The sequence below is a fragment of the Duganella sp. AC237 genome (assembly GCF_979254035.1).
The window spans coordinates 3,430,824-3,488,494 of sequence record NZ_CEEDEW010000003.1; the positions used below are offsets into that span (position 1 = coordinate 3,430,824).

Genomic DNA, 57,671 nt, shown 5'->3' on the forward strand with positions numbered 1-57,671 from the left:
CGTTGGCGTCCAATGCGATGCTGCCCATGCGGCCGGCCGAGACGCTGCCACCCGGCTTGGCGGTGGGCTGGCCCTTGACGAAGTCGTAGGCGGCGTAAGTGGCGGCGTAACCGAGGTCGATCGGATTCCAGATCGCGAACTCGCGCACCGCGCCGCTCTTGACGTGGCCCGCCATCTCGGACGGCAGTCCCAAACCGGTGACGAACACCTTGCCGACCAGGTTTTCGTCGACCACCGCCTTGCTGGCGGCGTTGATTCCCACCGTGGTCGGGGCGATGATCGCCTTCAGCTTCGGATTGCTGCGCAACAGGCCGATCGCCTCGCGGTAGCTCTTGTCGGACTGGTCGTCGCCGTAGACGGTGGCCACCAGCTTCATGTTGCTGTACTCGGGCTTCTCCAGCGTCTTCCTCATCACGCCGATCCAGATATTCTGGTTGGTCGCCTGCGCCGACGCCGACAGGATCGCGATCTCACCTTTGCCGCCGATGGCGTCGGACGCCATCTGGATCTGCTTCAAACCGATCATCTCCGGGTTGGAGGGATTCAGCTGCATCAAGCGGCCGTCCGGCGCCAGCCCGCTGTCGAACGAAATCACCTTGATCCCGCGCGCCATGGCCTTTTTGGTGATCGGCACCAGCGCGTTGGGATCGTTGGCCGAGATGACGATGGCGTCGACCTTCTGGCTGATCAGCGAGTTGATGATTTCGATCTGGCCCTCGGCGCTCGGCGTGGTCGGCCCGGTGTAGATGATCTCCACATTTTTCAGCTCCTTTGCCGCGTCCTTGGCGCCGGTGTGGGCGGCGTCGAAGAAGCCGTTGCCCAGGCTCTTGACGACCATCGCGATGCGCATGTTGTCACTTTTCTTCTCGCCGCAGCCGGCGATCGCCGTGAGCAGGCCGGCGGCAACGGCCGCCAATACGATCTTCCTGCGCTTCAATGCGATACCTCCGATTGGTACATCGCGGCCGACTGATAGTCGAACGGTGGATTGAACTGGCTGGCGTTGTGCTGGGCGGGTATCGCTTCCGGCTCCACGGTGACCACGCGCACGCCCGATTGCTCGAGCAGCTGCACCGCCGAATCGGAGGCGTAGGTGTCGGTGATGACGGTCGATACGCGGTTCAAGCCGCACAGGATCAGGCCCGCCTTCTTGGCGAACTTGGAGCTGTCGACCAAAACGATCAGTTCTTCCGCCTGCGAGATCAGGCGCTTCTCGGCCTGGATCAGCAGCGGGTCGGCCTCCATCAGGCCAAGCAGCGACAGGCCGTAGACGCTCATGAACATCTTGGCCGCGTAGTGGTGCTGGGTGATGTCGTTGTCGAAGGGGCTGAGGATGACGTTCTGCTCGCGATAGACCTTGCCGCCGGGGACAATGATCTCGTTCTCGCTCGATACGAGCAGGCGTTCGGCCATCAGGAAGGAGTTGGTGAGGATCTTGAGGTGCTGGTCGACCAGGAATTCGGCCATCATGAAGGTGGTGGTGCCGCCGTTGATGATGATCGTTTCACCTTCGCTGCACATGCCGGCGGCGTGGCGCGCGATGGCGCGTTTGCGCTCGGCGTAGCACTGGATATTGTGCTGGAAGGTCTCGCTGGTGAGGGTGAAGCTGCGCTTTTTCTGCTCCAGGTTCGCGGCGCCGCCACGGGTGCGGGTGAGCAGACTGCGGGCGGCGAGCCAGCTGATGTCGCGTCGCACGGTGGCGGGGGAGGCGCTGAGCCAGTCGACCAACTGCGGCACGCTGGCCGTATTATGTTCGGCGAGCAACTTCAGCAAACGTTTACGGCGTTTGTGATTTACCATTCCTGTCTCCTTTTATTTGGCGCTTACTACCGTCGCTGCCACAGTTTTCTGGGGGACCGATCCGGTGTGCGCCTTTATTAATTACTAAGACTAAACATTTCAAAATCTTACGTCAATCATTAGTCGATCAAATATTTGATTGTTTCGATATCGTTTTCGTGAACTGATCAAGTTCTGATCATCGATATGATTATTTCCTACTTGGTCATCAACTTGAGCGCTGGCGCATTGACACCCATGCGCCGCTGATTTCTACTGGTTACAGTTGCCAAAAGCGGCATGAACGAAAACTAAACGCACAATCAAACAACGGAGATCAGTAAATGAATTTGACTCAGCAGCAGGCCCCGATCACTTCTCTGTGGGACGACAAAGCTGCGGCAGCCATGAGCGAGCCGGAGCTGTTGCTATACCGTTCGAACCTGCTTGGCTCGGACCTGCGCATCACCAATTTCGGCGGCGGTAATACCTCGGCCAAGGTGATGATGGCCGACCCGCTCAGTGGCGAGCAAGTGGAGGTGCTGTGGGTGAAGGGCTCCGGCGGCGACCTTGGCAGCATCAAGCTTGACGGTTTTTCGACGCTGTACATGGATAAGCTCAACGCCTTGAAGGGGCGCTATCGCGGCCTGGCGCTGGAAGACGAGATGGTGGCCTATCTGCCGCATTGCACGTTCAATCTGAATCCGCGCGCCGCCAGCATCGACACGCCGCTGCACGCCTATATCGCCCGCAAGCACGTCGACCACATGCACCCGGACGCGGTGATCGCCATCGCCGCCTGCGCCGGCAGCCAGGCGCTGACGCAAAAAATCTTCGAGGGCGAGTTGGGATGGCTGCCATGGCAGCGTCCAGGCTACGACCTTGGCCTGAAACTGGAACAGGTGTCGAAGGCGCAGCCCAACCTGAAGGGCATCATCCTCGAAGGCCACGGCCTGTTCACCTGGGGCGACACCGCCAAGTCCTGCTACGAGACCACGCTGGCGATCATCAAGCGCGCGGAGGAGTGGCTGGCCGCCAATTCGAAGCAGCCTTCGTTCGGCGGCCAGGCCATTGAGCCGCTGCCGTCCGAAGAGCGTAGCGCCCTGGCGGCCAAATTGATGCCGCTGTTGCGCGGTAAAATCAGCCGCGACGAATACAAGCTCGGTCACTTCGACGATAGCGCCGCCGTGCTGGAATTCGTCTGCAGCCGCGATCTGCAACCGCTGGCGGCCTTGGGCACCTCGTGCCCCGACCACTTCCTGCGCACCAAAATCCGTCCGTTCGTGATCGACTTCGACCCGCTCAAGCCGGACTTCGACAAGCTGGTCGCCGGCCTGGATCAGGCGCTGGAAGAGTACCGCGCCGGCTATGTGGCCTACTACGAGCGCTGCAAGCACGATAACAGCCCGGCCGTTCGCGACGCCAATCCGATCATCTACCTGATTCCTGGCGTCGGCATGCTGTCGTTCGCCAAGGACAAAGCCACCGCGCGCATCGCCGGCGAGTTCTATGTCAACGCGATCAACGTGATGCGCGGCGCGAACGGCGTCGACACCTATGTCGGCCTGCCGGAACAGGAAGCCTTCGACATCGAATACTGGCTGCTGGAAGAAGCGAAGCTGCAGCGCATGCCTAAGCCTAAGAGCCTGGCCGGGCGCATCGCGCTGGTCACCGGCGGCGCCGGCGGCATCGGCCAGGCGGTCGCCAAGCAGCTGCTGCAGGAAGGAGCTTGCGTGATGTTGACCGACATCGATCCGGAAGCGCTGTCGCAGGCGCACGCCGATCTGGTGAAGTCGGCCGGCAAGGATAGCGTGGGCAGCATCGTCGCCAACATCACCAGCGAAGACGCGGTGGAAAGCGTGCTGCAGGCGGCCGCGCTGCGTTTCGGCGGCGTCGATCTGCTGATCTCCAACGCCGGCATCGCCTCGTCGGCGCCGCTGGAGGACACCACCCTGGAAATCTGGCAGCGCAACCAGGACATCCTTGTGACCGGCTACTTCCTGGCCAGCCGCGCCGCCTTCCGCATCATGAAGCAGCAGGGACTCGGCGGTAGCATGGTCTTCGTCGCCAGCAAAAACGGCCTGGTGGCATCGGCCGGCGCTTCCGCCTATTGCACCGCCAAGGCTGCGGAAATCCACCTGGCGCGCTGCATCGCGCTGGAAGGCGCACCGCACGGCATCCGCGTCAACGTCGTCAATCCGGACGCGGTCATCAAGGGCTCGCGCATCTGGGACGGCAAGTGGAAGCAGGAACGCGCCCAGTCGAATAAAATCGAGGCCGACGACGTCGAGAAATTCTACCGTGACCGCAGCATGCTGAAACTGAGCGTTCTGCCGGAGGATATCGCCGAAGCGGTGTACTTCCTGGCGAGCGACAAAGCCGGCAAGAGCACTGGTAACATTCTCAACGTCGATGCCGGCAACGCCGCTGCGTTCACGCGCTAAGCCACACACTATAAAAATAACGAAGGAGACCTTATGAGCATCATCGACAGCGGCCGCGTGGCCGAACACAACGCCAAGCTGCGCGCCAATCTGGACGAGGACTACGCGGCGCTGGGCGGCATGCTGGCCCGCCGTGGCCAGGATATCGAGAAGCTGACCGCGCAAGCGCAGAAGTTCGCTGTGGCCTTGCCAAGTTGGGGCGCCGGCACCGGCGGCACGCGCTTCGCCCGTTTTCCGGGAAAGGGCGAGCCGCGCAACGTGGTCGAAAAGCTGGAAGACTGCGCCGTCATCCACCAGCTGACCTGCGCGACGCCCGGGGTGTCGCTGCACTTCCCCTGGGATAAAACCTCGGACCCGTCGGCGCTGCGCCAGCAGGCCGAGAGCCACGGCCTGTATTTCGACGCCGTCAATTCGAACACCTTCCAGGACCAGGTGGGCCAGGAGCACACCTACAAATACGGCAGCATGACGGCGCACAGCGCTGCCACGCGCGCCCAGGCGGTCGAGCATAATATCGAATGTATCGAGTTGGGCCGGGCGCTGGGATCGAAGGCGTTGACCGTATGGGTGGGCGATGGCGCCAACTTCCCGGGCCAGCACAATCTGCGCGGTGCGTTGGAGCGCTATCTGGACAGCGCGCGCGGCATCTACGCCGCGCTGCCGGCCGACTGGAATATGTTTATCGAACATAAGCTGTTCGAACCGGCGTTCTACGCCACCACCATCGCCGACTGGGGCACCAGTTTCGCCTGCGCGCAAACCTTGGGCGAGAAGGCGAAATGCCTGGTCGACCTGGGCCACCATGCGCCGAACACCAACATCGAGATGATCGTCGCGCGGCTGGCGCAGTTCGGCAAGCTGGGTGGCTTCCACTTCAATGACAGCAAATACGGCGACGACGATCTGGATTCGGGCAGCATCAATCCGTTCCAGCTGTTCCTGGTCTTCAACGAGCTGGCCGACGCCGCCGAACGCGAAGGCGCTTCGTTCGCGCCGGCCTACATGCTGGACCAGTCGCACAATGTGACCGATCCGATCGAAAGCCTGATGAACAGCGCTGTCGAAGTGCAGCGCGCTTTCGTCCAGGCCAACCTGGTCGATCGCGTGGCCTTGCGCCAGTATCAGGAAGCCAATGACGCGCTGCAGTCGGCACAAACGCTCAAGCACGCTTACCGCACAGACGTCAGCGCGATTCTGGCGATGGCGCGGCTGCGGTCCGGCGGCGCGATCGATCCGGTGGCGTTCTATCGGTCAAGCGGTTATCGCAGCCAGGCGGCGGAACGCCGGCCGGCCAAGGCGGGCGCCAGCAGCAGCGGTATCGTCTAAGCGGTGGCCCCGACAACCAAGGGGCTGCGCGATCAGCGCCGCCCCGCGACGCCTGCAGCAAGGGCGGTTTGTGCCGCGTTGGCGTGGCTGTGTAGCGGCTTGGCCGCCGCACAGGTTCCGGTGCTGTCGGACCGCCTCGCCGATGTCGCCGCCCATGTGGCCAATCCGCCGTCGGACGCCCGTCCTTTGGTGCGGTGGTGGTGGTTTGGCCCGGCCGTGGTGCAATCGGAGCTTGAGCGCGAGCTGCTGGCGATGAAGGCCGGCGGCTTCGGCGGCGTGGAGATCCAGCCGGTATATCCGATGGAGCTGGACGACCCCGCGCGCGGCATTCGCAATGTTCCCTATTTGTCGGCCGATTTCCTCGATTCGGTCAGCTTCGTCAACCGCAAGGCGCTCGCCGAAGGCATGCGCGTCGATATCACATTGGCCAGCGGCTGGCCATATGGCGGTCCGAATGTTCCGGTCACCGAATCGGCGGGGCGCCTGCGCGTCGCCGTGGCGGAAGTGGCGCCCGGCGCGGCCAGTGTCGCGCTGCCGTCCATCATGAGCGGCGAGAAGCTGCTGGCCGCCTTCGTCGGCACGGGCAGCGCCAGGCAGTATGACGCAGCCGCGTTGAAACTGGCGGAGCTGCCTGCGGCCGCCGGCACCGGACGCGCCGCCGTGGCCCCCGCTGCCGATGCGCGCGTGATGGTGTTCTACATCGCCAGCCGCACGGGCCAGCAGGTCAAGCGCGCCGCGCTCGGCGCGGAAGGCTTCGTACTGGACCATCTGAGCCGCAAGGCCATCGATCATCATTTGAATGTCGTCGCCGAACCGCTGCTCAAGGCGTTCGGCGACCAGCCGCCGTATGCGGTGTTCTCGGATAGTCTTGAAGTCTACGGCACCGACTGGACCGACGATTTTCTCGAAGAGTTCGAGCGTCGGCGCGGCTATGACCTCAAGCCGCATCTGCCGGCGATCCACAGCGGCGCCGGGCCGGATGCGGGCGCGCTGCGCCACGACTGGGTGCAGACGCAAACGGAATTGGTCAACGAGCGCTATCTGACGCCGCTCAACGACTGGGCGAAGGCGCACAAAACGCAGTTCCGCTCCCAGACCTATGGCGAGCCTGCGGTATCCATGTCGAGCAACCGCCTGGTGGCGCTGCCGGAAGGCGAAGGACCGCAGTTCCGCACCTTCTCTTTCACCCGTCTGGCGACATCGGCGGGGCACCTGTACGACAAGCCGGTGATCTCGGCCGAGACCTGGACCTGGCTGCACTCGCCGGCCTTCAGCGCAACGCCGCTGGATATGAAGGCGGAGGCCGACCGCATGCTGCTTCAAGGCGTGAATCTGTTCGTCGGTCACGGCTGGCCTTACACACCACCCGGGTCGCCGGAGCCGGGCTACGCGTTTTATGCGGCCGCCGTCTTCAACGACCACCAGCCCTGGTGGAACGTCATGCCGGACGTGACCTCGTATCTGAGCCGCACCAGCTATCTGATGCGCCAGGGACGTCCGGCCAACGATGTCGCGGTGCTGCTGCCGAACGACGACGTCTACGCGTCGATGACGCCGGGTAAAGTCTCGCTGTCGGCGGAGATGCACAAGCACGTGACGCCGGAACTGACGGAGCAGATCCTCGATGCCGGCCACAATCTGGACTACGTCGATGCGGAATCGATTGTGGCGCTGGGCGTCAGCCATCCGGTGCTGGTGATGCCGCATGTAACGCGCCTGTCGCTCGAAGTAATGGCCAAGCTGGCGGATTACGTGCGCGGGGGTGGCAAGATCATCGCCGTTGGCGGCTTGCCATCGATGGCGCCCGGCTTTGCCGATGCGCAGCGGGTCACGTCACGGGTTGTGGCGGCATCGAACGCCTTGAAAGACAAAAGCGGCGTGACGCTGGTGGCAGACGACGCGGCGGTCGGCGCGGCGCTCGCGAAGGCGCTGACGCCGGACCTGAAACTGGCGTCGCAGTCGGCCGATGTCGGTTTTATCCGCCGCAAGCTGGCCGATGGCGATATCTACTTCATCGCCAATACCAGCAATCGCGAAGTTCGAACCACCGCCAGGCTTCGCGCCACGCGCAAATCCGCAGTATGGTGGAATCCGCATGACGGCTCGGCCAGTCCCGCCAAGGTGACGCCGGCGCTGGAGCTGTTTCTGGCGCCCTATGAATCGCGGATTCTGGTTCTGGGTGACGGTGATGCCGCCGGCACGCCCGCCATTTCCAAACCAGCGGCAGTCCTTGCGGACCTTGGCCGCGACTGGCAAGTACGATTCCCGGGTGAGCAACCGCAGTCGATGCCACAACTGCGCTCGTGGACCGACGATCCGGCCAGGCGCTTTTTCTCCGGCATCGCCGTTTACAGCAAGGAAGTGGAACTCACTGCCTCGCAACTGAAGGGCGCCTCCATTCGACTGGATTTCGGCAAAGGCACGCCACTGGACAGCACGCCCAAGGTCCCGGCCGGAATGCGCGCAATGATGGAGAGTCCGATCCGCGAGGCGGCGGAGGTCTTCGTCAACGGCAAGCGTGCAGGCGCGGTATGGCATCCACCCTATGAGCTGGATGTCACCACCCAGCTGCGGGCTGGCGTGAACAAGATCGAGGTCAAGGTCGCCAATCTGTCGCTCAACGCCCTGGCGGGACAGGATCGTCCGGATTACCGGCTGCTCTCGGCGCGCTACGGTCAGCGCTTCGTGCCGCAGGATACGCATTTGATCGTCCCGACGCCGTCGGGGATGCTGGGGGCCGTTCGGCTGCTGACGCAACCTAAAGAATGAGAACCACCATGAAGATAACGAAGTGGATACACCTCGCCGTGACGGCCATCCTTGCCCTCGGCATGGCCACGGCCGGCGCCAAAACCTACAACGCCGGCAGCTACGGCGCCAAGGGCGACGGCGTTACCCTTGACACGAAGGCGATTCAAGCTGCCATCGACGCCGCCGCCAAGGAGGGCGGGACGGTCGTGCTTAGTCCCGGCACCTACCTGAGCGGATCGATCTTTGTCAAAACCGGCGTCACGCTGCAAGTCGACAAAGGTGTGACCATCCTCGGCTCGCAGCGGATCGAGGACTATCCGGTCATGCCCACCCGGATCGCAGGTATCGAAATGAGCTGGCCGGCGGCGCTGGTCAACGTCTACGAGCAAAAGAGCGCGGCGATCACCGGCCAGGGAACCATCGACGGTGACGGGAAGATCTTTTGGGATAGCTACTGGACGCTGCGTAAGACCTACGAACCTCGGGGCCTGCGCTGGGCGTCCGACTACGATGCACGGCGTCCGCGCCTGATCCAGGTATTCAATTCGTCGCAGGTCAAGGTCGGCGGCGGCCTGCTGTTGCGCCGCTCGGGCTTCTGGACGCTGCACATCTGCTATTCGACCGATGTCACCGTTGATGGTGTCGTGATCCGCAACAACGAGGGTGGACGCGGACCGTCGACCGACGGTATCGATATCGATTCCTCCAAAAAGATCCTGGTGCAGAGCGCCGACATCGCCGTCAACGATGACGCCTTGTGCCTGAAGGCGGGCCGCGATTCGGACGGCCAGCGCGTCGCCCGGCCGACGGAAGACGTGATCATCCGCGACTCCATCGTGCGCGACGGCGCCGCTGGGGTGACGTTCGGCAGCGAGACGGCAGGCGGCTTCCGCAACATCGAGGCCTACAACATCACGGTGCTGGACAAAGTCCCTGTCGGCATTCTGTTCAAATCGGCGCATACGCGTGGCGGTTTCGGCGAAAACCTGCGCCTGCACGACTTCACGATGAAGGGCACGCCGGTCGTCATACGCATCACGATGAACTGGAACCCGAGCTACAGCTACGCCGAGATCCCGAAAGAGATCAAGGACTATCCGGCGTACTGGAAGGTGCTGGCCACCCCGGTGCCGAGGGAGAAGGGCATCGCGCACTTCCACGACGTCCGCATCTGGAACATCAAGGCCACCGGCGCCACCACCGCCTTCGAGGTCGACGGCTACAAGGAAGTGCCGCTGGACCGCTTCAGTCTCGCCAATCTGGACATCGATGCGGAGAAGGGCGGCCATATCTACGACGCGAAGGACTGGCAGTTCACCGACACGAAACTGCGCCTGAAAGAGCCGGTCGCCATCGAGGACGCGGCGGCGGTGCGTGGCCTGCCGGCCGGCAGCGTGGTCGTCAAGCCGGCGCCGCCCAAGGAAGATCCTTCCAGGAAGAGTTTTGAAGAACAGGACAAGACTTGATGAAGACTTCATATTTGCTTCTGGCTGCGCTTGGCCTGATCGGCGGCTGCGCCGGCACGAACACGCAGCAGTATCCACTGCCTACGCCCGCCATGCAGGCCATCGTCGACAAGGACACCAGCCGTCACTTCGGCGACGCGCCAGCCGATGCCGGACCAATGGCGACCGACCTGTCGCCGGTACTGCAAGCGACGGCCATCGACAAGGCGTTGCGCATGGTGGCGGATTGGCAGCTGGCGCGCACTTTGCCGCATCTGGACCGGATCTGGACCTCTAGTGTGCTATACAGCGGTTTCATGGCTGCTTCGGATGCGACGGGCGACCCGAAGTACCGCGATGCCATGCTGGCCATGGCCAATCAGTTCGAGTGGAAGTTGCGCACGCCGTATCCCAACGCCGACGATATCAGCGTCGCCCAAACCTATCTTGAACTGCACGAGCGCGATCCAGCGTCGGCGCGCCTCGGCCCGACCAAAACCGAGCTCGATATCCTGATCGACCTGAAAACGCTGAAGCCCGGCGACGACCGTCTGCCATGGTGGTGGTGCGATGCGCTGTTCATGGCGCCACCGGTGTGGGTGAAGATGTACAAGGCGACCGGCGAGCGCAAATACCTCGACTACGTGCACGAACAGTGGCGCAAGACCTACGATCTGCTGTACGACAAGGAAGAGCATTTATACGCGCGCGACGCCAGCTATATCACCAAGCGCGAGCCGAATGGCAAAAAAATCTTCTGGTCGCGTGGCGAAGGCTGGGTGCTCGGTGGGCTCGCGCGCACGCTCGATTACATCCCTGACAACGATCCACAAAAGCAGTTTTACGTGCAGCAGTTGCGCAACATGTCGGCCCGTATCGCCAGCCTGCAGGGCGAAGACGGCCTGTGGCACGCTGGTCTGCTCGACGCGGCAAGCTATCCGCTGCCGGAGATCTCGGGCTCCGCGCTGTTCGTGTACGGCATGGCCTATGGCGTCAACAAGGGGTATTTGGACGCCAAAGTCTACCGCCCCGTGATCGAACGGGCTTGGGCCGGCATCCTCAAACACATTTATGCCGATGGCCGTCTGGGCGGCATCCAGCAAACCGGCGCGGAACCTGCGTTCTACCGGCCCGCGTCCAGCTACAACTACGGCGTCGGCGGCTACCTGCTGGCCGCCGCCGAACTGAAAAAGATGGTCGACGGAGGGAAGCCATGATCACACGCGCGTTCCGCATGAAGCTCAAACCGGGCACCGTGGATGAATACAAGCGCCGCCACGACGTGCTGTGGCCGGACTTGGCGGCGGCGCTGAAGGAGGCCGGCATCTACGACTACTCCATCTTCCTCGACGAGGAAACGCTGCACCTGTTCGCGGTCTTGAAGCTGGCGCCGGACAACAACATCGAGGCCTTGCCGGGCCAGCCGGTGATGAAGAGCTGGTGGGACTACATGGCGGACCTGATGGAGGTGGAGCCGGGCAACCGGCCCCGCGAATGGCCGCTGCAGCCGATGTTCTACTTCGCCTGAGTGAGCAGGCCGCGATCGCGCAGCCATTCCTCCGCGCGGCGCGGCCACAGCGACGACGTGCCCAGGCCATCGCGCATGCCCATGCCGTGGCCGCCGTGCTCGAAGAGGTACATTTCGGCCGGCACCTTGGCCTTGGTCAGCGCCTGGTAGAACAGGATGCTGTTTTCCACCGGGACGGCTTGATCTTCCTGCGTATGGATCAACAGCGTTGGCGGCGTGGCGGTGGTGACCTGTTTTTCCAACGACATCAACTGCAGCGTTTCATCCGATGGCGCGGCGCCGAGCAGCGCTTTACGCGAGCCTGCGTGGACGGCCGGCTCCCGCATCGAGATGACGGGATACATCAGCATCAGGAAGTCCGGACGGGCGCTGACCGCGTCCATGGCGGCGCCGGTGCGGCCGGCGGGATTGTCGAACAAGGTGCCGGCGCTTGCGGCCAGGTGGCCGCCGGCCGAACTGCCCATGACGCCTATGCGCGCCGGATTGATGTTGAATTCCGCGGCGCGCGAGCGCAGCATGCGGACGGCGCGCAGCACGTCCTACAGCGGGGCGGGGTGGCCGTACTCCTGCATGCGATACTTGAGCACAAAGCTGGTTACGCCCAGGGTGCCAAGCCAGTTGGCGTATTGATCGCCTTCGCGCGCGGTGGACATGCGCACATAGCCGCCACCGGGGCAGATGATGACGGCGGTGCCGTTTGGACGATCGACTGCGGGACCGACCATGGTGAGTGTCGGCTCGCTGACGTTGGAGTTGTAGCCACCGCCGATCTTTTCGGGACCGATGTCGGTTTTGATGCCGGGCACCCCCTCTGGCCAGAGCTGGATGACGGTGGGCGCGGCGCCGGCCAGGCCGGCGCTGACGCCGAGGATCAGGGTAATGAGCGTTTTTTTCATATTGGAGAGAGTATCAGATGATGAATCGGATGGCATGCACCGCTTTGCTGTTTTTTTGGGCCCACGCGGCGGGCGCGGTGGATTTGTTCAACGGCCGGGATTTCAGTGGTTGGGAGTTGAAGACGTCGCCTGCCGCCGGCATCGACAGCGTGTTTCGCATGCTGCCGGGCGGTGTGGTCGCTTCGCTTGGTCAGCCTTCGGGTTTTCTGGCCACGTTGGATAGCTACCGTAACTACAAGCTGCATGTGGAGTGGCGCTGGAGCGGCAAGCCCGGTAATGGCGGCATCCTGCTGCATATCAGCGACGGTCCGATGGATCGTGTGTGGCCGCTCAGTCTTCAGGTGCAGACCAAACGCGGGAACGCCGGCGATTTGCTGCCGATGGCCGGCGCCAGTTTTGCCGAGCCGCTGACATCCCCCAAAGGCACCGAACCGCGTATCAAGGCGCACACGGCGCCCGACAGCGAGCTGGCGGCCGGGGAGTGGAATGTCTGCGATATCGTCAGCCGCGATGGCAGGGTTGATGTCACAATCAATGGCGTTGTTCAGAACAGCGTTACCCGGAGCGAGCCGGCGTCGGGGCGTATCGGTTTTCAGCTGGAGGGCGCGCCGTATGAGTTGCGCCGTGTGGAGCTGGTGGAGTTGTATTAGCGTTTTAACCACGCCTCTGGTACCGGCACGATGCATATGTTCATGCTGCGGCCATCCTCGGATAGCATTGCCGATTGAATCTGGATTCGCGTACCGTCGGCGTTGAAGGTCGGATGGGGATGGTCGGCCGCCGTGGTTTTGTGCCCGGTCGTCAGCATCACCATCTCGCGCGTCTTGCGGTCGATCAGGTAGACGCTGCGGCTGAAATCATCACCGACAGCCCAGCGTCCATCCGCCGACCCATGCACGTGCCACAAGCCGCTGCCGGACTGCGTTTGGCCCGCGATCGTCATCTCGCGGGTGCGCAGGTTGACGATTGCCAGCCCGCTCGGCTTCTCCCGGGTGCCGGTGATGCCCCAGCCCTCGTCCTGGCCGGGATTCGCGCCCTGAACCCCGGTCGCCGGCGCGCCAACGCCGCCGCCACCCTCGACGATGGGCCGGTGCCCCATGATCGCCATCGCCACTTCATCCTTCGAGATCACCGCTTCGTGCGTCACCCACTCATACGGTGCTTCTGGATACAGCGGGCGCAGGCCGGTGCCGTCGGCCTTCACCGTCCAGGTGCGTTGCGGCGACTTGCCGCCGGTCTCCCAGCAAAAGACGATCTCGCCCGGATTCCACAGGTTCGCCTGGATGTGGCCGATCTGGAATGGCACGGAGATCACATGTTTGACTTCGCCGGTGCGCACATTCATGCGCGAGATTCCGTTCGGGCCGGCGCCCATGTTGCGCGGGCCGAAGGCCTTCTCGATCTTCACCCCCGGCGCCAGGTGCTTTGCCGCCTCGTTGGGGCCAGTGCGGAAGTAGGCCCATTCCTCGTCCGCGTCCAGCGCCATGTCGCCACCCGCCTCCAGTTCCGGCGCGGTGGTGCCGCAGATGCGCTGGTAGGCGTCGGCGGATTTGAGCTTGCCGGCCTTGCTGTCTGCCAGCAGCGCCGCCAGATCCACTTCGACGAACTGCAGGCGTTTGGCATCGGCGTCCTTGCGCATGAAGTACAGCTTCATCGACTTGCGCGCCAGGTTAAGCATGCCGACATACCCGCCCTCCGTCACCTGTACCAGGTCGCCGGTTTCCTCGTTGACGGCCATGGCCTCGCCCTTTACTCGGGCGGAGCGGAACACCAGCCACTTGCCGTCCGAAGTCCATTGCGGATGCGTGGGATAGATCTTCGAGTCGCCGTTCGGTGTACTGGTCAGGAAGGTCAGCATGGTGCCGGTGACCGGGTCCTTGACCACCTTGCGCTCGGAAGGAAAACGCTTGCCGATCTGCGCGTGCGCGCTACTGGAGAGGATCAGGGCTGCGCAAATCAGGATCTTGATAATCATCGATAGCTCAAAACAGGTTGAAAGGTTACGATTGTCTGCTCATACCCACACGGACATTGCTCATTTTTCTGATTCTTTAAGCTCGAAGTACGAGCCTCGAAAAATCCTCGCATAGAATTGGCGCCATGACCAGATACCTTGCTTTGATCCTTAAATTGTGCTGCGCCGCAGCAGTCGCGGCCTCCTCGGTGGCGTCGGCGCAGACCCCGCCGCCGGCCGTCAACACCGATCCGCGCAACGCGCAGGTGGTGCTGCCGGAGCCGGCGAATCCGAATCTGCCTTCGCTGGTACTAATCGGCGATTCGACGGTCCGCAACGGCAAGGACGAGGGCCAGGGTAAAGGCGCGGCCGGCCAGTGGGGATGGGGTAATCCGCTCGCGACGATGTTCGACCCCGCCAAAATCAATGTGGTCAACCGCGCCATCGGTGGCCTGAGCAGCCGCACCTATCTGACCACCAGACACTGGCAGCGCAGCCTCGCCTTCGTCAAGGCGGGTGACGTGGTGCTGATCCAGTTCGGCCACAACGACGCCGGCCCGCTCAACGATAACGTTCGCGCGCGCGGCACCATCAAGGGTATCGGCGACGAGGCGGAGGAAATCGATAATCTGATGACCGGGGAGCGCGAAGTGGTGCACAGCTACGGCTGGTATCTGCGCACCTTCATTGCCGACATCAAGGCGCGCGGCGCCACTGCCGTTATCTGCTCGCCTATACCGCGTAAAAGCTGGGGAGAGGATGGCAAGATACGGCGCAGCAAGAACGAATACGCCGGCTGGGCCGAGCAGGTGGCGCGCCAGCAGAAGGTCGGCTTCATCGACCTGAATGGCATCGTCGCCCGCCAGTACGACACGATGGGCCGCGACGAGGTGATGAAGATGTTCCCGGTAGTGACGCCGGACGAGCAAACCCACACCAACCTGGCGGGTGCCGAGTTGAACGCCCGCGCCGTGGTCGCCGGCCTCAAGGCCTTGCGCACGCCAGTCGTCATGGGGGCCCTTAACGCGGCCGGCCAAGCCGTTCCCGCCACCGAGGATGACCGGCCGGTGGTCGACGCCAGCAAGGTCGCCGGGGAGAAGCCGCGCGATCCGTCGCTGCCGAGTCTCTTCCTGGTCGGCGATTCGACCGTCAAAGGCGGTGGCGCGAATGGCGCGATCGGCTGGGGCGAGCGTCTCGCGCCTCACTTTGATACAGCCAGGATCAATGTCGTCAACCACGCGATCGGCGGCCGCAGCAGCCGCACCTTCTTCACCGAGGGGCGCTGGGACAAGGTGTTAGCGCAGTTGAAGGCGGGGGACTTCGTCGCGATCCAGTTCGGCCACAACGACGGCGCCCGCATTGGCGACCCCGCCGGTAAAAATCGCGGTTCGGCACCCGGCACCGGGCCGGAGACGGTCGAGGACACGCGGCCGGATGGCAGCAAGGAACAAGTCCACACCTTCGGCTGGTACATGGCGCGCTACGTCGCCGACGCCAAAGCCAAAGGCGCCACCGTGATCCTGCTGTCGCCTGTGCCGCACCGCGACGTGTGGGAGCAGGGCCGCGACTTCGCAAACTATGCGCAGTGGGACGAAGAAGTGGCGCGCAAAAGTGGCGCGCTGTTTGCCGACCTGACAATGGTGGTCGGCGAAGCGTACCGCAAGGCCGGCGCCGGTGCCGTCAACGGTTACTTTTCCGACGCTCGCACCCACACCAATGAAGCCGGCGCGCAGTTCAATGCCGCGCGCGTCGTCGATGCCTTCCAAACCTTGCCAGGCAATCCGCTGGCGGTTTACCTAAAACACTAACAACAACGAGACACATCATATGAAAGTTAAGCTTTTGCTGAAAAAGACCGCCATCGCCGCCATGCTGCTCCCGCTGGCATGCCAGGCCTGGGCCGACACCAAGCCGGCCAACGATATGACGGCGCCGCTGCATTTGATGAAGGCCGACTATCCCACCCCATACGGCAATCCGTCGATCGAGGATGTCAACAAGGTGCTGAACCGGGTGTTTACGTATCTGGATGCCGCCACGCCTGCGCAGGCGATCAACGCCAAGACCAAAAAAGAAATCACCAATTTCAGCCAGATGGACGACGACACCGTTTTGGCGCCGGGCGATTTCCGCCTGACCAGCTACGAATGGGGCGTGACGTACGCCGGTATGCTGGCGGCCGGCGGCGCGACGGGCGAAAAGCGTTACAAGGAGTATGTGGACAAGCGTTTGACGCTGCTCGCCAATATGGCGCCGGCCACGCTGCTTCGCATGAAATCCAACCCGCAAAGCAAGTCGCCGGTGCGCGGCATGCTGGAGCCGCACGCGTTGGATGACATCGGCGCGGTGTGCGCGGCCATCGTCAAGGCCAAGCAGGAGGGTTTGCAGGCCGACGTCAAGCCGCTGCTCGATAGCTGCATCACCTTTATCCGCACCAAGGAGCATCGCCTGAAGGACGGCACCCTGGGCCGCGTGCGTCCGCAGGTCGATACGCTGTGGCTGGACGATCTGTTCATGGCGGTGCCGGCGCTCGCGCAGCTGGGCAAGCTGACCGGCGACGCGAGTTACTACGACGATGCGGTCAAACAGGTGGAGCAGTTCTCGAAGCGGATGTTCAATGAGCAGAAGGGCATTTACATGCATGGCTGGGTGCAGGGTATGGAGGTGCATCCGGAGTTCCATTGGGCCCGCGCGAATGGCTGGGCGGTGATGACGCTGGTGGAGCTGCTCGATGTGCTGCCGAAGAGCCATCCAGGATATCCGATGGTGCTGAAGCAGCTGCGCGCGCACGTCAAGGGATTGGCGTCGTATCAGGATGGCACGGGCTTATGGCACCAGCTGCTGGACCGGAACGACACGTACCTGGAGACCTCGGCGACCGCGATCTATGCGTATTCGATGGCGCGGGCGATTAACAAGGGCTATATCGACAAGATGGCGTATGCGCCGGCTGTCATGCTGGCCTGGAACGCTGTGGCGACCAAGGTCAATGCGAAGGGACAGGTGGAAGGGGTTTGTGTTGGGACGGGGATGGGATTCGATCCGGCGTTCTATGCTTATCGCCCGGTGAACGTCTATGCGGCGCATGGATATGGCCCGGTGCTGCTGGCAGGCGCCGAAGTCATCACGATGCTGAAGACGCACAAGTTCGAGATCAACGATAGTTCGTTGCAGTTGTTGGCGAAGTAAGGCAAGGGTCGGGGGCCTGTGACGGCTCCCGGTCGGCGGATTACGCTTCGCTAATCCGCCCTACGTGTTTCAGAACTGATCTTCAGCTTCCTGACTAATTCCTCAGGGACAGCGATCACGGTGCCATGGCGCAGCCGCAGCGGCGTGCCCTCATCGGGGAATCGCATCTTCTCCGTGACGTCCTCCCACTTCACCATGTCGCGCGAGCGCAGGGCGCCATAGTGCTTGGTGGTGTAGGCGTCGTAGTAGAGTATCACGTCCTGGCCGATCTGCAGCGCGGTTGGACCTTCCACCCACAAGCCCGGCGGTGTGATCGGCGCACTCAGTTTGCCGAACGGCCCATGCAAGTCCGGCGCCGACGCTATCTGCAGATACTTCTTCGGCGGGTTGCGCGTTTCATCCTTGACCATCAGGTAGTTCTTGCCGTTGGCGCGCACGAAGCTGGCGTCGATCACGCTGAAGCCCGGATCGTAATACAGCTTCGTCGGGGCGTAGGTGACAAAGTCGCGCGTGGTCGTGTAGTACATCCGGTGATTGTATTTTTCTTCCGATGATCCCTCGGTGGCGGGGAATCGCCCGGGTATTGTCGACGCCCAGAAAATCAGGAACTCGCCGCGCTTGTCGTCGTAGACGATCTCCGGCGCCCAGGCGTTCAGCGAGCCCGGTTCGTGCGCCATCACCGGCACCTGCTGTTGCGGCGACCAGTTGACCAGGTCCCTGGACGAGGCATAGCCGATGTTGTTCTCATTCCAGCCCGACGTCCAGACCATGTGATAGGTGCCGTCCGGGCCGCGCACGATGCAGGGATCGCGCATCAATTTGGAATTGCCGACCTTCGGCGTCAGAAAGCTGCGGCCGCCGCCCAATTTATCCCATTTGTAGCCGTCGGCGCTGCCGGCGAAATGCAGGCCGTCCTCGCCGTTGCCGGTGAAGTAGGCGAAGACGTAGGCGTCGGCCGCCTGCGACGCGAAGCTGGCCATCGCCAGCGTAAAGCCAACGGCCAGCCGCCGCGTGATGTTCATGTTATTGGTTTGCCTCGTCGCCCAGCGGGCGTTCGTTGGTGAAGTTTGGACTGGCCGGGACCGCGACCGAGGCCACTGGATCGGGATGAGAGGGATCGAAATTGCCGTAGCCGTCGGCGATGAATGCGGCGACGGCCAAGCCGCTCTGGCGCATGCCGGTCAGCACGGCCTGCGCCAGTTCGTAAGCGCCGTAGTTATTGTGGTGCGTGTTGTCGGTGCGGCCCGGCTCCGGCTCGGCGAAGGCTTGCTTCGACAGCTCCGGACCGAGCGCCTCGTAGAACGGTTTGCTCATCGCATTGAGATCGATGAAGGCGACACCCAGCTCCTTCGCGGCGTCGCGCGCGGCGTCGGCATAGTCCCGCAATGACGGTACAACCTTGCCGGCGGCGTCGAAGTTACGGCGTTCCATCGACGACACGATGACCGGAACGCCGCCGTGGGCGCGAATGGCGTCGACGTGGGCGCGTATTTCGTCTTTGTAGGTGGTGAAAGGCCCGCCCTTGTTTTCCTTGATTTGCTTCTGGTCGTTGTGACCGAACTGCATCAGGACCGTGTCGCCCGGCCGCATGGCGCTGACGACCTTGTCCAGCCGGCGGCGCGCCAGCGAATCGCGGTAGGTCTCGCCGGATTCGGCATGGTTGGCGACCGCGATGCCAGGCTTGAGGAAACGCGGCAGCATTTGTCCCCAACTGCTATACGGCTCGCCCGGCTGGTCGCAAACGGTGGAGTCGCCCAGCAGGAACAGCGTCGGTGTTTTGACGGGGACGATCTCGATGGCGCCGATGGCAGGCTTCGGGCCATTGATTTCCAACGTCAGGCGTTTGTCCCAGTTCCAGGCCTCCTGCACCGTCTCGCGTGGGGCCTTCAGCTTGACGCTGCCGGCGGCGACGCCATCGCCGCCGGGTATGCGGGGCGTGCGGACGTTGACCGTGAAAGTGCGTTTGAGCGCGGCTCCCGGTGCCGTCGACACGTTTTCGAGCATCAGCCGGCGCAGTTCCGATTTGACCGTGGTATTGGAAGCGGAGTCGCCGCCGGCGAAGGTGACGGTGACGTTGTAATTCCCTTCGGGCAGATCGACGGAAAAGAAGAAGGGCTTGTCGGCGACAAGATGCCCGGCGCCGGCCGTCGCATTGCGGACCACGGCGCCCGGCTCGAAACCGAAGCCGCGCTTTTCGTCGTAGTCCATGCCCGGTTGTACCGCGATATAGCCGGCAGGCGGTTTGCCACCGCCGAAAGCGAGCCGCCAGGTGTCTCTCACCGCAGCTGATTGGGCATGGCCGGAGGCGGCCAACGCCAGAATAGAAAACCCTGCCAGCAACCACGCCGAGGAGAGACGGCTTGTCACTGGCAGGGAAGGAGTGCCCGGTTTGAACTGCATTGCTTATCTGGTTATTTGCTTGCGCCCAGCGAGACGCTGACCGGCGCGCGCACACGTGCGGCATGCGCGGAAACGTACTTTTGCCAGTCCTCGCTGGTCGCGAAATCGCCGCCACGGGTCCAGCCCGAGCCCACGTAGTAGCGCAGCGGCTGACCGGAGACGACCTTGGCCAGCATCAGCGTATTGAGCTTGTCTTCGGCATAGCCCTTTTCATCGGCGGTCGGCACGATGATGGCGGTGCCGAAGGCGCCGTTCGATTTCTGCTCGACCCACTGCAGCATCGCGCGGTCGGCCGGCATGGTCGACGGCTTGACAACGGCTTCCTGGCCTTTGTCGGCCGGCGTCTTGTTCAGGCCCACGGCGGCGGTGAGCTGCTGCGGACCGGCGAAGGTGAAGGTACTTTCGATCTGGTCGAAGTAGTGGCCCGCGTCGACCGTGAAGCGCTTGACCTCGGAAACCTTGGTGCCGGCGGCGTCCCATGCGTCGTAGTGCAATTCGAAGATGGCGCGTACCGGGCCGTTGGCGATGACTTTCCATCTGGCGTAGTTCACGCTGGTGAACAGGTTGCTGCCGTCCCAAATGCCGGTGCCGCCCGCGCCGCGCGATTTGCCGACGTTGTACATGTCCATGCCTTCGCCTTCATCATGGTGATAATGGTCGTGGCCCTTGTTGTACCAGCGGTCGACGATCGGATAGGCGACGCGCTTGTGCCAGATATCCATGCCGCTGGTGACCAGCACTTCCTTGCCGCTGCCTTCGGGCGCGGGCGCCGCCAGCGCGGGGCCGTAGGTGCGGTGCGCAACCTTGTCGTTCTCCCAGGCGAAATCGTCCAGTCGTTCCTGGATGTAGCGGGCCGAGACCTTGCTGGGGAAGGGCGGCGCCATCGCCTCGATCTTCTCCACGGTGAAGGTGGCCTTCTTCTCGCCGGCGGCGAAGTTATGCTGGAAAATCAGGTCGCCATAGGCGATGCCGACGTTCTTCGGGTCCTTGGCCTGGGGGGCGACGTTGGTGACCTGGTAGGGCAGCACGCGGCCGGAGGCGTCCTTCACTTCGATATGCTGTAGCAGCGCGCCTGGCAGCACGCGATTGACTTCGGTCCACGGGATGGTGATCGTCTCCGACGGACGCGCCGCATCCAGGTTGTGCGTGACGGTGACGTTCAAACGGTCGGCTGCGAAACCCGCGCCGGCGGCGGCCAGTGCGGCAGGTACGAACAGGATGTGACGAAGTTTCATGTATTTACCAGTGTTAGTGACGACGTTATGAAGCGGGTTCCGAGACTTTACCGCATCTTGCAAATTCGGCAAAGCACGAATGAAAACGTCCCGCCAACCGCCGTCGTCTCCAGCATATTTTGATTTTTCAGTTGGGATGAGTATCGATACTGCGCCTCCAGGTGTCAACGGCCCACGCGATCTAATCAAATTTATGACTGAAGCTAGTAAGAGTTCCTAAGCCAAATTTCGTTGAGCGCTCTGGTGATTTTCGTAATTGCGGACGCCTTGACGACATCGCAGAATGGCCAGACGCGCACCAGAGGCGCGATAACTATAAATCCAAGAGAGACAAAAAATGAAAACCAAGCCCGTTGTGGCGCTGCTTGCGGCAGCGTTGTCGATCCCGCTCGTCTCCGCGGCGGAAAACTACCACTGGGATTCGGTCGCCATCGGCGGCGGAGGTTTCGTCACCGGGGTTGTCCCTAGCAAGCTTGAACGCGATGTCGTCTACGTCCGCACCGACGTCGGCGGCGCCTATCGCTGGGATGCCGCCAAATCGCGCTGGGCGTCGATGACCGACTGGATAGGCCAGAGCGATGTCGGCTTGCTGGGCATCGAGTCGCTGGCGGTCGATCCGGGCAACGCGGCCAATGTCTACATGCTGGCCGGCACCAGCTATTTCAGCGGCGGCAAGACCGCCGTGCTGCGCTCGAGCGACTACGGCAAAACCTTCGCCGTCACCGACGTCAGCGCCCAGTTCAAATCCCACGGCAACGGCATGGGACGGCAGAACGGCGAGAAGCTGCAGGTCGATCCCGGCTCCGGCAATGTGCTGTACGCGGGCACTCGCCGCGACGGCTTGTTTAAAAGCGCGGACGCCGGCGCCACCTGGAGCCGCATGCCCGGCTTCGACGTCACCAGCACGCCGAACGACAATGGTGTCAGTTTCGTGCTGCTCGATCCCACCAGCGTGGACGGCGGCCTGGCGCAGCGCATGTTCGTGGGCGTGTCGCGCTTCGATTCGGCGGGCCCGAACCTGTATTTCAGCTATGACGCCGGCGAGACCTTCGTGCCGGTAGAGGGCGGGCCGACGGGCCTGATGCCGCAGCGCGCGGTGCTGTCGCCCGAAGGGCTGTTGTACATCACCTACGCCAACGGCGCCGGTCCGCATCCCGGCACCGACGAACCGATGGACAATGGCCAGGTATGGGAATACGACGCCGTCGGCGGCAACTGGACCAACATCACGCCGACCGGCTTTGCGCGTCCATTCGGCGGCATCAGCATCGACCGCAACGATCCGAAGCACCTCGTGGTTTCCACCATCAACACCTGGATGCAGCAGGGCGCCAACCAATACGGCGACCGCATTTTCACCTCCAGCGATGCCGGCCGCACCTGGACCGATGTGGTGGCGCGCGGCTTCGCGCTCGACCCCAAGGGCGCCAACTGGATCGCCGACACCTCGATCCACTGGGCCGGCTCGGTCGAAATCGACCCGTTCGACGGCAAGAAGGTGTGGGTGGTCTCCGGTAACGGCTTGTTCAAGACGAACGACATCAACGCCACCACGACCACCTGGGACTTCAACGTGGCGGGGCTGGAGGAGACCGTGCCGTTCGATTTCCAGAGCATTCCGAATGGTCCGCTGGTATCGGTGATCGGGGATTTCGATGGCTTTACGAACGCCGATCCGGCGCAATACGGCGTGCGCCACTCGCCGCAGATGGGCACTACCACAGGCCTGGCCATCGCCGCGCAGGACCCGCGCATCATGACGCGCGTCGGCAACGATATGTACTACACCACCAACAGCGGCTCCAGCTGGACCAAGTCGGCGGTGCTGAACGGCGCGAAGGGCTATCTCGCGCTGTCGGCCGACGGTTTCGCCTTGCTGCATAGTCCCGCCGATTCGGCCGTCAGCTACCGTTCGACCAACTTCGGCGCCAGCTGGGCCGCCGTCTCCGGACTCACGGCCAGCAATGCGCGCCCGGTGGCCGATCCGGTCAACCCATCCAAGTTCTACGCCTACGACAATGGCAAGCTGCTGGCCAGCGTCGATGGCGGCGCCTCGTTCGCCCTCAAAAGCACCCTGGCTTCCGGCGGCTCCAAGCTGATTCGCCCGGCGCCGGGGCGCGAGGGCGACTTGTGGGTTTGCCTGAATGGCAGCGGGCTGTCGCGCTCCACCGACTCCGGCGCCACGTTCAACAAGGTCGCCACGGTGAACCAGTGCGACGCGGTCGGTTTCGGCAAGACCGCGCCGCAGGCCAGCTATCCGACCGTCTACCTTCACGGCACGGTGGGCAGCGTGCACGGGATGATGCGCTCGACCGACGCCGGCGCCACGTGGGTGCGCGTCAACGACGCCGCCCACCAGTATGGCGGACTGGCCAACGGCGGCATGGTGACCGGCGATATGAACGTCTTCGGCCGTATCTACATGAGCACTGCTGGCCGCGGCATCGCCTACGGCACGCCGGCGACGGGCGGCGAAGTGCTGGTGACGCCGGTGACGGCCGGCCCGCCCGTGGTCACGCCGCAGCCGGTCAACGAATGCAGTTACGTGGTCACCGCGTCCTGGTCGGGTGGCTACAACGCCGCCGTGCGCATCAAGAACAACCGCTCGACCGCCGTCAACGGTTGGGCGGTGAGCTGGACTTACACCGACAACTCAAGCGTCCAGGGATTCTGGAACGCCGACGTCACCGGCACGCCGCCAACTTACACGGCCACGCCGAATCAGAGCTGGAACACCAACATCCAGCCCGGCGACACCGCCGAATTCGGGATCACGGTCAGTGGCGAGGCGATTCCCGCCGTCACCGGCGACGCTTGCAAATAATGAGAGATGAAGACGATGAAAAATATACTGATTAGCTTTTTGGCCGGCGCGATCCTGACGCTGGCATCGCCGGCCAATGCCGCCGTGGTGGACTTCGACGATGTGAGCGCGGGCGGCAAGCTGTCGACGCTCTCCAAATACAATCCATACGAAGGCCTGACCTGGACCAACAGCTGGTTCCTGGGTGATACCGCCGTCAACGGCTACAGCAACGGCGCGCATTCCGGCACGCAGTTCGTGTCCAACGGCTTCGGCGTCAATAATCTGGGCATCAGCAGCGCCACCGCATTCAATCTGGACGGCGCGTGGTTCGCCACGCCCGCCACCAACGGATCGAAGGCCACGTGGATCAATATCACCGCCTACGATGCGGCGAACCAGTTGATAGGCAGCACCGGCAACATCGCCATCAACGGCAGCTACAGCTGGGTGCCAGCCGGCTTCGCCAACGTCTCCCGGTTGACCATCACGCGCGACAAGGGCTGGTTTGTGATGGACGACCTGTCGATGTCCGCCATCGGCCCGGTACCGAGCCCCGTGCCGGAACCGGGCGGTGTGGTCCTGCTGGCGGCGGGACTGCTGATGACGGGTTTTGCAGCAAAGCGTCGTCAGTCCTAACCACGTAACCTCGAAAGGTCACATGATGAAACCCTTGTTATCGATGGTGCTATGCCTCGCGCTGGGCGCGGGGCCGGCCGCGCAGGCACAAAACTCCGGCGCGGTGCGCAACCTGACCAGCCTCCAGCTGTCGGCGCAGATGTCGCCGGGTTGGAACCTGGGTAACTCGCTGGAGGCGATCGGCGGCGAGACAGCCTGGGGCAACCCGCAAGCCAACCAGGCGCTGTTCAACGGTGTCAAGGCGGCCGGCTTCAAGAGCGTACGGATTCCGGTGTCGTGGAGCCAGTATGCGGACGCCAACTACAACATCAGCGCCAGCTGGATGGCGCGTGTGAAGCAGGTTGTCGACTACGCGCGCACGGCCGGCCTGTACGTCATCATCAACGTCCATTGGCATGGCGGCTGGATGCAGCCATCGTTCGCCCAGCAGGCGGCGGTGAACGCGCGCTTGAACAAGTTCTGGACGCAGATCGGCAATACCTTCAAGACCTACGACGACTATCTGCTGTTCGCCGGCACCAACGAAACCAATATCGAGGGCGTGTTCAGCGCCCCCACGGCGGAAAACTGCACGGTGCAAAAGGGTTTCAACCAGACCTTCGTTAATGCGGTGCGCGCCACGGGAGGCAACAACACCCAGCGCCACCTGGTGGTGCAGGGATACTTGACCAACATCGACTACACCGTCGGTTGCAACGCCACGATGCCGACCGATTCGGTGGCCAACCGCCTGATGATGGAGGTGCACTACTACGATCCGTACAACTTCACCTTGAGCGGGAGCGATAACATCTGGCAGTGGGGCGCGAGCGCCACCAATCCGGCGGCGACCGAGACCTGGGCCAACGAGTCGTTCACCGACGCGCAGTTCCAGAAGATGAAGACGAACTTCATCGACAAGGGCATACCGGTGATCCTGGGCGAATACTCGGCCAACTTTCGCAGCAATGTCGACGCGGCGGGCAAGTATCGCAAGCTGTGGAACCAGTACATCACGCAAGCGGCGTTCAAGCGCGGCGTGGTACCGATGTATTGGGATAGCGGCTTCACCGGCAACCACGCCTCTGGATTGTTCAATCGTTCGAACGGCACCCAGGCATATCCCGACGTGGTCACCGGGATCATCAACGCCGCGAAGTAACGAGGATTTGACGAACCGCTGAATCACGTAGGGCGGATTAGCGAAGCGTAATCCGCCATGCCTGTTCCGTGGACGACTCACAAATGGCGGATTACGGCGTTCCGCCTAATCCGCGCTACGTGGAGCAGTGGTTATCCCGGCGATCAGGCTTCGATTGGTGTTTCCTTAGCCGACATGCGCCAGCGCTTGTCGGCATCGGCGGCGGCGTTGAGGTCTTGCGGGAAGTCGTCCACATGCACCGACAGGTCGGTGAAGCGGGCGAAGTCCGACAGAGCACGGCGCTCCTCGGGCGTGACCAGGCCCTTGGCGGCGGCCTGCGTGACCCACTGCTCCATCTCCGGCAGGCTTTGCGGCATGCCTTCCAGTTGACCGGCACGCACCGCCGGCTTGAGGCGGTGTTCGACCGCCTCCACCTGCGGCAGCAGGCCGAACGCCAGTTCGCCGCACGCCACCGGATCGCGCAGATCGTCGGCCAGGAAGCCGTCGGCCAGCAGCCGCTCGCGGCTTGCGCCGGCGGTTTGCATGGCGTTCGCCACAGCGCTGCCCAGTTCATCGGACGGCGGCGAGTACGGCAGGCCGAATGGGAACGTCAGCAGGCGCGCCAGCATGGCGGCGGGACGGTTGGGGAAATTCTCCAGCACACCGTCCAAGGCCAACTGCGCCTTGTGCAGCGCGTCCTGCACCGACCAATGGACGTAGGGCGCGTCGGCCACCTGACGGCCGTCGTCCTCGTAGCGCTTCAGCGCGGCGCTGGCCAAATACATCTGCGACAGCGCGTCGCCAAGCCGGCCGGAGATGCGCTCGCGGCGCTTCAATTCCCCTCCCAGCACGAACATCGAAACATCGGTCATCAACGCGAACGCGGTGGACATGCGGCCGATGGCGCGGTAATAGCCAGCCATCTGCGCGGCCGCCTGCTCCGGCACCGGCGCGGTGCCGCCGCCGGTCAATCCATACCACAGGCCGCGCGCGGCGTTGGCGCAGACGAAGCGCATATGGCCGAAGAAGGCGGCGTCGAAATCGTGCAGCGCCTTGCGATGGTCGCTGTCGGCGGTGGCTTGCATCTCCTTCAGCACGTAGGGGTGCGAACGGATCGCGCCCTGGCCGAAGATGATCAGGCAGCGCGTGAGGATGTTTGCGCCTTCCACCGTGATGGCGATCGGGATCTGCTGATAAGCGCGGGCGAGGAAATTGCTCGGTCCCATGCAGATGCCTTTGCCGCCGAGGATGTCCATGCCGTCGTTGACGACGGCGCGTCCGCGCTCGGTGACGTGGTATTTGGCGATGGCCGATATCACGGCCGGCTTCTCACCCAGGTCGACGGCCAGCGCCGACAGCTTGCGCGTCGCGTCCATCATGTACAGATTACCGCCCATGCGGGCCAGCGCCTCCTGCACGCCTTCGAACTTGCCGATCGAAGTTTTGAACTGGCGGCGGATCGCGCAATAGGCGCTGGTGCCGCGCACCGCCAGCTTGGCCGTGCCGACGCTGGCCGAAGGCAGCGAAATCGCGCGCCCGGCGGCCAGGCATTCCATCAGCATGCGCCAGCCCTTGCCGATCTGGCGCGGACCGCCGATGATCCATTCCATCGGAATGAAGACGTTGTCGCCGCTGGTCGGGCCGTTCTGGAACACGGCGTTCAGCGGCCAGTGGCGGCGGCCGATCACCACGCCCGGATGGGTGGTCGGGATCAGCGCGCAGGTGATGCCGGTGCTCGATCCGGCAGGCAGCAGGCCGTCCGGATCGACCACGCGAAAGGCCAGGCCGAGCAGGGTGGCGATCGGCCCCAGGGTGATATAGCGCTTGTTCCAGGTGATGCGCAGGCCCAGCGTCTCGCGGCCTTCGAACTGGCCCATGCACACCACGCCGGTGTCGGGAATCGCGGCCGCGTCGGAGCCGGCGTAGGGACTGGTCAGCGCGAAGCAGGGAATCTCGGTGCCGGCGGCGAGGCGAGGGAGGTAGTAGTTCTTTTGTTCGTCGGTGCCGTAGTGCAGCAGCAGTTCGGCCGGGCCGAGCGAGTTCGGCACCATGACTTGCACCGCCAGCGCCGAGCAGCGCGTCGACAGCTGCATCACCACTTGCGAATGCATGTAGGCGGAGAACGCCTTGCCGCCGTATTCCTTCGGAATGATCATGCCGAGGAAACCCTTGTCGCGGGCGTATTGCCAAGCCGGCGCCGGCAAGCCCTGCCAGACTTGCGTCGCTTCCCAGTCGTCGACCAGCTCGCACAGATGGCGCACCTCGTGGTCGAGGAAGGATTGCTCCTCGGCCGTCAGGGTCGGACGCGGCAGCTTCATGAACTTGTTCCAGTCGGGACGGCCGGAGAACAGGTCGGCGTCCCACCAGGTGGTGCCGGCTTCGAGGGCATCGCGCTCGGTGTCGGACATGGCCGGCAAGATGCGCTTGAATAGCGCGAAAATATGCGGGGTGACCAGGCTGCGGCGCAGCGACGGCGTGCCGAGGATGATGGCGGGGACGCCGATCAGTATCACGAGGAAGAGAGTAAAGATCATATCGTGCTCCTTTATTATTGGAGCACCATACTGCGCGGGAAGCTAAATTACCGTGCGTTCACGCGCATAACCGTTATGAAAACCGCCATATGCGCCGTGGGTTATCGTTTGGTTGGCGGCGACGTCAGGACTTTCTCCGGGCTGCCAGTATTGACGCTTTGGTTGAACAGGTAATTCTGGGCGGCGTCCAGGCCGGCGTTGTAGCGCACCGTGGCCATGACGCTCTCGGTGTCGATGGTCCATTCCTTGAATGCCGGGGCGGTTTGCTCGCTGCGCATTTCAGCCAGAATATCGTCGCGGCTCGCGCCTGCCGCCAGCTTTTGCTGCCAGGTGGCCGCCCACGCCGCCGTTTTCGGATCGAGCGTGTTGAGCGCCAGCGTCTTCAACAAGATCTTCGCCTGCGATGAATTGCCGAGATAGGCATGCGTCAACGCCGCCGATCTGGCGAAGACGCCGACTTCGCGCGCGCTCTGCCAGGCGGTCAGTGCACCCTCCAGCGCGGTGTCGCTCAGTTCCGATCGTCCCAGCAATTCGGCGCGGAAGTAGGCGTAGGCGGCGTCCGCCGACTCCGGAGTCAGTTCGCGGGCGTTGAGCAATTGTTGCTGCGCGGCCTGGAGGTGAGCCGGCGTCGCGGTGCCCGGGTTTTGCTCGGCCAACCGCAAATTCGCCAGGCCCGACAGATAAACCGCGTCGAAATTGCCGGCGTTCTTAGCGATGGCCTGCTTCAGCCACGGCAGCGCCTCCCTCGGGTCGCCGAAAGCGATGCGTGCCCGGCTCAACGTCATCTGCGCGAACTCATTTTTCGGAAACTTGCCGGCCTCGCTGGCGATCTTGCGGAGCAACGCCTCGCCCGCCGGCTTGCCGGGACAGGCTTTGACGGCCGCATCGAGCATGACGAAATCGCTGGCCGCTTCCGGCAACGCCGTGAAGTTGACCGTGGCGGCGGGCAGGTAGGGCACGTCGACCGTTAACACTTTGACGGAGGTGCGGCGGTAGCGCCACATCTCGGTTCCCAACTGCGAGGCGTTCAGGTCGAAGGCGCTCTCGAACGCGGGCACCGGGTCCTTGCCCTGGTAGACCGAGTTCAGGTATTTGCTCAGGCGCCCGCGATTGTCGTCGGAAGCCAGCATGTAGTGCATCAATAGCCAGGACTTGGCGGCAAATTCCAGGCGAACGCCGGCGTCGCCCGCGTAGTTTTTGGCGTTGACGATTTTGTTCCCGAGCACGTCCGTGTAGTCGAGGCTATAGCGGTGGCCTTCGTCGAGGAAGTCGAGGTATTGCGCGATGTTGGGCGGCGTTTTACCGACGATCATCTGGGCGTCGGTGAAGCGCACGCTGGCGAAGTACTGCGCGAAGCCGTCGATGAACGCGGCCGGTGCGCGGATGTCGGTGTGGCGGTAAATAAAGTGGCGGGTATAGGCTTCGAAGATGTAGGAAAGGCCCTCGTTCTCGGACGTTTGGCCCAGATGGAAGCCGAAGCCCTGCACGCCGGCGGCGCAGCTGCTGTACAGGCCGATGGCGTCGGCCGGAGCCAAGGCGTCTATGCCGCTCAGGCCCTCGACCCGGTCTTGATAGTAAAACGTGAGCTTCTGCTCCGAGCCGTTGGCCTTGCGGTAAGGCTTGGTATAACTGCGCAGCAGAAAATCGAGGCGTTCGAGATTGTTGAGCAGTTCGCTCGCCGCTTCGCGCCCGGTATCGGCGTAGACAACGAAGTGCTGGCTCTCGGCGCGGAACCACGGCGACGCCTTTTTGTAGTTGGCGATGGTGACACTTTGCGTGGCTTGCGGCGCCTCGCCTTGTTGGGCGGCGGCGTGGGGCATCGGGATGATGCCGAGCGCGGCGAAGATGGCGGCGCGAAGTCGGTGGTTCATAAAGTCTCGTATAAAAATTTACCAATACGATAACACGAGTTGCTGTAGTTAATTGCAACCGTTTTTTCGCTGCCACTTTGCAAGTTGTGGCTTTATTGGCATGCCAAACGATAAAGCTTGATATTTAGGCCCGGGCTGCTAGTCTTCTGGCTGAGTTAGCGATCGTTAGCGTCGCAGGCCAGGCGGATAGGGACGCCGGGTCCACCCACAGGTCTACCTGGAGATACGTCACGTGATTCCGCACGCGCTGACCATCATCGTCAACGAGCTCAACCTTCATCTGAAGGAATACGGCCCAACGGCGACACCAATCGTCGAGCTTGGCAATATCGCCGAAGGCTTCAAGGCGGCCGCCGGCGGCGGCGGCGTCTCCCGCGACGTGCTCAATCTGCAGATCGTCAATATCAAGGAAGAGAAATCGCTCAAGAACACGCCGCACGTCATGCGCGATCTGATCAGCAACAAGGCCGTGTATGAAAACCCGCCGGTGTTTTTGAATTTTCAAATCCTCATCGCGGCCACCCACACCAGCTATACCGGCGCCTTGCTGATGCTGTCGCGCGCGATCCGTTTTTTCCAGTTCGAGAACACCTTCACCGAAACCAGCGTGGCGCCGCAATCGCTGGTGCTCAACGCGCCGGTCAACGTCATGGACCGGCTGTCGCAATTCCGGCTGATCTTCGATCTGTATTCCCCCGCCATGGAAGAAGTCAATCATCTCTGGGGCACCTTGGGCGGCAAGCAGTATCCGTTTGTGATGTATGTGATGCGTATGCTGGACCTGCGATTCCAGGGATCGCCGACCCAGACCGAACTTATTGTGGAAACCCAGTCGAATATTCTCCCGATAAGCCCCAATCCTTTCTGAAAGAGGTGTAGAGATGGCACAGGTGTACAAGACTCCCGGCGTCTATATCGAGGAAATACCGAAGTTCCCGCCGATTATCTCGGCGGTCGACACGGCCATTCCCGCCTTTATCGGCTATACCCAAAAGCTCGACGGCGCCGCGCTCAACACGCCGCTGCGCATCACCTCGATGGTCGAGTTCGAGCAGCATTTCGGCCTGCCGCAGAAGGAGAAGGAGATCGCGGTCAAGGCGACCAAGACCAAGGACCCCGCCGGCAACGTGACCGGGCAAAAGTTCACCGCCACGCTCGATCCGACCAAGCGTTCCAAGTACTTGCTGTACTACGCGATGCAGATGTTCTTCGCCAACGGCGGCGGCGCGTGCTATATCGTCTCGGTCGGCATCCACGCGGAGACCTCCGACATCAAGGAGACCGATCTGGCGGCCGGGCTGCTCGCGCTGGAGATCGTCGACGAACCGACCTTGATCGTCTTCCCGGAGGCGCAGGCGATGGGCCTCGCCGATTTCTGCACCATCAACGAGGCGGCGCTGGCGCAGTGCGCCAAGTTGAAGGACCGTTTCGTCATCATGGATGTCCACGGTGAGGATTCCCAGCCCGGGCCGGGCGACCCGCACGCCAAGATCGACACGATCGTCGGCAAGTTCAGGGACAAGCTAGGCGTCAACAACTTGAAGTATGGCGCCGCCTACGCGCCCAATCTGGACACGGTGCTCGACATGGCCTACGACGAGGCGACCACCCTGGTGGACTACTACGACACGCTGGACGCGGCGGCCACCACGCAAAAGGCGCTGGACAAGCTCCCCGAAAAGAACAGCCAGATCTACGAAAGCGCCAAGGCGGCGATCCGCGATATGCCCTGCGTGCTGCCGCCCAGTTCCACGATGGCCGGCATCTACGCCGCCGTCGACGCCTCGCGCGGCGTATGGAAGGCGCCGGCCAACGTCAGCGTGACGGCCGTCTTCAAGCCCAGTATCGAATTCACCAACGCCACCCAGGAGCTGCTCAACGACGATCCGGTGGCCGGCAAATCGGTCAACGCCATCCGCCCGTTCACCGGCAAGGGCACCCTGGTGTGGGGCGCGCGCACGCTGGCCGGCAACGACGCCGAATGGCGATACATCAATGTGCGGCGGCTGTTCATCTTCATCGAGGAGTCGTGCAACAAGGCCTGCGCCAACTTCGTCTTCGAGCCGAACGACGCCAACACCTGGGTGCGGGTGCAGGCGATGATCGAAAACTTCCTCACGGTGGTATGGCGCCAGGGCGCGCTGCAGGGCGCCAAGCCCGATCACGCCTTCTACGTGGCGGTGGGCCTGAACAAAACCATGACGGCGCAGGACCTGCTGGAGGGCCGCATGATCGTCGAAGTGGGCCTGGCGGCGGTGCGGCCGGCCGAATTCATCATCCTGCGCTTCTCGCACAAGCTGGCGCAATCCTGATCCGGGGTTTTCATCCACCGTACAAGTGAAGGAGTAGGTCATGGCACAAGAATATCCCATCCCCCGTTTCCACTTCCAGGTCGACTGGGGTGGCGCCAAGATCAGTTTCACCGAGGTGACCGGGCTGGTGATGGAGCGCGAGAAGATCGAGTACCGCCACAGCGACAGCAAGGACTTCAACAAGATCGCCATGCCGGGGATGGCCAAGAACGGCAACATCACCCTCAAGCGCGGCAAGTTCGAGGCCGATTTCGACTACAACAAGTGGATGGACGAGGTGTCCAATGAGCGCTCGGAGGGGCGGCGCGACGTCATCATCCGGCTGCTCAACGAGAAGCACCTGCCGGTGGCGGCATGGTCGGCCACGCGCTGCTTCCCGGTCAAGATCAGTGCCCCGGACCTGAAGTCGGACGCCAACGAGACCGCGATCGAGACGCTGGAAATCGCCCACGAGGGATTGAAGCTGATGAAGATCTGAGCCGGCGGCGGACATGAGCGACTACTATCCGCCGTGGAGCTTTTACTACCGGGTCGAATTCGGCGCCAGCAAGAGCAAGAACGACGTCCGTTTCCAGACGGTGTCGGGATTGAGCGTCGAATACGACATGGAGGAGTACAAGGAGGGCGGCGAGAACCGGTTCAGCCACAAGCTGCCGGGCCGCACCAAGTACGCCGACCTGGTACTCAAGCGCGGCATGCTGACCGATTCCGCGCTGATCGCCTGGTTCATGGACGCCTTCCGCGATCGGGTGTTCGAGCCGACCGATGTCAACGTCATCCTGATGAACGAGGCGGGCGATCCGCTGCGCACGTGGAAGATCGTGCAGGCGATACCGAAGAAGTGGTCCGTCAGCGATTTTAACTCGGGCGAGAACACGGTGGTCATCGAGACGATGGAGCTGTCCTACCGTTACTTCAATATCCAGTAGCCATGTACAGGCGTAGATTGGGACCGTCATGCCGATAGAGATCAGGGAGCTGCACATCAAGGTGGCCGTCACCGCCGGCGCGGGAGGAGGCGCGGCGCCGGCCGGCGGCGCCGCCGACACGTCCGGAGACCAAACGCAGCAAGCCATCGTCGCCCAATGCGTCGAGCAGGTGCTGCGCATACTGCAAAACAAAATGGAGCGCTGATGGCAGCCCAGGGTAAACTTGAGAAGATGCTGATACTGGCCTTCGAGACATCGGCGGCCGCCGAAACCGGCGGCAAGCTCGATGCCAAGGGCAGTTTCGAGGCGTTGATCAATCCGGAAACGTACACGCTGCAATACAAGGTCAAGACCGCCGAGGGGCAGGGCCAGGGCAGCAGCGGCGCGCAGCAGAAGTTCGCTTACACGATGCCGGAGGAGCTGGAGTTCGAGTTTTTGTTCGACAGCACCGGCATCATCGACGGCAAGCCAAACAAGGACGGTGTATTCGACCAGGTGGACGCCTTCCGAAAGCTGCTGACCGAGTACCGCCCCGATTCGCATGAACCGTTCCACCTCAAGCTGGTGTGGGGGAACCTGATCTTCAAGGGACGGGCGATCGAGCTGGCCATCACCTACAAGCTGTTTAATCCGGACGGGCAGCCGATCCGCGCGCTGGCCAAGACCAAGTTCAAAGGCAGCATCGAGGAACAGAAGCGCATCGCCAAGGAGGACCGTCGTTCGCCCGACCTGACACATATCCGCACCGTGCGCGCCGGCGACCGGCTGCCGCTGATGTGCTTCAGGGTCTATGGCGACCCGCGCCACTATCTGGACGTCGCGCGCGTCAACGGGCTGTCGGACTTTCGCGCGCTGGTGCCGGGCCAGGAGTTGGTGTTTCCGCCTTTGAGCAAGAACGGAGCGGTGCGATGAACGACGGCGGCGTCATCCCCGGCACCGAAAAGGGCGACGTCTGCACCTTCGCCGTGCTGGTGGAGGGGACCGACGTGGCGGGCCAGTTCCATGTGCTGAACGTGGAGGTCACCCGCGAGTTGAACCGCATACCGACCGCGATGATCGAGTTGAAAGATGGCGATGCCGCGCAGGCGACTTTTCCCGCCAGTGAGGCCGAGCATTTCATCCCCGGTAAAAAAATCGAGATCAAGCTCGGTTATCAGGCCAAGAACGAGACGGTGTTCAAAGGTGTGATCGTGAGGCATAGCATCCGCGTGCGCAAGAATTCCAGCCAGCTGATTATCGATTGCCGCGACGAGGCGGTAAAAATGAGCACGGAGCCGGCAACGCGCCACTTCGCGGCACGGACCGACAGCGAAATCATCGAACAGCTGGTCGGCGCCCACGGTCTGCAACACGAAGTCGAGTCGACCGGCGCGGCGCTCGAGGAATCGGTGCAGTTCCAGGCCAGCGATTGGGACTACATGCTGTGCCGCGCGGAAGCCAACGGCATGGTGGTGCTGGCCGACGACGGCAAGATCAAGGTGATGCGTCCGTCCACCACCGCGGCCGAGGCGCTGAGCGTGCGGTTCGGCGCCAGCCTGATAGAGCTGGACGCGGAGATCGACGCCCGCTCGCAGAGCCGGGCCGTCAACGCCAGCAGCTGGAGCGCGGCCGACCAGAAGCTGCTGGTGGCCGAGGCCAGCGAAGGCAAGGCCGGTTCCAGCGGCAACCTGGAACCGGCCGACCTGGCCAGGGTGGCGGCGGGTAAAGCGCTGCTGCTGCGTCATGGCGGCGGACTGGCTCAAGGCGAGTTGCAGGCTTGGGCCGACGCGCAGCTGCAGCGCGAGCGCCTGGCCAAGGTGCGCGGGCGTGCCCGCTGCCAGGGGTTGGCGGCGATCAAACCGGGCGACGTGATGGCGTTGAACGGCGTTGGCCAGCGCTTCGCCGGCAAACTGTATGTGTCCGGCGTGCGCCACAGCGTCAGCGGCGGCAACTGGGAGACCGACGTGCAGTTCGGCCTTGAATCGAAGCAGTTCGCGGCCCTGGCCGACTTGCGGCCCTTGCCGGCGGCCGGCCTGCTGCCGGCCGTCAGCGGCTTGCAGATCGGCGTGGTCACCGCGCTGGAAGGCGATCCGGCGCACGAGGAGCGCATCGCGGTGCGGCTGCCGTTCGCGGACAACGTGACCGAAGGCGTATGGAGCAGGATCGCCTGCCTGGACGCCGGCAAGGAGCGCGGCAGCTTCTTCCGGCCGGAGGTCGGCGACGAGGTGATCGTCGGTTTCCTGGACGCCGATCCGCGCCACCCGGTGGTACTGGGCATGTGCCACAGCAGCGCCAAGCCGGCGCCGGAAGCGCTGGCGGATAAGAACGATTTGAAGGGCTACGTTAGCCGCGCCAAGCTGCGCATGCTGTTCGACGACGACAAGAAGAGCGCGGTGCTGGAGACCCCCGCCGGCAACCGGGTCACCTTGTCGGACGACGCCAAGGGCATCGTTATCGAGGACCAGAACGGCAACAAGATCACGCTCGACGACAGCGGCGTGAAGGTCGAGAGCAGCAAGGACATGGTGTTCAAGGCGGCGAAGGACATCAAGTTCGAAGGCGTCAACATCGAACTGAAAGCCAGCGCCGGATTCAAGGCCGCAGGGACGGCCACCGCCGAAGTGTCGGGCGCCAGCACCACCTTGAAGGGCAGTGCCACCGCCGTGATACAGGGCGGCATGGTGCAGATTAACTAGTCGGACCAGCCATACAGGGAGAACGGCATGCTGCCAGCGGCAAGGATCAGCGACATGATAGTCAGTCCCGCCACCAGCGGTGCGCCCGCGCCGATCATTCCGCCGGGCGCGCCGACGGTGCTGATCATGGGGATGCCGGCCGCGCGCATGGGCGACAGCTGCGGTGCGGACGTCATCATCAAGGGATCGGCGACGGTGATGATAGGCGGCGTGCCGGCGGCACGGCTGGCCGACCTGACGGCGGGCGGCGGCACCGTCATCGGTCCCGGGGCGGCCACCGTGTTGATCGGAGGTTGAGCATGCGACGCGAATATCTGGGCCGTGGCTGGTCATTTCCGCCCACCTTCAGCCGCGCGCGTGGCGGGGTGGAGATGCTGGAGGACGAAGCCGACATCGCCTCCAGCCTGGAGGTGCTGCTGACCACCGCGCTGGGCGAGCGCACCATGCTGCCGCAATACGGATGCAATCTGGATGAACTGGTGTTCGAGAGTCTCGATACGCGGATGAAAACGCTGATGGCCGACAAGGTGGAGACGGCGATCCTTTACTTTGAATCGCGCATCGAGGTCGAACAGGTCGTGTTGGACGACAGCCGCCAGCTGGAAGGCGTGATCCTGATCGAAGTGGTGTACCGCGTCAAGGCCACCAACTCGCGCTTTAATTTCGTCTTCCCGTTCTACAAACTGGAAGGCACCGACATCAACCTCACCACCTCGGTGAACCTTTTGCCATAGCGCGGGTATCCGATGCCGCTCAACGACTGCACGCATAACACCGATCCGTTCAAGCTGGTACGGGAAGGGTGTAGCCAGACGCAGCGCCAGGTGGCGGCGCTGTCGCCGGACTACGCGCCTGTCGATCAGCGCGAGCCCGCGCACCGGATGATATTCGCCCGCGCCTATGCCGCGTATCTGCGCTTCTTCAACGACAAGAACCAGCCGGACGGCGACTGGCGGGACTTCTTCGGCAACGACGTCTCGGTGCAGCTGGCCGTGGCGGCGGTGCAAGACGTGGACGGCTACAAGTCGGCGATCAAGGCCGCTTTCGATTTCCTCGATACCCTCGACAACGATGCCGATGAAGCCGGCCTGCGGCTGCGTCTCGGGCAGTTGTTCGGCAGCGCCGCCACCTTGGCCGCCCGGTTGGACCAGCTATCGCAAGGCCTGCCGGCCGAACTGCCGCTTAAATCATTGTTACAGAACCTGATCGCCAGACAGTTGGCGCCGGCGTTGAAGACGCTACTGCTGTACCACCGCGACGGCATGGCGGCCGCCGGTCCACCGGCCGGTCCTTATCTGGCCGACGCGCCGCCATCGCTGGACATCCTCGGCGCGGCGCTCACGCTGCCGCAGGCGCTGCTGGATAGCGCGCGTCCGCTGTCCGCCGACTGGATCGTCGACGACGCCGCGACCGACTGGCCCCAGTATCTTCTCAACCTCGGCAATCCGGCGCTGTATCCGGAAACCGGCATCTACGGCAGCGGAGCGACGCTATTCGCCCGGGTCAATCACATCGCCACGCATAATTTGTTTACGTCCATCTTCGACCGGCTGTTGAAGGTTTATGCGCGCGCGGTCGCCGCAGCGGGTGTCTCGCTTGAAGAGAGCTTCACCGTGCGCGACACCCATGAGCCGCATTACGGCTTGTTCCTGGCGTTCCTCCGCCTGTACGAAAGGGTGCGCGCCGAGTCGAACACCTTGACAGCCCGGCATATGGACTTCTACTACCGCGAGGTCCTTCGCCTGAAAGAGAAGGGCGCGCAACCGGGCCATGTTCATTTGCTGGGGGAATTGGCGAAGCAGGTGCCGGCGCATCTCCTGGCGGAAGATACGCTGGTCAAAGCGGGCAAGGACGCCCGGGGCAAGGAGGCGCTGTTCGAACTGACGCGATCGACGGTCCTCAACCAGGCCGCCATCGCGTCGCTGCAAACGCTGTACCGGCACGATGCCGAGAAGGTGGCCGGCGGCGCCGTTCATGACGCCGGCCGGCTCTACGCCTCGCCGGTGGCCAATTCCAGCGATGGCTTGGGCGCGGCGCTGCCCGCCGACGAGCCGTCCTGGCATCCGTTCCATAACAAACGCTACGCCAACGGCACGTTGGCGCGGATCGACATGCCGCCGGCGACCATCGGGTTCGCGGTGGCATCGCACTACCTGCTGCTGTCCGAGGGTACGCGCGACATCGAGATCGCCTTGCAGCTCGAAGGCGCCGCACCGGCCGGCGACATGGCCGCCGACGTGGTCTGCCTGCTGACGACCGAACAAGGCTGGCTTGAGAAGTCGCCGGCCCACTGGCAATTCGCCGGCGGACTGCTGCGGCTGACGCTGAGGGTCGACGGCGCCGACCCGGCCATTGTCGCCTGGTCGGAAAATGTGCACGGTGGCCGTTTCGGCGTTGGCCTGCCGGTGATGCAGGTGCTGCTGCGGCAGCGTCCAAATGCCGGCTATGCCTATGGACGCTTGCAGGATTTGATGGTGCGCAGCTGCCAGGTCGGCGTTCAGGTAAAGGGACTCAGGACGCTCAGCGTCTCCAACGACTTCGGTCCCGTCGATACCTCCAAGCCGTTCCAGCCGTTCGGCGCGCAGCCGGTGCAAGGCAGCGCGTTGATCATCGGCGCGCGCGAGATCTTCCAGAAGAAGCTGACTAGTGCAGTGGTCCAGGCGCTTTGGCAGGACGAGCCGCTGCGGCCCTATCCGCTGACGCCCATGCCGACCATGAACATCGCTTTCCTCAATGGCGGACAGTGGTTGAACAGCGGGATCGCGCCCGTGGCGGCGGGCTCCACGCAAATCGCGCTGACCTCCGGCCTTACCTTGCCGGTGATCGACGCACCTGACCCGGCCGAGCCACAGTTTTACGACAACACGTCGCGTCAGGGATACTTGCGGCTGTCGCTGAACACGGGATTCGGACAAGACGCCTATCAGTCGGCTTTGGTCATCTTTTTGCACCAGAAGCCCGGGGAGGGCACCAACCCCGGCGCGCCGCCGGTCGGGCCTTTGATGAAAGCCATCTCGATGGACTACAGCGCCAGCCAGATCATCGCGCTCGATAGCACGGATGCCGCAGCCTACGCCAAACGCCAGGCGCGCTTTTTCCACGTCGGACCGTTTGGACAGGCGGAGCAGCATCCGCTGCGCAACAGCGCGCACAAGGTGGCGATGCTGCCCCGGTTCGCGTTCCAGAAGGCCGATTCCGGCACGGAAAGCGCGGCGGAGTTCTACATCGGCGTCGCCGCGCTCAAGCCGCCGCAAAACCTGTCCTTGTTGATGGAAGTGGCGCCGGGCACCGCCGATCCGCTGTCGTCCAAGCCAAACCAGCACATCGCCTGGAGCTATTTGCGTGATAACGAATGGGTGGCCTTTGCCGACAACGATGTGGGCGACGGCACGGCTGGACTGCTCAACTCCGGCATCGTCACGCTGGCGATGCCGGCCGACGCCACCACCACCAACACCTTGCTGGCTCCGGGCCTGCACTGGATACGGCTGGCGGTGCAGCGCAAGGTCGATGCGGCCTGCCGCCTGTTGCTGGTCGCGGCGCAGGCGATGGAGGCGCGCTTCACCGATCGCGATAACGATCCGGCCTTCGCCGCGGCCACCTTGCCGGCCGGCGTGGCGACCAAGCTGGCGGCGCCGGATCCCGCCGTCAAGCAGCTTGCCCAGCCGTTCGCCAGCTTCGGCGGGCGCGGCGCCGAAGCGCCTGGCGATTTCCAGACGCGGGTCAGCGAGCGGCTGCGGCACAAGGACCGCGCCATCGCGCTGTGGGATTACGAACATCTGGTGCTGGAAGCCTTCCCGCAGATCCACAAGGTAAAGTGCCTGAACCACACCCGGTACGAGCCGGACGACGGCGGCGGCATCTACCGCGAGCTCGCGCCAGGCCACGTCACCGTCGTTACGATACCGAGCCAGTTGTCGCAGAATCTGCGTGACCCGCTGAGGCCCAACACCAGCCTCGATCTGCTGCAGAAGATAGAAGGCTTCCTGCGCCAGCGCAGCGGGTGCTTTGTGCGGCTGCACGTGCGCAACCCGAAATTCGAGGAGGTGCGGCTGGCATTCAAGCTGCGGCTCCACGACGGCTACGACGAGTCCTACCACGTCAAGCTGCTGCGCGAGGAGATCACCCGTTTTCTGTCGCCGTGGGCGTACGCGGACGGCGCCAGCCCCACCTTCGGCGGAAAGGTCTACAAATCCGTGCTGATCAACTTCGTCGAGGAACGGACGTACGTCGACTATGTCACCGACTTCCAGCTGTTCCATGACATCGACGGCGATCAGGGCATGGTCGATCTGGCGGAGGTAAGCGGCTCGCTGGCTGTGTCGATACTGGTTTCGGTGCCGGCGGTGAAGCACGCGGTCACCGTGCTGCATCCACAGGATCAGGCGGGAGCCGCCGAACATTGCCCCTGCGAGGCGTCATGAACGTCGAATCCTCCAACGTCCCGGTAACGATTCCGGCACAGCCGGTGCTCACTCCCGCTGCCGATTTCTACGCGCTGCGGCGCGAAGGGATAGAGTTCATCGAACAGATGTCCAGCGCCGCGTGGACCGATTACAATGCCCACGATCCCGGCATCACGATCCTGGAGCAGCTATGCTACCTGCTGACGGAGCTGGCGTACCGGCACGGCTGGGACATCAAGGATCTGCTGATGTCCGCCACGCCCGCGGCCGACCCCGCACATCCCTATCCCTATCAATCCTTTTTCACCGCGCGGGAGATTTTAACCGTCAATCCGGTCACGCCCGACGATTACCGCCGCCTGCTGATCGGCCTCGGCCCGGTGCGCAACGCCTGGGTGTTCTGCAAGCAGTGCGCATGCGACGTGGTCTATTACAGCTATTGTGAGCTGAATCAGCAGATTTACAGCTACGCCAGCCCACCAAAAGCGGCCACCGCACAACAACGCGTCGATGTGCGGGGACTTTACGAGGTGCTGCTGGAACTGGAGACGGACCCGGAGTCGGGCGATCTGAACGACGCAAAAGTGGAACTGGAAGCCAGCGTCAATGGCGCCGATGGCAAACCGCATGAGCTGCTGCTGGAGCTGCGTTTTCCGGATTGGGAGCTGGCGCGCCCGGTCGACTGGCAAGCGTTCCTGCAACCCGGCGCCACGCTTGGCGTGAAGCTGCTGTCAATCGGGGCCACCAGGACGTACGACGTGATGAGCGATCCGGTTCTGGACGACGCGGGCCGCGACCGTTACCTGCGCCAGCACTGGAACGGCGTCTTCTACCTCGCGTTCGAGGTGGAACTGACGGGCGCCTTGAAGGTGGCGATACGCGGCGTCGCGCTCCACCTGTTCGGCGACAATCCGACGCGCGCCGCCACCACCGTCGCCGCGCTGCGCATCCTGCTGCAAGCGCCGGGTTCCGGAGGCGCCATTGCGCGCTACCGTGAAAAAGCGCGCAAAACATGGGTGGCGGTGGACCAAACCCGCGACACGCTGGCCGCCAGCCGCAATCTCGACGAAGACTGGTGCCGCATCGGCACCGTCAAGATCGAGGACGTCGCGGTCTGCGCCGACATCGAGGTGGCGGCGGGCGCCGATATCGAGCTGGTGCAAGCCCAGGCCTGGTTCCGCATCGAGCAGTATTTCAACCCGCCGGTGCGGCATTACAGCCTGCGCGAAATGCTCGACGGCGGCGTGCAGGTGGAGGAGATCTTCAACGGCCCGATGCCGGAGGGCGGCTTCCTGAAACACGACGAACTGGCCGCCTCCGGCTTGAAGACGGTGCTGCGCAACTCGGACCTGATCAATCTCTTGATGGACATCGAGGGCGTGGTGGCGATCGGCAGCCTGCTGCTGTCGAAGTATGACGCAGAGGGCGAGTTGGTCAAGGGCGCGGCCGATCCCACCATCACCGGTGGCGCGCTGCTGTTCGATCCGGCCAAAGGCAGCGCGGCGTGGCAGCTGTATATGAGTCCACTGCACCAGCCACGGTTGTACTTCCGCCGCTCGCGCTTCCTGTTCATGAAAAACGGTTTGCCGTTCCGTCCCCGCATGGACGAAGCGGCCGACACGTTGACGCAGCTGCAGGGCGAGGCGGAGCGCGGCAAGATCAAGAACGCGCCGCTGGACCTGGCCGTGCCATCGGGGACATTCCGCCGGCCGAACAGCTACTATCCGCTGCAATACGGTTTTCCGGACACCTACGGCATTGGGCCGGCCGGCTTGTCGGCCAACGCGTCGTCGTTACGCAAGGCGCAGGCGCGCCAGTTGCAGGCGTACCTGATGGTGTTCGAGCAGTTGCTGGCCAACGCCGGCGAACAGTTGTCCCATGTCGCCGACCTGTTCTCGCTCGATCCGAAACAGACGCGCAGCTACTTTGCCCGGGAGCTCGATGCAACGGTGATCGCGGCCTACGGCGACGTGGTGCAGGGCCTGACGCCGGCGAAGCTGAACGCGATGACCGAGACCCAGACCGAGTTCCAGCAGCGGCGCAACCGCTTCCTGGACCATCTGCTGGCCCGCTTCGGCGAAAACTTCGCCGAGTATGCGCTGTTGCTGACCAACGCGCGCGGCGCGCAAACCGGCATGCAGCGGCTGATCGACGACAAGATCGGCTTCCTCGACGGCTACCCGCGCATCAGCCGCGACCGCGGGCGCGCCTTCGACTACTCCCGGCAGCCGTGCGCGCCGGAGAACGTGGCCGGTATCAAGCTGCGTGTCAGCCTGTTGCTGGGTTACCCGGAGCTGGCGTTCGCATGGACCATGTCGGCCCCGGGTAGCGTCGGCGGCTACGCGCTGCGGGACCGGCACGAACGGGTCTGGCTGGAAGGGACTTTTGCCGCGCCGATCACCGCCAGCGACGACGATGCGGCCCGCCAACTGGCCTACGACACCGTCATCGCGCGTCTGAGCCAGCCGGAGGCCTACCACCTTGTCGGCCAGGGCGGCAAGTTCCGCCTGAAGGTGAGGGACAAGGATGGCGCGGCGATGGGAGCCAGTGCCGAGGCATACGACACGCTGGCCGCCGTCCGTGAGCTGATGGAGGAATTGCTGTCCTGGAGCGCGAACTATCGCGGCATCGTCGTCGAGCACCTGCTGCTGCGGCCCAAGTTCCCCGGTGACGCGCTGATCGCCCCATGTTCCGACGGCGGCTGCACCGGTTGCGACGACGCCGATCCGTATTCGTTCCGTCTCAGCTTCGTCATGCCGGGATGGACCGCGCCGTTCAACGACAACCTCGATCTGCGCGGCTTCGCCGACCGCACCACACAGCAGGAGCTGCCGTCGCACTTGCTGGCCAAGGTTTGCTGGGTGGGCAACGACGGTTTTATCGTCAATCCCTGCGAACCGGTGGTGGGCGACGTGGCCGAATTACTGCAAACCGAAGGCCTGACCAACGATGGCAAACGTCCCGGCGGCGTCGCGGCCTGCGCGTGCGCCGAGGCGTTGTACGAGGGTTTTTCCGCAATCTTCAACAGCTGGTATGCGGATAAAACGCTATGGTACTGGCAGCCGGACGCCCTGGAATCCGGATTGGTCAACGCCTTCTCGAGCAAGCCACAAGCCTCCGACTTCGCCTGCACCACGATGCTGGAGGAAGCGCTGTTCGCGAAGGTGAAGAACCTGATGCTGGCGCATTTCAAGGAAGTGGTGTTGAACGGCTGGCAGTTCGAACGGTTCGAGAACGCCTGGTGCGCCTGGCTGGAGGCCAACGCGCCGTTCGACTGGACCACGGAGCGGGTGCAGGCGAGGGTGCAGGCGATCCTCGCCGAAGGACTGGACGGGCCGGCGGAGGGCGGCGAGGCGGCGCTTTGCCAGTGCGCCGCTGGCATCGTGCTCACATGGGGCCTGGCGTTCGACGCCTGGATAGAGGCGAATATGACTGCCGGCAGGGCGCCCGCCGAGTTCACGGCATTTACGCCGCAGCCGGTTCAACCGTGTCCCGGCATGACCTTCAAGGCAGATACGGCGGCGCGGGTGGAGGATTTGCTGCGCGCCCGCTATGCGGCTTACACCGAGGTGTCGTACCGCCTGCGCATCGTGCTGGCGTTGCTGTCCAAGCTGCGCAACACCTACCCTGGCGCCACGCTGCACGACTGCGACGATGGCAGCGACCTGAATCCGGTGCGGCTGGGTAGCACTGCGCTGGGCCGCCAGCCGCGCCGCGCGGCGACGGCGCAACCCGAGGTGGAGATCGAGCCCGCTCCCGCTCCCGTTCCCGTTCCTGTTCCAGCGCCGGCGCCCACCGAACTGGCAGCACCGGCCGAGAACCCGCTGCGCAAGCGGGCCAAGGCCTCGAAACCGAAAAAATAGGCAAGTCAACTCATACGTCACTTTTGAAAGACGGTGCTGAACATGAAAGCTGTCCAAGATACTTATCCCGTTTTCGAGGCCAATCAGGTGTTGTCGAACCTGCACCTGAACCAGTTGTTCGACTATCTTGGCGAGCAGGAACGGCTGACGCGCGCCAATCTGATCGGCATCGGCATCGCCTGCGGGCTGACGCTCAAGCTGGACGACGCCACCACCACCGTGCATCTGGCTCCCGGCTGCGGCATCACCACCGAAGGCTATCTGGTTGTGGAAGCCGATCCGTTGGCGCTGACGTCCTATCGCGAGTACACGCTGCCGCTCGACATCGACTACCCGCTGTTCCGTGACAAGGGCCAGCCGGGAAAGCCCGCGTACCCGATGTGGGAGTTGTTCCCGGCGGGCGAACCCGAAGTCACGGCCCTGAACTCACCGGCGGACTTCCTGACCAACAAAGCGGTGCTGCTGTTCGTCGAATTGAAGAAGGAAGGACTGCGCAATTGCAGCCCGAACGACTGCAACGACCGCGGATCGCAACTGGTGGTGACCGTGCGGCGCCTGCTGATCGCCGCCACGGACCTGGACAAAATCATCGCCGAGGGCGCGGCGGAGGGCAGTGGCCTGACCACGGCCGACCTGGAGGCGCGCATGCTGACGCGCCTCAATCTGCCCGCCATCCGGCTGCCGCGCTATGACGTGCCCAATAGCGCCCCCACCACGACGGAACACGTGCTGTCCGCTTTCCGCGCCGTTTTCCACGACGCGAAACTGGCGAAGAGCACCGGTGCAGCGTTGAGCGCCGCCTACGAGGCGTTCAAGCCGCTGCTGCAGGAGCAGCATCCGGCCGATCCGTTCGGCGGCTTCAACGCCAAGCTGGGTTTTCTCGATGACGCCTACGGAAATCCATCGCAGATCGCCTTCCTCCAATATTATTACGACCTGTTCGACGATCTTTTGCGCGCCTACGACGAGATGCGCTGGAAGGGCGTGGAGCTGTTGTGCGCCTGCGTGCCCTCCGAACTGCTGTTCCCGCGCCACCTGATGCTGGGCGTGGCGCGCGCCGACGGCATCAACGGCGGGCTGTATCGCAATGGCTTTCAACCCGCCTGCGCCGGCGATCTGCTGCGCGACGAGTTCCTGATATTGTTCGACCGTCTGGTGGGCATGCTGGCGAGCTTTACGCACCAGCCGGCGCTGCCCAAGCAGGACACCTCGACGCCACTGGACAAGCAAATCCGCATCACGCCAAGTTTCTTCGGCGCCGGCGCGATCGAAGACAAGGCGCTGCCATATTATTATGCGTTGAACGGCACGCCGCCGCTGCACCAGTTGTGGAGTCCCGCGCGCAGCCGGCGCCTGCGCGCCAATCAAACGCTTGGCTATCGCAGTAGCGAATACGTGCCGGCCGCGCCGGTGTTCGTCACGGACCCGCTGCGCTTCGACCTGGAGCCGCACAACTTCCTGCGCATCGAGGGCCATCTGGGCAAACAGTACCAGCCGGTCGTCAACACGCTGCTGACGTTGAGAACCCGCTACCGCCTGCCGATCGAAGTGGTGGCGCTGCGGACCGGGGCCTTCGACGAGAGCGCGCCGTTGGCCGATAAGGACAGCGCCCGCTTCTCCGACCTGGAAACCTTGTTCGACGTGCTGCGCGAGGACGTGCTGACCACGCTGACAGAAGGCATACGCGCGATGTACGACGTCGCCGCCGACACCGCGCTGCCGGCGGGCGCCCCCAAACATTTTCTGCTCAAGCAGCGCGCGCCGCAATTCACCTTCGACGCCAACACCGTCGGCGCCTGGTACGAAAAATACCTGGCCGGATTCATGGCGCGACCGTATATCGAGGTCGATCAGGACCAGATCGACCTGAACGCCATCCTGATGCTGTTTTGCGCGATTTTCACCGGCACCACCGGGCTGGCACCCAAGTTCTTTGCGCATGCGGTGTCGATCTATTACATGACCAAACTGGCGCAGACGCTGCCGGCCAGCCTGGACGCGCTGGCCTTCGCCGACTTCGAGAACAAGTGCGAGGATTTGCTCGCGCTGACGCATCACTTCCGCGACCAGGAGACGGACAGCGTCACCGATGACCTCAAGCAGTTCGTTCCGCAGGAGGCGCTGATCGATCATTTCGACCAGGTGCTGTACGGTTGTAATCTGGAGCCGATGCGGGCGTTGAACGACGAGTTTTCGCGTCGGATGCGCGAACTCAAACAGCAGCAGGTGCTGGCCTATTTCCTGCAAAAGCACCCCGGCATCCAGCACAAGGCGGGCGTGCCGTTGGGCGGAACGTTCATCTTGGTGTACCACGAGGACGGGCCGCAGCAGCAGAACGGCAGTGCATCGAACTTTCTGGTCGCCGCGCCGGTGACGCCGGGCCGCCGCACCGGAAGGCTGCCAGCGCGCGCCGATGCCGTCAAACGCGCCGTCGAGCGCCTCGGCAGCGACAGCCGTTATGCCGGAGACACCGATTTCCAGATCCTGCTCAGCACTCTCGCCGGCGACGGTGCCGCCGCCGGCTTCCCCACCCTGAACCTGACGGCATTGGAAAGCGATCCGATTACCGAGCTGGCGAACGAACTGCCCAACGGCACGGTGATCGCCGACTTCTTCCTGCCGTACCGCTGCGGCGGCGAGGGCGGCATCCAGTACGTGCTGCCGCTGCCGCCGCTCGGCCTGAGCGTGGCGCTGGGCTGCACCGATGAACAGGGCAACGCGGCGGCGACCTTGACGCCGGAGGGCGGCATGCAGCCGGTCAGCTACCAGCTTGACGGCCAGCCGTTTAAAAAACTGGGCGGACCGCTCACGCTCGGCGTCGGCGACCACACGATCTCCATCCGCGACAGCGCCGGCGCCGAATCGGCGCAGCAGCAAGTGACGGTGCCGTCGACGCTCAGGCTGGGCAAGGAGAGCTACGTCGAAGACATGTCGGCCAAGACCTACCAGGTCAGCGTGCCGATCTCCGGCGGCGTGATGCCATACGCCAGCGATACGGGCGCCATCAATATCAACACCTATCTCAGCAAGCCGGTGGCCGGCGGCGAGAAGGTCAAGGTGGTGGTGCGCGACAGCGCCGGATGCGAAACGAGCAAGGAATACCAGCACGAGGTCAAGCCGCAGTGCGACCTGCCTTGCAAAGGCATCGCCCAGCGCGGCGGTTACCGTTTCTGGTTGCCGGACGAGGATGCGGCGCGTCCGTTCAAAACCTTCGGCATGGAAGTGGCGGCGTTCCGCTTCGAGTTCAAGCCGGGCGAGATGGTCGACCTGCGCGAGGGTGTCGAGGAGATCCTGTCCAACACCTCGGCCGATGACCTGAACGCCGGCTACGACAAGACCGTGCGCAACTGGATCACCAGGATCAATGAACTGGTGGCATCGGCCATCGGCACCAAGGATTGGCTCATCCTCGAATACGACACCAAGAGCGCCGGCATGCCGGTATTGTGGATCGAAGCGTTCGAGTGCCTCGATTTCGACATCCGCATCGACCCGTTCTACCAGCGTCCCGGATCGCCGGAGGGCAGTATGCGCTTCGCCTACGATCCCTCGGCCACCACCATCCATATCAACGAGAGCGACCAGGTGGTGCCGGCGTTTAACGTCAGCCATATCGACAAGTGCGATCCCAAGCGGCCGCGCACCGAGGTATGCAAGAAGCTGGATTTGCAGCTGAAGATCAGCGCCAAATTGGCGCGTGAGGGGATCATCCTCGATGTCACCGCGACCGGCGCCGACCAGCCGGTGCTTTACACCTGGGAGGTGCAGGACTGCGATCCGCCGCTGGTGCCTGGCAAAACCGCGACGGTACGGATGCTTGCGCGCTCGCCGTTCACCAAGGGCATCCGCCTGTGCGCCTACACCAAGGATGGCTGCATGATGCTGGCGGCCAGCCAGATCAACGTGGGATAAGCCGTCATGCGCCCGGTCCTTCCCCACACCATCCAGTCGCAGACCTTCCAGGTCGAGGTGTCCGGCAGCGAGGCCGATGGGATGGCGTTGCAGCGGCAGCTGGCGGCGCTGTCGTCGTCGCTGATGCCGGTGATCGAGCAGGCGCTGGACCGCTACGCGCCGGAGCATGGCGTTCTGCGCATCGACAGGCTGGAAGTGGACGCCGGCCGGGTCGCGCTCGGGCGGCTGGAGGGGGAGCTGCCGGCGCTGTTGCGGCGAGGCCTGGAGGAGGCGCTCAGCGCCAGGATAGCTTCGGCGCCGGACGGCGAAGACCCGGTGCGGCACGTCGCCGTTACGCAGGCGATGGACGAGGCGCTGTCGTATTTTCTGCGCTACGCGACCTTGCCCGCCAGTGTACATCTGCCGCCATCGCAGGATTTCGAGCAGATGCTGCTGGAAGGGTGGCGTGGCGCCAGCGTTTCGTCCGGCGAGGCCCGCTTGTCGGCCAGCGTCGCCGGCACGGCGGCGGGATTGCCGTCGGTTCCGCCATCGCTCATGGCGACGCTGCGTTCGGCCGGCGCGCTCGATCGTTTGGGACGGCAGTTTTCGCCGACCTTCCAGCAAGTGCTGGTGGCGCGGCTGACGCCGGTGCTGGCGCCGACCTTGCAGTCGGCGTTGCAGTACCTGCGCACGCAGGAGCAGGGCGCCCTGCTGGCGGCGGCCGAACGCCTGCTGTGCCGCGCGGCGCTCGAACTGGCGCTGGACGACCGCACCACCGTCGACGCGTTGCCAGTGCAGGAGGCGCTGTGGCGCGGTTTGCCGGAGCGCGCGGGTCGCGCCGCCTTGTCCGTGGTCCGCCAAACCCACGTCGAGAAACGGCCTGTCGCCGTTCTGCTGAAGAATGGCGCGCCCGGGGCCGATGCCCTGCGCGACGCCGGCGTTCCAGCGTCGCCCGCCATCCGCGACGGCGCCGCACATCCCGACAGCGCGCACGGCATCTATATCGACAACGCCGGGCTGGTGTTGCTGCATCCCTTCCTGCCCGCGCTGTTCGAGGAGCTCGGCCTGGCGCGCGACGGGCAGCTGGTGCAGCCGGAGCGCGCGCTGGCGCTGCTGCATTTCCTGGCCAGCGGCCAGCCGCAGGCGCCGGAATACGCACTGGCGTTACCCAAGTTGCTCTGCCAGCTTCCGCTGACGGCCAATATAGAGCCCGGCGTGGTGCTGCAAGCGGCCGAACGGGCCGAAGCCGATGTGCTGCTCAAAGCGGTGATCGGCCACTGGGGTGCGCTGCGCGACACCTCGCCGGACGGCCTGCGCGGCGCCTTCCTGCTGCGTCCCGGCAAGCTTAGCGAGCGCGGCGGCGAGTGGTTGCTGCAGGTGGAGCGGCAAACCGCCGACGTCCTGCTGGGAGACCTGCCATGGGGCTATTCGGCGATCCGCCTGCCCTGGATGGCCGGCATCCTGTGGGTGGAGTGGAACTAGCATGGCCGCGACCGCCGAAAAATCCACCACCACCACGCCCGCGACCGCGCACAGGACGGGGTCGGGCGGGGGCGGCGGCGCTTTCTTTGCGCCCAAGCCGGCGGTGGTCAAGGTGCAGCCCAAGCTGAGCGTCAACCAGCCCGGCGACAGCTTCGAGCGCGAAGCGGACCGCATGGCCGATCATGTCATGCAGGCACCAGTGGTGTCGGGCTGGGCCGGGGCGGAGAGCTCGAGCTGGGCCGGGCCGGGCGGCGGCGGCATCGTTCCCTTGGAGGAAAGACGCTGGGACAAGGCGCCGCTGATGCGCAAGGAGACCGGCGCCGCGCCCAGCGTGGACAACGCGACGCAGTCCGCCCTGAGCGGCAGCATGAGCGGCGGCAAACCATTGTCCGGCGACGTGCGCGGCTTCATGGAGCCGCGTTTCGGCGCCGACTTCGGCAAGGTGCGCGTGCATGACGACAAGCAGGCGGCCAGCCTCAGCAACCGCTTGAGCGCGCGCGCCTTCACCTACGGCAACCACGTCTTCTTTGGTGACGGCCAGTACCAGCCGGGCAGCGGCGACGGCAAGCGCCTACTCGCGCACGAGCTGACCCATACGATGCAGCAGGGCGGCGCGGTGCGGCGCAGCCCGCTGGTATCGACATCGACCGCCACCCCGGCCATCCAGCGCCTGGGCGTGTCGGACGCGCTCAAGTATTTTGCCGACCATGCCAACCACATCCCCGGTTTCCGGCTGCTGACCATCGTGCTGGGATTCAATCCGATCAGCATGAAAAGCGTCGACCGCAGCGCCAGCAACATCCTGCGCGCGCTGGTCGAGGTCGTGCCCGGCGGCGGGCTGGTGTCGCAAGCGCTCGACAACCATGGCGTCTTCACCCGCGCCGGCGCCTGGGTCGAGCAAAAGCTGGCCGCGCTGGGCGACATCGGCGCCGACATCGTCGCCGGCCTGGCGGCCTTCATCGACAGCCTGAGCTGGAGCGACATCTTCGACCTTGGCGGCGTCTGGGACCGGGCGGTGGCCATTTTCACCAATCCGGTCTCGCGCCTGATCGCCTTCGGCGCCGGCGTGGTGGTGGAATTGCTGGCGATTGTCCGCGAGGTCGTGCTGCGCCCGCTGGCGGCGCTGGCCGAGGGAACGGCCGGATACGATCTGTTGAAGGCGGTGCTGGGCCAGGACCCGGTGACGGGCGAAAAGGTGCAGCGCTCGCCGGCGCTGCTGATCGGCGGCTTCATGAAGCTGATCGGCCAGGAAGAGGTGTGGCAAAACATCCAGAAGGGCAACGCCGTGGCGCGCGCGTGGGCCTGGTTCGAGGGCGCGCTGTCCGGCCTGATGGGCTTTGTCAGCGCCATTCCCGGGCAGATCCTCGATACCCTCAGCAGCATCACGTGGGAGGATGTGCTGACGATTACCGGATTGTTCCGCAAGGTCGGCCGGGCTTTCCTCAACGTCGCGGGCCAGTTCTTCAGCTGGGCCGGCGCCCAGGTGATCACCTTGCTGGAGATTATCTTCTCCGTGGTCGCGCCGGGCGCGGTGCCGTACATCAAGAAGGCGCAAGGCGCTTTCCGCTCGATTATCCAGAATCCGATCGGCTTCGTCGGCAACCTGGTGCGCGCGGGCAAGCTCGGCTTCCAGATGTTCGCCGCCAATTTCGGCGAGCACCTGAAGAACGCGCTGATCAAATGGCTGGTGGGGCCGCTGGCGGCAGCCGGCGTCTACATGCCCAAGGCGTTCACCTTGGTCGAGGTGCTCAAGCTGATCCAGTCGGTGCTGGGGCTAACGTGGCAAAACATCCGCGTCAAGCTGCTCAAGATCATCCCGGAACCGGTGCTGGTATTGCTGGAGAAGACCGCCTCGGTGCTGGTCACGCTGGTGCGCGACGGTCCGGCCGCCGCCTGGCAAGAGATCAAGAACGAGCTCAACGAGTTGAAGGAAACCATGATCGCCAAGGTGATCGAGATGGTGACCACGCAGATCGTGCAGGCCGCCGTGACCAAGCTGGTGATGATGATGAATCCGGCCGGCGCGGTGATCCAGGCCATCATCGCGATCTACAACACGATAACGGTGTTTGTTCAGAAAATCAGCGAGATCGGCGCGGTGGTGGCGGCCTTCATCGATTCGATCGCGGCCATCGCCTCCGGCCAGATCGCCGGCGCCGGCAAAAAGGTGGAGTCGACCTTGGCCAAGGGCTTGAATGTGGTGATCCCGTTCCTGGCCAAGTTCGCCGGCCTCGGCGCCATCCCCGACAAATTGGTCGCGCTGCTCAAGAAGATCCGCGCGCCGATCGACAAGGGCATGGACAAGATCGTCGCCTGGCTGGGTGCGCTGCTCGCCAAACTGGGCGCGCAGGCCAAGCGGCTGCTGAACTGGTGGACCAAGAAGAAACCGATCGCTGGCGACGACAAGCCGCATACGCTAACGTTCCAGGGCAAAGGCAAGGGCGCCAAGCTGGTGGTGCGGTCGGAGCCGATGCTGCCGTCGGCCTTCCTTAACGATGCGGCCAAGCGCGCCAGTGTCACTGGCAAGAAGCGCACCGATGCCGTGGCAACGGTGAAGACGGACGAGGCGGCGATCAAGGTCGTGCAGGACCAATTGGCCCAGTTCGACGACACGGACAACACCAAGAAATCAGCGGGAAAATCCGCAGACAAGGCCGACGCGCTGATGACCGACCTCGATGCCAAGCTCACCGGCATGAGCGTGTTCATCGGCTCGACACTGTCCGAATGGAAGGTAGGCGATCCCTTCGTCGGGGATGCGATCAAGCTGCCGCGAGGCAAATTCAGCGTCGAGCAAAAGACCGCGATTGCCGAAGCCCACGGCGACAACAAGGATCTGCAAAAGGACAGTTATGGCCGGCTGATCAACATGAAGGCGAGCAAGAGCTTGGCGCGCCGGCACGTGATCTCCTCGTATGACATGTCGCGGCACTATGTGCAGCAGTTGAATGGCGAGAAGAAAAAGGTTTCACAGGGAAAAATGCTGCTGGAGCAGCGGGCTTCGATCGCCGACGCCCGCGTGGAGGTTGCCGGCTTGACGGTGGCCGCGCTGCAGGAGGCGGCAACCAAGCGCTACGCGACCTTCTTCGGCTATCTGCGCAATATGTTCATCGGAGACAGCCGCGAAAACAGCATGCTGCAGGAAAACATCGATCCGATGCACCCGGACATGGTGGGTAAGCCCAAAAAACTCGACGCGCACATTCGCCACGTCAAGCGCGCTTGGGCGATGGATGCTTCGATCGAAATATCGGGTCTGGAATAGCGGAAGGGGTATATGTCGGCGGTCAATCTTCAAACGTCACTGCGCTACCTGCGCGCCATCATCGTCGCCCGCTTGAGAGACGCGCCGCCGGCGGAACTGGAGCGCACGGTCAACGACACGGCGTGGCTCGACGACGGCTCGCCGTTTGCGCTATTCATCGAACAGCACAAGCCCGGTTTCGAGGAATACATCGTGCTGCTGCTGTCGCTGGCCCCGAATGTGCATCCAACCTTTCTCAACGACACGGTGGCCGCCTGCCTGCCCGAGGGCGGGGACTTGCCCGCGTTCGGCGGTGTGCGTGCGGGCGGCCACCGCGGCGTGATCCCGACCGGAGAAACCGCACAGTTCATCCTGGCCGGCGACGATCTGGTCAGTCGCCTGCAAGTGCAGCGGATGCTGGGCGGGGAGCACTGGTTCTCCCGCAAACACATCCTCGCGCTGGAGCCGGTAGGGCCGGGCGAGCCGGCCATGAGCGGCCGCCTGATCCTGGCGCCTGAGGTGCTGGAATTGCTGACCATCGGCGAGGTCAGCAAGCCGCGCTTCAGCAGCGAGTTCCCGGCCGAGTTGCAGGCGACGGAGATGGGTTGGGACGATCTGGTGCTCAATCCCGACACCCGGCGGCAGATCCGCGAGATCGAGCATTGGACCGTGCACAAGGATACCTTGCTGCGCGAATGGGGCATGGGCCGCAAGATGAAGCCCGGCTACCGCGCATTGTTCTACGGTCCGCCGGGCACCGGCAAGACGCTCACGGCGACGTTGCTGGGCAAGCAAACCGGGCTGGACGTGTACCGCATCGACCTGTCGAGGGTGGTCTCCAAATTCATCGGCGAAACGGAGAAAAATCTCGCCAACCTGTTCGACAAGGCCGAGAACAAGCAGTGGATTCTGTTCTTCGACGAAGCCGACGCGCTGTTCGGCAAGCGCACCGATATCCGCGACGCGCACGACAAGTATGCCAACCAGGAAGTGGCGTATTTACTACAGCGTATCGAAAGCTATAGCGGGCTGGTGATCCTGGCGACCAATCAGCGCGGCAATATCGACGACGCCTTCGTGCGGCGGTTTCAATCGATTATCCATTTCCCGATGCCCGGGGCGGCCGAACGGGAGGCGATCTGGCGCAAGACCATGCCGCCGCAAATGACGCTGGCCGAGGACGTGCAATGGCCGGCGGTGGCGGCCAATCACGAAGTCAGCGGCGCCAATATCCTCAATATTTGCCATCATTGCGCATTGCAGGTATTGGCCTGCGGCGCGCGCGAACTCGATTCCGCCACCCTGGAAGCGGCCATCATGCGCGAATATGTCAAGGAAGGCAGGGTGGTGTAAGCGCTGCTTCCTAGTGCTTGCCCAGGCACTGCAAGATCGCGCAATCCTTGGCCGTCTGCTCCTCGGTGCAACGCCCGCGCAGCGCCACCAACTGGCGCTCGAGATCCATCAACTGCGCGATGCGCTCCGCCACCTCGACGATATGCCTGTCGAGCAGCGCATTGACCTCGCCACAACGCTGTTCCGGATGGTCGCGAAAGGTAAGCAGGTTGCGAATCTCGTCCAATCCCATGTCCAGCGAGCGGCAATGGCGGATGAATCGCAACCGCTCCAGATGCGCGCCACGATAAAGACGGTAGTTTGCGCCGGAGCGCGCCGGCGCGGGCAGCAGCCCCTGGCACTCGTAATAGCGAATCGCCTCGACCGTATAGCCGGTTTGGGCGGCCAGTTCACCGATTTTCAGTTCGTCCCGTTGCATAAGCTTGACCTTGTAGTGACTTCAGGGTTTCTAATGGCGACTATACAGGGAAAGGAATGCTCATGTCTGACTGTTGTTCGGGAGGTTGTGCGCCGGGGAAGCCGGTGGTCGATCCGCGTTATCGTCGCATCTTGTGGATCGCGCTGGTGGTCAATACGCTGATGTTCGGCGTGGAGCTGGCCGGGGGGCTGGCCGGCAATTCCGTCGCGCTGCTGGCCGACGCCGTCGATTTTCTCGGCGACGCCGGCAACTACGCGCTGTCCTTGCTGGTGCTGGGATCGACGGTGATGTGGCGCTCGCGCACGGCGCTGTTCAAGGGGGCGACGATGGGGGCGTACGGTGTCTTCGTGCTGGGCAAGGCGGCGTGGCATATGGTATCGGGCCCGGTGCCAGAGCCGGTGATGATGGGGAGCATAGGCTTCGCCGCGCTGATCGCCAACGGCACGGTCGCCTTGCTGCTGTACGCCTACCGCGACGGCGATGCGAATATGCGCTCGGTGTGGCTGTGCACGCGCAACGACGCGATCGGCAACGTCGCCGTCATGCTGGCGGCGCTGGGCGTGTTCGGCACGCAAAGCGGCTGGCCGGATATCGGCGTCGCGCTGATCATGGGCTGCCTGGCGCTGAGCGCCGCGCGCCAGGTCATCAAGCAGGCGAGGGCGGAGATGTCCAAGAGCCGGGAAACAAAAGCACCGGCGGAAACGTCACAACGCCCGGAAACGATGAAAATATCTGAAATACGTAGGGCGGATTAGGCGGAACGCCGTAATCCGCCAATGCATGAGCCCTCGAGACGCCTGCGTTGGCGGATTACGCTTCGCTAATCCGCCCTACGTGGTTTAGATTGGTTCAGGCTGGTGTGGCCAAGCGCTCAGTTCAACTTGCCCGCGCCGGCCTTTGCCGGCACCGCAGTCTGCGCCGTCGTCGCCGTCTGCAACGTGTACACATACGGCGGCGTCCACAGGTTGGCGGCGCTTGGCTGCGCAAACCCGCATTGCCCGTCAATCGAACTGGTGCCCGAGCGGTCGCTGTTGAAAATATGCCCCGACGAACGGAAACCAAGGAAGCTCTTTCCCTTGATGACCTTGCCGCAGAAATCCTCCACCTTCAATCCCTCGATGGTGTAGTAGTTATTCTGCAGCAGCATGTTCTACTGGTAGCGCGCATCGCTGCCGCCCTCGAACTTAATGTCCGGGTTCTTGGTCGTGGTGCTGCCGGTGACGACGTTGTTGAACATGTGTACCTGGCCGAACCGGTTCAACGGCAACCGCGTGGTCGCGCCATTCCACCAGTTGCCCGAGAACGTCACGTGCAGGCGGCCCGAGTCGCTCCAGGCGCGGCCGGAATCGCCATTGCCCACCAGCGTGGTCTTGTGGTGTTTGCCGAACAGGCTGTTGGCGATGGTGACGTAATCGCTGCCGCGCACCACGTCGAGCGCGCCGTCGTGGCGGGTTTTGTAGGTGCCTGTGGCCATCGAATCTGGCGTGTCGCCGTCGCTGACGGTCAGGTGGTCGATGTACACATTCTGCGCGCGCCCCAGCGTGATGCCGTCGGCGTAGGCGTTGGCCGAGTCCTCGGGGTTGACGTCCCATGGCGTGTCGAGCGCCAGGTTGCGGACGATCACGTTGCGGGTCCAGGTCGGATAGTCGTCGCCGTCCTTGCCGTCGGCGATCCATTTCTTGAAGTCCGATTCTGGATCGCCGCCCGGCGCCAGCGCCAGCTCGCCGCCGATCAGCAGCGCGGTGCCGGTGATGCGCGCCGGACGGCCCTGCGCATCGTTGATGCCCACCAGGGTGGTGTTCGACGGCAGGCTGATCGAGCCGCCGAACTTCTGGTCCGAATAGCTGGTGTACTCGCGGAAGACGGTATTGTTCTGGCTCCAGCGCAGATCGATATGGCCGATCACGCGGATGATCTTCGGCTCGTTGCCGGCCTGCTGGATGGCGGCGATCAGTTGCTGGCCGTTGTAGACGGTATAGACGCGGTTGGCGCTGGCCGAACCGCCCCCCGTCACCACCACGTTGCCCTTGCGCGACCAGGCGTGCCAGCCGGCGGCCGGGGCGCTCTGGCGTTCGAAGGTGAGTACGCCGCCGGTCGGGTCGGCCGACGCGAACTGCCATGTTGGCAGCTTGGGCGCGGCCATGTAGCTGGCGGGATCGTGCTGGCCGTTCACCAGCACCGGGGCAGAATAATTGCGGACGCCGTACTGGGCGGTTTGCAGCGGCGTGCTGGCGCCGACCAGGGTGGCGGCGTCGATGGCGGCTTGCGCGGAAGTGGCCAGCAGGACGCTGGCGGCGAGGAAGGTGAGTTTCATGCGTGTCTCCAATGTGGAAGTAACGTGCGGCGTGCGTTCTTTGGTGAACGCTTCGTTTTCTGCTCGCGCTACGATCCGTACCCGCGTGTGGACGCCTTGCCTGAGGCAATGCGAAATCGAAACTGGGTGGGTACGGACAAACATTCAGCATCCGGACGGCGATGGCTGAAACAGGCACCTTGCGTACCTGTCGCCGTTGCGAGGAGGGCGGTGGGCCGAGTTCGCGCAGGTCAAGGAACCGGCGCCGGCGAACCCTGATGGGCGCGTATCGGCGTCGATGAATGAATACTAATCCTGAAGAAAGAAATATGCAATATTGGATTTATGTCACGCCGCATACCAAGTTGCAAGCGAGTTCGCCGCTGACAATCTCACAGCATACGGGCTTTCCAACGACACTTCGATAATATTTGAAATATCGTAGACTATCAGCTATGATTTCAATCATTGTCGAATTATGGAAGTGCGCTTTATGGAACCCAAGGAAGTATTAGCGGCGCTGGCGGCGATCGCACAGGAGAGCAGGCTGGCGATTTTCAGGCTGCTGGTGCAGATCGGTCCTGGCGGCATGGCGGCCACCAAGATCGCCGAGCACCTGGATATCGCGCCGTCCTCGCTGTCGTTCCACTTGAAGGAGCTGACCCACGCCAGGCTGATCACGTCGCGCAGCGAGGGGCGATTCGTCATTTACTCGGCCGACGTGGCCGTCATGAATGGCTTGATCGGCTACCTGACGGAGAACTGCTGCGGCGGCGTTCCGTGCGGCCCGGCCAGCTGCTGAACAAATCCACCACCCGCCCACCCGGAGCAATCACATGCAAGAAAAAGCCTGCAACATCCTGTTCCTTTGCACCGGCAACTCCTGCCGTT

At 63.6% G+C, this 57,671-nt stretch carries 43 protein-coding genes (2 of these 43 cut by a window edge); 30 read left to right on the forward strand and 13 right to left on the reverse strand.

The window, feature by feature from the left end:
* On the reverse strand, positions 1-943 hold the 5' portion of the coding sequence (gene rhaS / locus AC0IYS_RS15440) for a rhamnose ABC transporter substrate-binding protein (RefSeq protein WP_471708883.1). The gene continues 71 nt to the left of window position 1, outside the view; 943 of the gene's 1,014 nt are visible here — the first part of the coding sequence; the start codon lies at positions 941-943; its stop codon lies off the left edge, out of view.
* On the reverse strand, positions 934-1,800 hold the full coding sequence (locus AC0IYS_RS15445; protein ID WP_363495195.1) for a DeoR/GlpR family DNA-binding transcription regulator: 867 nt from the start codon (positions 1,798-1,800) through the stop codon (positions 934-936). The genes rhaS and AC0IYS_RS15445 overlap by 10 nt, the downstream gene beginning before the upstream one ends.
* A gap of 323 nt (positions 1,801-2,123) precedes the next feature.
* Here AC0IYS_RS15445 and AC0IYS_RS15450 point away from each other — a divergent pair, with 323 nt between their 5' ends.
* The 6 genes from AC0IYS_RS15450 to AC0IYS_RS15475 all read left to right on the forward strand — a co-directional run bounded on the left by AC0IYS_RS15450 (position 2,124) and on the right by AC0IYS_RS15475 (position 11,273).
* Positions 2,124-4,223 (forward strand): bifunctional rhamnulose-1-phosphate aldolase/short-chain dehydrogenase, encoded by a 2,100-nt coding sequence (locus tag AC0IYS_RS15450; RefSeq protein ID WP_471705969.1) that lies wholly within the window; start codon positions 2,124-2,126, stop codon positions 4,221-4,223.
* Positions 4,224-4,256: 33 nt separating this feature from the next.
* Positions 4,257-5,549 (forward strand): L-rhamnose catabolism isomerase, encoded by a 1,293-nt coding sequence (gene rhaI, locus AC0IYS_RS15455; protein WP_471705970.1) that lies wholly within the window; start codon positions 4,257-4,259, stop codon positions 5,547-5,549.
* A 99-nt stretch (positions 5,550-5,648) separates the two neighbouring features.
* On the forward strand, positions 5,649-8,318 hold the full coding sequence (locus AC0IYS_RS15460; RefSeq protein ID WP_471705971.1) for a glycosyl hydrolase: 2,670 nt from the start codon (positions 5,649-5,651) through the stop codon (positions 8,316-8,318).
* An 8-nt stretch (positions 8,319-8,326) separates the two neighbouring features.
* A complete protein-coding gene (locus AC0IYS_RS15465) occupies positions 8,327-9,766 on the forward strand; it encodes a glycoside hydrolase family 28 protein (protein WP_471705972.1) in 1,440 nt (479 codons plus the stop codon).
* Positions 9,766-10,962: a glycoside hydrolase family 88/105 protein gene (locus tag AC0IYS_RS15470; protein ID WP_471705973.1), complete on the forward strand. Its 1,197-nt coding sequence runs from the start codon at positions 9,766-9,768 to the stop codon at positions 10,960-10,962. The genes AC0IYS_RS15465 and AC0IYS_RS15470 overlap by 1 nt, the downstream gene beginning before the upstream one ends.
* A complete protein-coding gene (locus AC0IYS_RS15475; RefSeq protein ID WP_471705974.1) occupies positions 10,959-11,273 on the forward strand; it encodes an L-rhamnose mutarotase in 315 nt (104 codons plus the stop codon). The genes AC0IYS_RS15470 and AC0IYS_RS15475 overlap by 4 nt, the downstream gene beginning before the upstream one ends.
* Here AC0IYS_RS15475 and AC0IYS_RS15480 read toward each other — a convergent pair.
* Together AC0IYS_RS15480 and AC0IYS_RS15485 are read right to left on the reverse strand one after the other, a co-directional pair.
* Positions 11,261-11,809, reverse strand: coding sequence for an alpha/beta hydrolase (locus tag AC0IYS_RS15480; protein ID WP_471705975.1), 549 nt, complete (start codon positions 11,807-11,809; stop codon positions 11,261-11,263). The genes AC0IYS_RS15475 and AC0IYS_RS15480 overlap by 13 nt on opposite strands.
* Before the next feature lie 3 nt (positions 11,810-11,812).
* Positions 11,813-12,169, reverse strand: a complete 357-nt coding sequence (locus tag AC0IYS_RS15485; RefSeq protein ID WP_471705976.1) for a hypothetical protein — start codon at positions 12,167-12,169, stop codon at positions 11,813-11,815.
* 77 nt (positions 12,170-12,246) lie between these two features.
* Here AC0IYS_RS15485 and AC0IYS_RS15490 point away from each other — a divergent pair, with 77 nt between their 5' ends.
* Positions 12,247-12,819 carry a 3-keto-disaccharide hydrolase gene (locus AC0IYS_RS15490; RefSeq protein ID WP_471705977.1) on the forward strand — a complete coding sequence of 191 codons (573 nt, stop codon included), beginning with the start codon at positions 12,247-12,249 and terminating at the stop codon, positions 12,817-12,819.
* Here the strand turns inward: AC0IYS_RS15490 and AC0IYS_RS15495 are convergent.
* Positions 12,816-14,144, reverse strand: coding sequence for a TolB-like translocation protein (locus AC0IYS_RS15495; protein WP_471705978.1), 1,329 nt, complete (start codon positions 14,142-14,144; stop codon positions 12,816-12,818). The genes AC0IYS_RS15490 and AC0IYS_RS15495 overlap by 4 nt on opposite strands.
* A 125-nt stretch (positions 14,145-14,269) precedes the next feature.
* Between AC0IYS_RS15495 and AC0IYS_RS15500 the strand changes: the two genes are divergently transcribed.
* Both AC0IYS_RS15500 and AC0IYS_RS15505 read left to right on the forward strand, forming a co-directional pair.
* Positions 14,270-15,931: a rhamnogalacturonan acetylesterase gene (locus AC0IYS_RS15500; RefSeq protein ID WP_471705979.1), complete on the forward strand. Its 1,662-nt coding sequence runs from the start codon at positions 14,270-14,272 to the stop codon at positions 15,929-15,931.
* A gap of 19 nt (positions 15,932-15,950) precedes the next feature.
* Entirely contained in the window at positions 15,951-17,312 is a 1,362-nt protein-coding gene (locus AC0IYS_RS15505; protein WP_471705980.1) for a glycoside hydrolase family 88/105 protein, read from the forward strand.
* Between the two features lie 50 nt (positions 17,313-17,362).
* Here AC0IYS_RS15505 and AC0IYS_RS15510 read toward each other — a convergent pair whose 3' ends face one another.
* From AC0IYS_RS15510 to AC0IYS_RS15520, 3 genes are all read right to left on the reverse strand, one after another.
* Entirely contained in the window at positions 17,363-18,334 is a 972-nt protein-coding gene (locus AC0IYS_RS15510; RefSeq protein WP_471705981.1) for a glycoside hydrolase family 43 protein, read from the reverse strand.
* Between the two features lies 1 nt (position 18,335).
* Entirely contained in the window at positions 18,336-19,592 is a 1,257-nt protein-coding gene (locus tag AC0IYS_RS15515) for a rhamnogalacturonan acetylesterase (RefSeq protein WP_471705982.1), read from the reverse strand.
* A 131-nt stretch (positions 19,593-19,723) separates the two neighbouring features.
* Positions 19,724-20,947 (reverse strand): DUF4861 family protein, encoded by a 1,224-nt coding sequence (locus AC0IYS_RS15520; RefSeq protein WP_471705983.1) that lies wholly within the window; start codon positions 20,945-20,947, stop codon positions 19,724-19,726.
* A 337-nt stretch (positions 20,948-21,284) separates the two neighbouring features.
* Here AC0IYS_RS15520 and AC0IYS_RS15525 point away from each other — a divergent pair, with 337 nt between their 5' ends.
* From AC0IYS_RS15525 to AC0IYS_RS15535, 3 genes are read left to right on the forward strand one after another with little or no spacing between them, the layout of a single operon-like run.
* A complete protein-coding gene (locus AC0IYS_RS15525) occupies positions 21,285-23,771 on the forward strand; it encodes a cellulose binding domain-containing protein (protein ID WP_471705984.1) in 2,487 nt (828 codons plus the stop codon).
* A 15-nt stretch (positions 23,772-23,786) separates the two neighbouring features.
* Positions 23,787-24,389 carry a PEP-CTERM sorting domain-containing protein gene (locus AC0IYS_RS15530; RefSeq protein WP_471705985.1) on the forward strand — a complete coding sequence of 201 codons (603 nt, stop codon included), beginning with the start codon at positions 23,787-23,789 and terminating at the stop codon, positions 24,387-24,389.
* Between the two features lie 22 nt (positions 24,390-24,411).
* The gene (locus tag AC0IYS_RS15535; RefSeq protein WP_471705986.1) at positions 24,412-25,530 is read left to right on the forward strand and encodes a glycoside hydrolase family 5 protein; all 1,119 of its coding nucleotides are present in this window, start codon (positions 24,412-24,414) and stop codon (positions 25,528-25,530) included.
* A gap of 143 nt (positions 25,531-25,673) precedes the next feature.
* On the opposite strand, the gene AC0IYS_RS15540 is transcribed toward AC0IYS_RS15535, so the two are convergent.
* Both AC0IYS_RS15540 and AC0IYS_RS15545 read right to left on the reverse strand, forming a co-directional pair.
* Complete coding sequence (locus AC0IYS_RS15540) at positions 25,674-28,043, reverse strand: acyl-CoA dehydrogenase (RefSeq protein ID WP_471705987.1); 2,370 nt, start codon at positions 28,041-28,043, stop codon at positions 25,674-25,676.
* A 101-nt stretch (positions 28,044-28,144) separates the two neighbouring features.
* A complete protein-coding gene (locus AC0IYS_RS15545) occupies positions 28,145-29,914 on the reverse strand; it encodes a YfgM family protein (protein ID WP_471705988.1) in 1,770 nt (589 codons plus the stop codon).
* A 232-nt stretch (positions 29,915-30,146) separates the two neighbouring features.
* On the opposite strand from AC0IYS_RS15545, the gene AC0IYS_RS15550 reads away from it, so the two are divergent.
* The 15 genes from AC0IYS_RS15550 to AC0IYS_RS15620 are packed head-to-tail and all read left to right on the forward strand — an operon-like array spanning position 30,147 to position 54,069.
* Complete coding sequence (locus tag AC0IYS_RS15550) at positions 30,147-30,782, forward strand: Pvc16 family protein (RefSeq protein ID WP_471705989.1); 636 nt, start codon at positions 30,147-30,149, stop codon at positions 30,780-30,782.
* A gap of 13 nt (positions 30,783-30,795) precedes the next feature.
* Positions 30,796-32,226 (forward strand): phage tail sheath family protein, encoded by a 1,431-nt coding sequence (locus tag AC0IYS_RS15555; protein ID WP_471705990.1) that lies wholly within the window; start codon positions 30,796-30,798, stop codon positions 32,224-32,226.
* Between the two features lie 40 nt (positions 32,227-32,266).
* On the forward strand, positions 32,267-32,704 hold the full coding sequence (locus AC0IYS_RS15560) for a phage tail protein (protein ID WP_471705991.1): 438 nt from the start codon (positions 32,267-32,269) through the stop codon (positions 32,702-32,704).
* Between the two features lie 13 nt (positions 32,705-32,717).
* Positions 32,718-33,155 (forward strand): phage tail protein, encoded by a 438-nt coding sequence (locus tag AC0IYS_RS15565; RefSeq protein WP_471705992.1) that lies wholly within the window; start codon positions 32,718-32,720, stop codon positions 33,153-33,155.
* A 28-nt stretch (positions 33,156-33,183) separates the two neighbouring features.
* Complete coding sequence (locus tag AC0IYS_RS15570) at positions 33,184-33,360, forward strand: DUF5908 family protein (RefSeq protein WP_471705993.1); 177 nt, start codon at positions 33,184-33,186, stop codon at positions 33,358-33,360.
* Positions 33,360-34,067 (forward strand): CIS tube protein, encoded by a 708-nt coding sequence (locus AC0IYS_RS15575; protein ID WP_471705994.1) that lies wholly within the window; start codon positions 33,360-33,362, stop codon positions 34,065-34,067. Before AC0IYS_RS15570 ends, AC0IYS_RS15575 begins: the two co-directional genes overlap by 1 nt.
* A complete protein-coding gene (gene vgrG, locus AC0IYS_RS15580; protein ID WP_471705995.1) occupies positions 34,064-35,830 on the forward strand; it encodes a type VI secretion system tip protein VgrG in 1,767 nt (588 codons plus the stop codon). Before AC0IYS_RS15575 ends, vgrG begins: the two co-directional genes overlap by 4 nt.
* A 27-nt stretch (positions 35,831-35,857) precedes the next feature.
* Entirely contained in the window at positions 35,858-36,127 is a 270-nt protein-coding gene (locus tag AC0IYS_RS15585; protein ID WP_471705997.1) for a PAAR domain-containing protein, read from the forward strand.
* A gap of 2 nt (positions 36,128-36,129) precedes the next feature.
* A complete protein-coding gene (locus AC0IYS_RS15590; RefSeq protein ID WP_471705998.1) occupies positions 36,130-36,564 on the forward strand; it encodes a GPW/gp25 family protein in 435 nt (144 codons plus the stop codon).
* Positions 36,565-36,576: 12 nt separating this feature from the next.
* Positions 36,577-40,254: a hypothetical protein gene (locus AC0IYS_RS15595; protein WP_471705999.1), complete on the forward strand. Its 3,678-nt coding sequence runs from the start codon at positions 36,577-36,579 to the stop codon at positions 40,252-40,254.
* Positions 40,251-44,099: a hypothetical protein gene (locus AC0IYS_RS15600; protein WP_471706000.1), complete on the forward strand. Its 3,849-nt coding sequence runs from the start codon at positions 40,251-40,253 to the stop codon at positions 44,097-44,099. Before AC0IYS_RS15595 ends, AC0IYS_RS15600 begins: the two co-directional genes overlap by 4 nt.
* Positions 44,100-44,141: 42 nt before the next feature.
* Positions 44,142-48,011 carry a hypothetical protein gene (locus AC0IYS_RS15605; RefSeq protein ID WP_471706001.1) on the forward strand — a complete coding sequence of 1,290 codons (3,870 nt, stop codon included), beginning with the start codon at positions 44,142-44,144 and terminating at the stop codon, positions 48,009-48,011.
* Between the two features lie 6 nt (positions 48,012-48,017).
* Complete coding sequence (locus AC0IYS_RS15610) at positions 48,018-49,472, forward strand: contractile injection system tape measure protein (protein ID WP_471706002.1); 1,455 nt, start codon at positions 48,018-48,020, stop codon at positions 49,470-49,472.
* A 1-nt stretch (position 49,473) separates the two neighbouring features.
* Positions 49,474-52,737, forward strand: a complete 3,264-nt coding sequence (locus AC0IYS_RS15615) for an eCIS core domain-containing protein (protein ID WP_471706003.1) — start codon at positions 49,474-49,476, stop codon at positions 52,735-52,737.
* Positions 52,738-52,749: 12 nt separating this feature from the next.
* Positions 52,750-54,069, forward strand: coding sequence for an ATP-binding protein (locus AC0IYS_RS15620; protein WP_471706004.1), 1,320 nt, complete (start codon positions 52,750-52,752; stop codon positions 54,067-54,069).
* Positions 54,070-54,079: 10 nt separating this feature from the next.
* Here the strand turns inward: AC0IYS_RS15620 and cadR are convergent, their stop codons facing one another.
* Positions 54,080-54,487 (reverse strand): Cd(II)/Pb(II)-responsive transcriptional regulator, encoded by a 408-nt coding sequence (gene cadR / locus AC0IYS_RS15625; protein WP_471706005.1) that lies wholly within the window; start codon positions 54,485-54,487, stop codon positions 54,080-54,082.
* A 62-nt stretch (positions 54,488-54,549) separates the two neighbouring features.
* Between cadR and AC0IYS_RS15630 the strand changes: the two genes are divergently transcribed.
* A complete protein-coding gene (locus AC0IYS_RS15630) occupies positions 54,550-55,242 on the forward strand; it encodes a cation efflux transmembrane domain-containing protein (RefSeq protein WP_471706006.1) in 693 nt (230 codons plus the stop codon).
* Between the two features lie 116 nt (positions 55,243-55,358).
* Here AC0IYS_RS15630 and AC0IYS_RS15635 read toward each other — a convergent pair whose 3' ends face one another.
* Both AC0IYS_RS15635 and AC0IYS_RS15640 read right to left on the reverse strand, forming a co-directional pair.
* Positions 55,359-55,634 (reverse strand): hypothetical protein, encoded by a 276-nt coding sequence (locus AC0IYS_RS15635; protein WP_471706007.1) that lies wholly within the window; start codon positions 55,632-55,634, stop codon positions 55,359-55,361.
* Between the two features lie 3 nt (positions 55,635-55,637).
* Complete coding sequence (locus AC0IYS_RS15640; protein WP_471706008.1) at positions 55,638-56,801, reverse strand: pectate lyase family protein; 1,164 nt, start codon at positions 56,799-56,801, stop codon at positions 55,638-55,640.
* A 472-nt stretch (positions 56,802-57,273) separates the two neighbouring features.
* Between AC0IYS_RS15640 and AC0IYS_RS15645 the strand changes: the two genes are divergently transcribed.
* Entirely contained in the window at positions 57,274-57,582 is a 309-nt protein-coding gene (locus AC0IYS_RS15645) for an ArsR/SmtB family transcription factor (RefSeq protein WP_471706009.1), read from the forward strand.
* Positions 57,583-57,616: 34 nt separating this feature from the next.
* Positions 57,617-57,671: the start of an arsenate reductase ArsC gene (locus AC0IYS_RS15650; protein WP_471706010.1), read on the forward strand. It continues 440 nt past the right edge of the window; the window shows 55 of its 495 coding nt (coding positions 1-55); it begins with the start codon at positions 57,617-57,619; the stop codon falls past the right edge of the window.

Bases quoted from the DNA above. Each gene is read 5' to 3' on its own strand.
- AC0IYS_RS15445 (WP_363495195.1), bottom strand. From the start codon at position 1,800: ATGGTAAATCACAAACGCCGTAAACGTTTGCTGAAGTTGCTCGCCGAA.
- AC0IYS_RS15450 (WP_471705969.1), top strand. From the start codon at position 2,124: ATGAATTTGACTCAGCAGCAGGCCCCGATCACTTCTCTGTGGGACGAC.
- rhaI (WP_471705970.1), top strand. From the start codon at position 4,257: ATGAGCATCATCGACAGCGGCCGCGTGGCCGAACACAACGCCAAGCTG.
- AC0IYS_RS15465 (WP_471705972.1), top strand. From the start codon at position 8,327: ATGAAGATAACGAAGTGGATACACCTCGCCGTGACGGCCATCCTTGCC.
- AC0IYS_RS15470 (WP_471705973.1), top strand. From the start codon at position 9,766: ATGAAGACTTCATATTTGCTTCTGGCTGCGCTTGGCCTGATCGGCGGC.
- AC0IYS_RS15475 (WP_471705974.1), top strand. From the start codon at position 10,959: ATGATCACACGCGCGTTCCGCATGAAGCTCAAACCGGGCACCGTGGAT.
- AC0IYS_RS15485 (WP_471705976.1), bottom strand. From the start codon at position 12,169: ATGAAAAAAACGCTCATTACCCTGATCCTCGGCGTCAGCGCCGGCCTG.
- AC0IYS_RS15495 (WP_471705978.1), bottom strand. From the start codon at position 14,144: ATGATTATCAAGATCCTGATTTGCGCAGCCCTGATCCTCTCCAGTAGC.
- AC0IYS_RS15500 (WP_471705979.1), top strand. From the start codon at position 14,270: ATGACCAGATACCTTGCTTTGATCCTTAAATTGTGCTGCGCCGCAGCA.
- AC0IYS_RS15505 (WP_471705980.1), top strand. From the start codon at position 15,951: ATGAAAGTTAAGCTTTTGCTGAAAAAGACCGCCATCGCCGCCATGCTG.
- AC0IYS_RS15510 (WP_471705981.1), bottom strand. From the start codon at position 18,334: ATGAACATCACGCGGCGGCTGGCCGTTGGCTTTACGCTGGCGATGGCC.
- AC0IYS_RS15520 (WP_471705983.1), bottom strand. From the start codon at position 20,947: ATGAAACTTCGTCACATCCTGTTCGTACCTGCCGCACTGGCCGCCGCC.
- AC0IYS_RS15525 (WP_471705984.1), top strand. From the start codon at position 21,285: ATGAAAACCAAGCCCGTTGTGGCGCTGCTTGCGGCAGCGTTGTCGATC.
- AC0IYS_RS15530 (WP_471705985.1), top strand. From the start codon at position 23,787: ATGAAAAATATACTGATTAGCTTTTTGGCCGGCGCGATCCTGACGCTG.
- AC0IYS_RS15535 (WP_471705986.1), top strand. From the start codon at position 24,412: ATGATGAAACCCTTGTTATCGATGGTGCTATGCCTCGCGCTGGGCGCG.
- AC0IYS_RS15540 (WP_471705987.1), bottom strand. From the start codon at position 28,043: ATGATCTTTACTCTCTTCCTCGTGATACTGATCGGCGTCCCCGCCATC.
- AC0IYS_RS15545 (WP_471705988.1), bottom strand. From the start codon at position 29,914: ATGAACCACCGACTTCGCGCCGCCATCTTCGCCGCGCTCGGCATCATC.
- AC0IYS_RS15555 (WP_471705990.1), top strand. From the start codon at position 30,796: ATGGCACAGGTGTACAAGACTCCCGGCGTCTATATCGAGGAAATACCG.
- AC0IYS_RS15560 (WP_471705991.1), top strand. From the start codon at position 32,267: ATGGCACAAGAATATCCCATCCCCCGTTTCCACTTCCAGGTCGACTGG.
- AC0IYS_RS15565 (WP_471705992.1), top strand. From the start codon at position 32,718: ATGAGCGACTACTATCCGCCGTGGAGCTTTTACTACCGGGTCGAATTC.
- AC0IYS_RS15570 (WP_471705993.1), top strand. From the start codon at position 33,184: ATGCCGATAGAGATCAGGGAGCTGCACATCAAGGTGGCCGTCACCGCC.
- AC0IYS_RS15575 (WP_471705994.1), top strand. From the start codon at position 33,360: ATGGCAGCCCAGGGTAAACTTGAGAAGATGCTGATACTGGCCTTCGAG.
- vgrG (WP_471705995.1), top strand. From the start codon at position 34,064: ATGAACGACGGCGGCGTCATCCCCGGCACCGAAAAGGGCGACGTCTGC.
- AC0IYS_RS15585 (WP_471705997.1), top strand. From the start codon at position 35,858: ATGCTGCCAGCGGCAAGGATCAGCGACATGATAGTCAGTCCCGCCACC.
- AC0IYS_RS15590 (WP_471705998.1), top strand. From the start codon at position 36,130: ATGCGACGCGAATATCTGGGCCGTGGCTGGTCATTTCCGCCCACCTTC.
- AC0IYS_RS15595 (WP_471705999.1), top strand. From the start codon at position 36,577: ATGCCGCTCAACGACTGCACGCATAACACCGATCCGTTCAAGCTGGTA.
- AC0IYS_RS15600 (WP_471706000.1), top strand. From the start codon at position 40,251: ATGAACGTCGAATCCTCCAACGTCCCGGTAACGATTCCGGCACAGCCG.
- AC0IYS_RS15605 (WP_471706001.1), top strand. From the start codon at position 44,142: ATGAAAGCTGTCCAAGATACTTATCCCGTTTTCGAGGCCAATCAGGTG.
- AC0IYS_RS15610 (WP_471706002.1), top strand. From the start codon at position 48,018: ATGCGCCCGGTCCTTCCCCACACCATCCAGTCGCAGACCTTCCAGGTC.
- AC0IYS_RS15615 (WP_471706003.1), top strand. From the start codon at position 49,474: ATGGCCGCGACCGCCGAAAAATCCACCACCACCACGCCCGCGACCGCG.
- AC0IYS_RS15620 (WP_471706004.1), top strand. From the start codon at position 52,750: ATGTCGGCGGTCAATCTTCAAACGTCACTGCGCTACCTGCGCGCCATC.
- cadR (WP_471706005.1), bottom strand. From the start codon at position 54,487: ATGCAACGGGACGAACTGAAAATCGGTGAACTGGCCGCCCAAACCGGC.
- AC0IYS_RS15630 (WP_471706006.1), top strand. From the start codon at position 54,550: ATGTCTGACTGTTGTTCGGGAGGTTGTGCGCCGGGGAAGCCGGTGGTC.
- AC0IYS_RS15635 (WP_471706007.1), bottom strand. From the start codon at position 55,634: ATGCTGCTGCAGAATAACTACTACACCATCGAGGGATTGAAGGTGGAG.
- AC0IYS_RS15640 (WP_471706008.1), bottom strand. From the start codon at position 56,801: ATGAAACTCACCTTCCTCGCCGCCAGCGTCCTGCTGGCCACTTCCGCG.
- AC0IYS_RS15645 (WP_471706009.1), top strand. From the start codon at position 57,274: ATGGAACCCAAGGAAGTATTAGCGGCGCTGGCGGCGATCGCACAGGAG.